The organism is Citrobacter portucalensis (assembly GCF_023374935.1).
GTDB lineage: Bacteria > Pseudomonadota > Gammaproteobacteria > Enterobacterales > Enterobacteriaceae > Citrobacter > Citrobacter portucalensis.
Genome location: NZ_CP092466.1, coordinates 4,138,117 through 4,195,787, shown reverse-complemented (window position 1 = coordinate 4,195,787; position 57,671 = coordinate 4,138,117). Strand labels below are relative to the sequence as shown.

The following is a 57,671-nucleotide window of genomic DNA, read 5'->3' as shown; positions in this document are numbered from 1 at the left end:
GATCAGCGGTTCTGACTTAGCGCCGAACCCGGTGACGCAGCAGTTGACGAATCTGGGCGCCACGATTTTCTTCAACCATCGCCCGGAAAACGTGCGTGATGCGAGCGTGGTGGTGGTATCCAGCGCCATTTCTGCGGATAACCCGGAAATTGTTGCGGCGCATGAAGCGCGCATTCCGGTGATCCGTCGTGCTGAAATGCTGGCGGAGTTAATGCGATTTCGTCACGGTATCGCCATTGCCGGGACGCACGGTAAAACCACGACCACAGCGATGGTCTCCAGTATCTACGCGGAAGCGGGGCTGGATCCGACGTTTGTCAACGGCGGTCTGGTGAAGGCCGCAGGCGTCCATGCGCGTCTGGGTCATAGCCGTTATTTAATTGCGGAGGCGGATGAGAGCGATGCGTCATTCCTGCATTTGCAGCCGATGGTGGCGATTGTTACCAATATCGAAGCCGATCATATGGATACCTACCATGGCGACTTCGAAAATTTGAAGCAGACGTTTATTAATTTCCTGCATAACTTGCCGTTTTATGGTCGTGCGGTGATGTGCGTTGACGATCCGGTGATCCGCGAACTGTTACCGCGAGTTGGTCGTCAAACCACAACCTATGGTTTCAGCGATGATGCTGATGTGCGCGTCGAAGATTACCAGCAGATTGGTCCACAAGGGCACTTCACGCTGCTGCGTCAGGGGATGGCCGATTTACGCGTGACGTTGAACGCACCGGGCCGTCACAATGCGCTGAACGCGGCGGCGGCGGTAGCAGTTGCAACAGAAGAAGGCATTGAAGACGACGCAATTCTGCGCGCGCTGGAAAGTTTCCAGGGCACCGGACGACGTTTTGACTTCCTTGGCGAATTCCCGCTTGAGCCGGTAAACGGTAAAGCCGGGACGGCGATGCTGGTGGATGATTATGGTCATCACCCTACGGAAGTGGATGCCACGATTAAAGCTGCACGCGCGGGCTGGCCGGACAAAAATTTGGTGATGCTGTTCCAGCCGCACCGCTTTACGCGTACTCGCGATCTGTATGACGACTTTGCCAACGTGCTGACTCAGGTCGATGCACTGTTGATGCTGGATGTGTACGCCGCGGGTGAAGCCGCGATTCCAGGAGCCGACAGCCGCTCGCTGTGCCGTACGATCCGTGGTCGCGGTAAGATCGACCCGATTCTGGTTTCCGATCCGGCTCAGGTGGCAGATATGCTGGCGCCGGTATTAACCGGCAACGATCTGATTTTGGTGCAGGGCGCTGGAAATATCGGCAAAATCGCGCGTTCCTTAGCTGAAATCAAACTGAAGCCGCAAAACCCGGAGGAAGAACAACATGGCTGATAAAATCGCGGTCCTGTTAGGGGGAACCTCCGCAGAGCGTGACGTTTCGCTGAATTCCGGCGCGGCCGTACTGGCAGGGTTACGCGAAGGTGGTGTGGATGCTCATCCAATTGACCCAAAAGAGGTTGATGTCACGCTTTTGAAATCGATGGGTTTTCAAAAGGTGTTTATTGCGCTGCACGGTCGTGGTGGTGAAGATGGCACGTTGCAGGGCATGCTGGAGCTGGTTGGTCTGCCGTACACCGGTAGTGGCGTCATGGCTTCTGCGATTTCGATGGACAAACTGCGCAGCAAACTGTTGTGGCAGGGGGCTGGTTTACCGGTCGCGCCTTGGGTCGCATTGACCCGCGCTGAGTTCGAAAAAGGTCTTAGCGATGAGGTGGTTACGGAGATTTCTGCGTTAGGTTTGCCGCTGATTGTGAAGCCAAGCCGTGAAGGCTCAAGCGTAGGGATGTCAAAAGTTGAAGAAGAAAATGCTTTGCATGGTGCATTAGCATTGGCTTTTCAGCATGATGAAGAAGTACTGATCGAAAAATGGCTCAGTGGCCCGGAATTTACAGTTGCGATACTTGGTGAAGAAATTTTACCGTCAATACGTATCCAACCCGCGGGAACCTTCTATGATTATGAGGCGAAGTATCTCTCTGATGAGACACAATATTTCTGCCCTGCCGGTCTGGAAGTCGAACAAGAGGCCCGTTTACAGGAATTAGTCCTGAAAGCGTGGACCACATTGGGCTGTAAAGGTTGGGGTCGCATTGACGTCATGCTGGACAGCGATGACCAGTTTTATCTGCTGGAAGCGAATACCTCTCCGGGTATGACCAGCCACAGTCTGGTGCCGATGGCGGCGCGTCAGGCGGGCCTGAGCTTCTCGCAGTTGGTGGTAAGAATTCTGGAGTTGGCGGACTGATATGTCGCAGGCTGCGCTGAACACGCGAAACGGTGATGAAGAAGAAGTAAACTCCTCACGCCGCAATAATGGAACGCGTCTTGCAGGAATATTGTTCCTGCTGACAGTGCTGTGCACCGTGTTTGTCAGCGGCTGGGTAGTGTTGGGATGGATGGAAGATGCGCAACGTTTGCCTTTATCGAAACTGGTGTTAACCGGCGAACGACATTACACGCGCAATGACGATATTCGTCAGTCCATTTTGGCGCTGGGCGCTCCGGGAACCTTTATGACTCAGGATGTGAACATCATTCAGAGTCAAATTGAACGCCTCCCCTGGATTAAACAGGCGAGCGTCAGAAAGCAATGGCCCGATGAATTGAAGATTCATCTGGTTGAATATGTGCCCATTGCGCGTTGGAATGACCAACATATGGTGGATGCTGAAGGAAATACGTTCAGTGTTCCAACCGGTCGGGCCAATAAGCAGGTATTACCCATGTTGTATGGGCCGGAAGGCAGCGCAAGTGAAGTGTTGCAAGGGTTCCGCGATATGGGGCAGGTGCTGGCTAAGGATAGATTCACCCTGAAGGAAGCGGCGATGACCGCTCGTCGTTCCTGGCAGTTGACGCTGAATAACGATATTAAGCTGAATCTGGGCAGGGGCGATACGATAAAACGTTTGGCTCGCTTTGTGGAACTCTACCCGGTTTTACAGCAGCAGGCGCAAACCGATGGCAAACGGATTAGCTACGTTGATTTGCGTTATGACTCAGGAGCGGCAGTAGGCTGGGTTCCCTTGCCTCCTGAGGAATCTAATCAGCAACAGAATCAGGCACAGGCAGAACAACAATGATCAAGGCGACGGACAGAAAACTGGTAGTTGGACTGGAGATTGGCACCGCGAAGGTAGCCGCTTTAGTAGGGGAAGTTCTGCCCGACGGTATGGTCAATATCATTGGCGTGGGCAGTTGCCCATCGCGAGGTATGGATAAAGGCGGGGTGAATGACCTTGAGTCAGTGGTGAAGTGCGTACAGCGCGCCATTGACCAGGCTGAACTGATGGCAGATTGCCAGATTTCCTCGGTGTATCTGGCACTTTCCGGTAAACATATTAGCTGTCAAAATGAAATTGGTATGGTGCCCATTTCCGAAGAGGAAGTGACGCAGGAAGATGTGGAAAACGTGGTACATACGGCAAAATCCGTACGCGTTCGCGATGAACATCGTGTTCTGCACGTTATTCCGCAGGAATACGCCATCGACTACCAGGAAGGCATTAAAAATCCGGTCGGTCTTTCCGGCGTGCGTATGCAGGCAAAAGTCCATCTTATTACCTGCCACAACGACATGGCAAAGAACATTGTCAAAGCCGTTGAACGTTGTGGTCTGAAAGTTGACCAACTGATTTTTGCCGGGTTGGCAGCCAGTTATTCCGTGTTGACGGAAGATGAACGTGAGCTGGGTGTCTGCGTGGTGGATATTGGTGGTGGTACAATGGACATCGCCGTTTATACTGGCGGGGCGTTGCGCCACACTAAAGTTATCCCTTATGCAGGGAATGTAGTGACCAGCGATATCGCGTATGCCTTTGGTACGCCGCCAAGCGATGCTGAAGCCATCAAAGTGCGCCATGGTTGCGCGCTGGGCTCCATCGTGGGTAAAGACGAAAGCGTTGAAGTGCCAAGCGTAGGTGGTCGTCCACCGCGTAGCCTGCAACGTCAGACCCTGGCAGAGGTCATTGAGCCGCGTTATACCGAGCTGCTCAACCTGGTCAACGAAGAAATTTTGCAATTACAAGAACAGCTTCGCCAGCAGGGGGTGAAACATCATCTGGCGGCGGGGATTGTGTTAACCGGTGGCGCTGCGCAAATTGAAGGTCTTGCGGCCTGCGCACAGCGCGTGTTCCATACGCAAGTACGTATTGGTGCACCGCTGAATATCACTGGTCTGACGGATTATGCCCAGGAGCCTTATTATTCAACGGCAGTGGGGCTGCTTCACTACGGGAAAGAATCCCATTTGAGTGGTGAGGCTGAAGTTGAAAAACGCGTTACGGCATCAGTTGGCTCGTGGATCAAACGACTCAATAGCTGGCTGCGAAAAGAGTTTTAATTTTTAAAGAGACCAACGCACATTAACGGTCTCAGGCGACAGGCACAACGGAGAGAGAAACTATGTTTGAACCTATGGAACTTACCAATGACGCGGTGATTAAAGTCATCGGCGTCGGCGGCGGCGGCGGTAATGCCGTTGAACACATGGTGCGCGAGCGCATCGAAGGTGTTGAATTCTTCGCGGTGAATACCGACGCTCAGGCGTTGCGTAAAACGGCGGTTGGACAGACCATTCAGATTGGTAGCGGCATCACCAAAGGTCTGGGCGCGGGTGCAAACCCGGAAGTAGGCCGTAATGCGGCAGACGAAGATCGTGAAGCTCTGCGTGCAGCGCTTGACGGCGCAGACATGGTGTTTATCGCAGCTGGCATGGGCGGCGGTACCGGTACCGGTGCAGCGCCAGTGGTTGCTGAAGTAGCAAAAGATTTAGGTATTCTGACCGTTGCTGTCGTGACTAAGCCTTTCAACTTTGAAGGTAAGAAGCGTATGGCATTCGCGGAACAGGGTATCACCGAGCTGTCCAAACATGTGGACTCTCTGATCACTATTCCGAATGACAAGCTGCTGAAAGTGCTGGGTCGCGGTATCTCCCTGCTGGATGCGTTTGGCGCCGCGAACGACGTGCTGAAAGGCGCAGTCCAGGGTATCGCTGAACTGATTACTCGTCCGGGCCTGATGAACGTCGACTTTGCAGACGTGCGCACCGTGATGTCCGAAATGGGCTATGCGATGATGGGTTCAGGCGTGGCAAGCGGTGAAGACCGTGCAGAAGAAGCGGCTGAAATGGCTATCTCTTCTCCGCTGCTGGAAGACATCGATTTGTCTGGTGCGCGCGGCGTGCTGGTCAACATTACTGCGGGCTTCGACCTGCGTCTGGATGAGTTCGAAACCGTCGGTAACACGATTCGTGCCTTTGCATCGGATAATGCGACCGTGGTTATCGGTACCTCTCTGGACCCGGATATGAACGACGAACTGCGCGTCACCGTTGTTGCAACTGGAATTGGTATGGACAAACGTCCTGAAATCACTCTGGTGACCAACAAGCAGGTACAGCAGCCGGTAATGGATCGTTACCAGCAGCACGGCATGGCGCCGTTGACGCAAGAGCAGAAACCGGTAGCGAAAGTGGTTAACGACAATACGCCGCAAACCACCAAAGAGCCGGATTATCTGGATATCCCAGCATTCCTGCGTAAGCAAGCTGATTAAGAATTAGCTGGAATTTGGGAATTGTGGCTCTTTGTGCTAAACTGGCCCACCGAATGTATAGTACACTTCGGTTGGATAGGTAATTTGGCGAGATTATACGATGATCAAACAAAGGACTCTTAAACGTATCGTTCAGGCGACTGGCGTCGGTTTGCATACCGGCAAAAAAGTCACCCTGACATTACGCCCTGCGCCGGCCAACACCGGGGTCATCTATCGTCGCACCGACTTGAATCCTCCGGTAGATTTCCCGGCCGATGCCAAATCTGTGCGTGATACCATGCTCTGTACGTGTCTGGTCAATGAGCATGATGTACGGATTTCAACCGTAGAGCACCTTAATGCGGCTCTGGCGGGTTTAGGTATCGATAACATCGTTATTGAAGTTAACGCACCGGAAATCCCGATCATGGATGGCAGTGCCGCTCCGTTCGTTTATCTGCTGCTTGATGCAGGTATTGAAGAACTGAGCAGCGCCAAAAAATTTGTTCGCATCAAAGAGACCGTTCGTGTCGAAGATGGCGATAAGTGGGCTGAGTTTAAGCCGTATAATGGTTTTACGTTGGATTTCACCATCGACTTTAACCATCCGGCGATCGACTCCAGCACGCAGCGCTACGCGATGAACTTCTCTGCGGATGCGTTCATGCGTCAGATCAGCCGTGCGCGTACTTTCGGCTTCATGCGTGATATCGAATATCTGCAGTCCCGCGGCCTGTGCCTGGGCGGCAGCTTCGATTGTGCCATCGTTGTTGACGATTATCGCGTATTGAACGAAGACGGCCTGCGTTTTGAAGATGAATTCGTTCGTCACAAAATGCTCGACGCGATCGGTGACTTGTTCATGTGTGGTCACAACATTATTGGTGCATTTACCGCGTATAAATCCGGTCATGCATTGAATAACAAACTGTTACAGGCGGTCCTGGCAAAACAGGAAGCCTGGGAATATGTGACCTTCCAGGACGATGCAGAACTGCCGTTGGCGTTCAAAGCACCATCGACCGTACTGGCATAACGACATACGCTGTCGCATAAATTCGACTGGTAAATCTGGCACTCTCTCCGGCCAGGTGAGCCAGTCGTTTTTTTATCTTCCGAGTGCAAACCACCTTATCTGAAGCGACTTTTTCCCCACAGGTAGATTAAAATACCGTTCGATCGCTGCTTTCTTAAGCATATTTACCCGCGACTTGCTGTCATTACTGCTGTGGTGCGAACGCATTAATGGTAAGATTTGTGCGCAAAAAATGGTTTTGCATTTGTAACCCCAAACGCAGGGTATATCAGGTGGCAATAACGTGAGTGGAATACTGACGCGCTGGCGACAGTTAGGCAGACGGTACTTCTGGCCGCATCTCCTGTTGGGGATGGTCGCGGCTAGTTTTGGCCTGCCCGCGCTCGGTAATGCTGCTGAACCTAATACCCCCGCGAAGGCGACCGCCAGCAATCACGATCAAGGCGCTAAAGTTAACTTTAGCCAGCTTGCTTTGCTGGAAGCGACTAATCGCCGCCCAAATTTTACCGTCGATTACTGGCATCAACATGCCATTCGTACGGTTATCCGCCATCTTTCTTTTGCCATGGCACCTCAGGCGTTGCCCGTTGCCGAAGAGCCATTGCCAATCCAGGCGCACCATCTTGCGTTACTGAATACGCTCAGCGCGATGCTGACGCAAGAAGGCACTCCGCCCGCGACAGTAAGTCGCGTGACATACGCACACTTTACCTCTCAGGCCGCGTTTAGCGTTCCGGTCTGGATCAGCCAGCTGCAGGGTATCCGCGCTGGTCCTCAACGCCTCAGCTAAAAAAGAACCTTCCAACTTATAATTTTTGACTCCGCACCGCGGGGCGTTTGAGATTTTATTATGCTAATCAAATTATTAACGAAAGTATTCGGTAGCCGTAACGAGCGTACGCTGCGTCGTATGCGTAAAGTGGTCAATGTCATCAACGCGATGGAACCGGAGATGGAAAAACTCTCCGATGATGAACTGAAAGCGAAGACCGCTGAATTCCGCGCCCGTCTGGAAAAAGGTGCCAGCGTTGAGAGCCTGATCCCGGAAGCGTTCGCAGTAGTGCGTGAAGCGAGTAAACGCGTGTTCGGTATGCGTCACTTCGACGTTCAGCTGCTGGGCGGTATGGTGCTTAACGATCGCTGCATCGCGGAAATGCGTACTGGTGAAGGTAAAACCCTTACCGCGACGCTGCCAGCCTACCTGAACGCATTAAGCGGGAAGGGCGTACACGTGGTTACCGTGAACGACTATCTGGCTCAGCGTGATGCCGAAAATAACCGCCCGCTGTTTGAATTCCTCGGCATGACCGTTGGTATCAACATGTCTGGCCTGCCTGCGCCAGCCAAGCGTGAAGCCTACAACGCCGATATTACTTACGGTACCAACAACGAATACGGCTTTGACTACCTGCGTGACAACATGGCGTTTAGTCCGGAAGAGCGTGTTCAACGTAAACTGCACTATGCGCTGGTCGATGAAGTCGACTCCATCCTGATCGATGAAGCGCGTACGCCGCTGATCATTTCCGGCCCGGCTGAAGACAGCTCGGAAATGTACAAAAAAGTTAATAAAATCATCCCGCACCTGATCCGTCAGGAGAAGGAAGATTCCGACACGTTCCAGGGCGAAGGCCACTTCTCAGTTGATGAGAAAGCGCGCCAGGTTAACCTGACCGAACGTGGTCTGGTACTGATTGAAGAGCTGCTGGTTAACGAAGGCATTATGGACGAGGGCGAGTCACTGTACTCTCCAGGCAACATTATGCTGATGCACCACGTGACTGCCGCACTGCGTGCGCACGTGCTGTTTACCCGCGACGTAGACTACATCGTGAAAGACGGCGAAGTTATCATCGTCGATGAACACACCGGTCGTACCATGCAGGGGCGTCGCTGGTCCGATGGTCTGCACCAGGCTGTTGAAGCTAAAGAAGGCGTAGAGATCCAGAACGAGAACCAGACGCTGGCATCTATTACCTTCCAGAACTACTTCCGTTTGTACGAAAAACTGGCCGGTATGACCGGTACAGCCGACACTGAAGCGTTTGAATTTAGCTCCATCTACAAACTGGATACCGTGGTTGTGCCGACCAACCGTCCGATGATCCGTAAGGATTTACCGGATCTGGTGTACATGACCGAAGCGGAAAAAATTCAGGCGATCATTGAAGATATTAAAGAACGTACTGCAAATGGCCAGCCGGTGCTGGTAGGTACTATCTCCATTGAAAAATCGGAAGTAGTGTCTAACGAGCTGAGCAAAGCGGGTATCAAACACAATGTTCTGAACGCCAAGTTCCACGCCAACGAAGCTGCAATCGTCGCCCAGGCGGGTTACCCGTCAGCCGTGACTATCGCGACGAACATGGCCGGTCGTGGTACCGATATCGTACTGGGCGGTAGCTGGCAGGCGGAAGTTGCCGAGCTGGAAAACCCAACTCCGGAACAAATCGCGCAGATTAAAGCCGAGTGGCAGGTTCGCCATGACGCGGTATTAGCTGCCGGTGGCTTGCATATTATCGGTACCGAGCGTCACGAATCTCGCCGTATCGATAACCAGCTGCGTGGTCGTTCGGGTCGTCAGGGTGATGCGGGCTCTTCCCGTTTCTATCTGTCGATGGAAGATGCGCTGATGCGTATTTTTGCCTCTGACCGCGTGTCAGGCATGATGCGTAAACTGGGTATGAAGCCTGGCGAAGCCATTGAACACCCATGGGTGACCAAAGCAATTGCTAACGCGCAGCGTAAAGTGGAAAGCCGCAACTTCGATATTCGTAAGCAGCTGCTGGAATATGATGACGTTGCCAACGATCAGCGTCGTGCTATCTACACCCAGCGTAACGAACTGCTGGACGTAACTGACGTTAGCGAAACCATCAACAGCATCCGTGAAGATGTCTTCAAAGCAACTATTGATGCCTATATTCCGCCGCAGTCTCTGGAAGAAATGTGGGATATCCCGGGTCTGCAGGAACGTCTGAAAAACGACTTCGATCTTGAGATGCCGATTTCAGAGTGGCTGGATAAAGAGCCTGAGCTGCACGAAGAAACGCTGCGTGAACGTATCCTGGCAAACGCCATCGAAGTTTATCAGCGTAAAGAAGAAGTAGTGGGCGCGGAGATGATGCGTCACTTCGAAAAAGGCGTGATGCTGCAAACTCTCGACTCCCTGTGGAAAGAGCACCTTGCTGCGATGGACTATCTGCGCCAGGGTATCCACCTGCGTGGATATGCGCAAAAAGATCCGAAGCAGGAATACAAGCGTGAATCCTTCTCTATGTTTGCGTCAATGCTGGAATCACTGAAATATGAAGTGATCAGCACCCTGAGCAAAGTTCAGGTGCGTATGCCTGAAGAAGTCGAAGCCATGGAGCTGCAGCGTCGTGAAGAAGCTGAGCGCTTAGCGCAGATGCAGCAGTTGAGTCATAAAGGCGACGATTCTGCCGCGGCAGAAGAGCTGGCAGCACAAACTGGCGATCGTAAAGTGGGTCGTAACGATCCGTGTCCTTGCGGCTCTGGCAAAAAATACAAACAGTGCCACGGACGTCTGAGCTAAGAAAATAACTTACTGAAAAGGCGCAGAATTCTGCGCCTTTTTTATGGACGATAAAGATGAAAATACTGCAAATCGCCGTCGGGATTATTCGTAATCAGCAACATGAAATTTTTATCACCCAGCGTGCGGCTGATGCCCACATGGCCAATAAGCTGGAGTTCCCCGGCGGGAAAATTGAAGCGGGCGAAACGCCGGAGCAGGCGCTGATTCGCGAGCTACAGGAAGAAGTGGGGATCACGCCGACTCAAAGCTCATTGTTCGAAAAGCTGGAGTATCAGTTTCCGGACAGGCATATCACTCTGTGGTTCTGGCTGGTTGAAAGCTGGGAAGGCGAGCCGTGGGGAAAAGAGGGGCAACCGGCGCAGTGGATTGCGCAAGATGCTCTGAATGCGCAGGATTTCCCGCCCGCGAATGCACCGGTCATTGAAAAGCTGATAGCTGGCTAATGGTGCTGTAGGCCGGATAAGGCAACGCCGCATCCGGCAAATTATGGCGGGGGCGCTACGCTTGCCCGCCCTACGTTTTAGTTCGTAGGCCTGATAAGCGCAGCGCCACCAGGCAAAACAACATAAAATGTCGGATGCGGCGTGCCTTATCCGACCCACCGTTTTAGCAGAATTACTTCTGCTCTTCACTCCAGTCGTCGCTTTCTGACAGATCACCAGAGCTTGGGATGCGTTTCTCTTCTGCGGCCCACTCTCCCAGATCGATTAACTGGCAGCGCTTGCTGCAGAATGGGCGAAACGGACTGACCTCAGCCCATACTACAGGCTTGCCGCAGGTTGGGCAGTTGACGATGGTTTGTTCAGACATGTTGACTCCTTAACAGCACGCCAGTTCAAAATCGAGGCGCTCAGGCACCTGACCATTCTCGCTATCCAGCGGCATAAAGCGGATGGCAAAACGGCTCTTATGACCAGAAATTTGCGGATAAAGCAGCGAATCAAGCGGCAGCTGTAAGCGCAGCAGATCTGCATCTTCGCCGTTGTCCTGATAAAAACCATTCAGGCTGGTTTGCTTACGAAACGGCGCTGAGTTGCGAATTAAATCCAGTACCAGCGACAGCGCCTGATTGAGCGGATTCAGGCTGGCAAGCCAGGTTTCAACCTGCGCGTCACGATGCGACTGTGCCAGGTGTAACCAGATATGCAGAGTCGGCAGATCGAAACTGCAGCACCCGCCAGGAATACTTAAACGCTGACGTACGAGACCAATCAGACGATCTTCGCGCAGCGTCTGTCCAATGCGCGGGGCAGAAATCAGAATGCTACCTGCACTTTTTAGCTGCTGACGCAAAGAGTCTATTCTGCTTTGATCGACGCCGGGAACTTCGACCCAGGCCTGGAGTTTACGCTGCTGTCGCTCCAGTTCTTTGAGGAGTTCGGTACGGACTTCGCCGCGTTCAAATACATCCAGTAAATCTCCGATATTGCGGAAAAAATGCAGAGCGCCGGCATGGTCAGCAATGGGCAAATTAACGGAGAGCTGTTGGATTAAAAACTCAATGCGCAGCCATGTACGCATCTTCTCATTGAGAGGGTGTTCAAAAAGGACCTGGGTGTGCATTACGGTTTTTCCTGTGAGACAAACTGCGACGCGCATTGCAAATAGAGCGCGTGCAGGCGGGCGACATCCGAGGCGATGGCTTCCGGTGCGCCATTATTATCAATAACATCGTCTGCCACGGCCAGCCGCGCTTCACGCGTTGCCTGGGCAGCAAGAATTTGTTCAACATGCTCACGCGTGACGTCATCACGCTGCATGGTGCGTCTGAGCTGGGTTTCGGGGGGGACATCCACCACGAGTACGCGGTCGGCTTTTTTATACAGCGAATTTTCCACCAGCAAAGGAACAACCCATATCAGATAAGGAGAGGTTGCTTGCTGAAACTGACGCTGGGTTTCCTGCTGAATAAGCGGATGAAGCAGAGCATTCAGCCAGCTTTTCTCCTCAGGATTGGAAAAAATGCGTTCGCGTAAAATGCGTCGCTGCAACGATCCGTCTGCGGCTATAACGTCGGAACCAAAATGTTCTTCGATCGCCTTAAGAGCAGGTGTGCCGGGTTCAACCACCTGGCGCGCAATAATATCTGCATCAATGACGTTTATTCCGAGGTCAGCGAACGCATTTGCAACGGTGCTTTTACCACTGCCAATGCCGCCGGTTAAGGCTACCGTATACCTCATAGATGCCGATCCTGGAGTTTAAGTTTGATTATCAAACAGTTAAAAGTTATGCGTGCGAAGGCGAGGCTGCTGCAGGATTAACCTACTATTCGCCAGGTAAATTTATGGGATTGTAGCGTAAAAAAAGAGAATTTCGCAGTCTTGCGCGGCATTGATTAGTGCGTATGATAGCGTCACTGGAGTTGTGAGTTTCGATTTTTCGCCATTAACCCCAGGAATCCGCACATGCGTATCGAAGAAGATCTGAAGTTAGGTTTCAAAGACGTTCTTATCCGCCCTAAGCGTTCTACTCTCAAAAGCCGTTCCGATGTTGAGCTGGAACGTCAATTTACCTTTAAGCATTCAGGTCAGACCTGGTCCGGCGTACCTATTATTGCCGCGAACATGGACACTGTCGGGACGTTTGCCATGGCAACGGCACTGGCATCCTTCGACATCCTGACCGCCGTGCACAAACACTATTCTGTTGAAGACTGGGCCGCCTTCATCGCAGAGAGCTCTGCCGATGTGCTTAAACACGTAATGGTTTCAACCGGTACGTCTGATGCAGATTTCGAAAAAACTAAACAGATTCTGGCGCTCAACCCCGCGTTGAACTTTATCTGCATTGATGTGGCCAATGGCTACTCAGAGCATTTTGTTCAGTTCGTGTCGAAAGCGCGTGAAGCATGGCCGACAAAAACGATCTGTGCGGGCAATGTGGTCACCGGTGAAATGTGCGAAGAGCTGGTGCTCTCCGGTGCTGATATTGTCAAAGTTGGCATTGGCCCAGGTTCTGTATGTACCACGCGTGTAAAAACTGGCGTTGGCTATCCACAGCTTTCTGCGGTTATTGAATGCGCCGATGCAGCCCACGGTCTGGGTGGCATGATTGTCAGCGACGGCGGCTGCACAATGCCGGGTGACGTGGCAAAAGCGTTCGGTGGCGGCGCAGACTTCGTGATGCTCGGCGGCATGCTGGCTGGTCATGAAGAAAGTGGCGGCAAAATTGTTGAAGAGAACGGTGAGAAATTCATGCTGTTCTACGGTATGAGCTCTGAATCTGCCATGACGCGTCACGTAGGTGGTGTTGCACAGTACCGCGCTGCAGAAGGTAAAACCGTCAAACTGCCACTGCGCGGCCCGGTTGATAATACCGCTCGCGATATCCTCGGCGGTTTGCGTTCTGCTTGTACCTATGTGGGCGCATCCCGTCTGAAAGAGCTGACCAAACGTACAACGTTTATTCGTGTACAGGAACAAGAAAACCGTGTTTTCAATAGCCTGTAAGAACAGCTAGTTCTGTGAAATGCCTGATGGCGTTACGCCGTCATCAGGCATTTGAATCTATCCCACCCCGCTCATCGCATCTCCCAGATGGAAAATCGGTAAATACATCGCGACGACCAGCGTACCGATGATAAGCCCCGTAATGACCAGCAACGCAGGCTCAAGTAATGCAGCCAAATTCTCAGCCTGAGCCAGGGTTTTCTCGCCATGGTGATGAGCAAGATTGCGCAGCATTGCATCCAGCGAGCCGGAAGCTTCACCAGTTCTGACCAGCTGTATACACAATGGGCTGAATTCACCACTATTTTTAAGCGCTAACCAGATCGGTTTTCCAGAGCTGATGTCCTGCTGAACCAGTGCTAAACGTTGAGACCAGAAAGGGTTAGCCAGCGTTTCGGTAACGCTCTCAAGCCCCTGCAAAAAGGGAATGCCTGCATTTTGCGTTAACGCCAGAACAGTGAAGATCTGCGTGAGTTTTTGCCCTCTCACCATCGGCCCTATGACCGGGAGGCTGAGCAGCAATTTCTGGCGCAGAATGAGCCAGTACGGTTTCTGCTTTATCAAATGATGTGTGGCAACTGCTACCAGGCCAAGCGCTACCGCCAGCCATCCCCATTGGCTGCTACAGTGTGCGATGGTAATAATCCACTGAGTGAGCGCCGGTAGCGGGGTGTTGAACGTCTGGTAGATAGCGGCAAACTCAGGGAGTACAAACTGCAGCATCGCAAATACGACCATCACCGCCATTGTTATGATGATGATCGGATAGCGCAGGGATTTTTTAACTTTATCAGCAAGTTGCTGTTGTTTCTTTTGCTGGTAGGCGAGTTCAAAACAGCAGTCGTCCAGCTTACCCGTAAGTTCTCCGGTACGGATCATTGCCTGGTAAAGGGGCGGAAAAACGTGTTGCCATTGTGATAACGAGGCGGAGAGGGTTATGCCCTGTTCCATATCGTAAGCCAGCGTACGCAGTAGCGCCTGCCATTGAGTGCTGGGATGCTGTTCAGCAAGCAGAGCTAGCCCTGTTGAGAGCGTTAACCCTGCCTTTAGCAATGTCGCCAACTGGTGTATGGTTTCGGCACTTCTTGTTCGGCTCCAGTGCGAGATTTTGACACGCATACGTTTAATGCGCAGCGGCGTAATCTGTTGTTCCTCAAGAGTCAGCATCAATGACGGTCGGGTATCGGCCCATAGCGTTCCTTCCAGCGATTTACCTTCGTTGTTAATGCCTTGCCAGCGCCAAAGCTGTTTAGCGGACATGGGGCATGCCCAGTACACGAATCAGCTCTTCAAATGTCGTTAACCCTTGCTCGACGGCCTGACAGCCATTCTCGAAAAGCGTTCTCATTCCTGATTGCTGAGCATCAGATTCCACTTCGTCTACGGATGTGCCACTGGCAATACTCTGACGTAATGCCGGAGTAACCGGGAGGACTTCAAACAATGCCGTACGGCCATAAAATCCGTGATAACAATGTTTGCAGCCAGGGGCCTGCCAATTCGGTAGTGGTGTAGGCCAGACAGATTTCGGGAGCGTGATAGGCGTACTCTGACGTTGTCGGCAATGGGGGCACAACTTTCTGACCAACCGCTGTGCAATAACGAGCGTCAGCGCGGAGGCGATCATCCAGCGTGCGACACCCATTTGTTGCAGGCGCACCAGCGTTTCACTGGTGGAATTGGTATGCAGCGTAGAAAGAACCAGATGGCCGGTTTGCGCTGCTTTAAGGGCTATTTCGGCCGTTTCGCCATCGCGGATTTCACCCACCATGATAATGTCGGGATCCTGGCGCAGCAGAGCACGTAAGACTCCCTGAAAAGTCAGGCCGGCGCGTGGGTGAATTTGCGTCTGGTTGAGACCTGCGATCGGGATCTCTACTGGATCTTCCACGCTACAAAGATTCACATCCGGGGTGTTTCGGGTTTGCAGCGCACTGTACAGCGTGACCGTTTTGCCGCTTCCGGTAGGCCCGGTAACCAGAATCAGCCCCTGAGGCTGCTGCAAGGCTTGCGAAAATGCGGCCAGCTGCGCGTCTTGCATTCCCAGCGCGGCGATCTCCAGTGACTGATCGACCTGATGAAGTAGCCGTAACACGACTTTTTCGCCGTAGCGACAGGGCAGGGTGGCGATGCGAAACGAGACCGGCTCTCCTGAAATCTCAACGGTAAATTGTCCGTCTTGTGGAAGCCGATGCTCGGCGATATCCAGGCTGCCTAATACTTTTAACCTTGCGGTGATGGCAATGCCCATCTCGGTCGTGACTTCTGGTAAAGCGTGAAGCACGCCATCTACGCGTAATCTGATTCGATAGTGATTTTCCTCGGGTTCAAAATGAATATCAGAAGCCCGTTGCGTCAGCGCGGAATGAAACGTCTGATTCAGCAAGTCTGCCGCGCTGGCGCTGCTTTTCGTGACTACTGCCGGGAGCATTTTCTGTGGTGTATGCGTGTGGCCTTCCATTTGCTGACATGTCCAGCAGACAATGTCGATGCGTCGGGTGGTGGCAAAATGCAGCGCATCCAGCAGTTCGTGTGATGGGGCGTCTACGACGGCGATATGCACCACTTCATTGTCTGCATCCAGTAATATTCCCTGATAACGTTGGCATAGTGCCGTAAGTTGGGTGGTATTCATCTCTGTTCCTTAGTGGGTATCAAAGCGGAAAACGTCTTCACAGGCCTGCTGCAATGCGCTGTCGTTCTGGATGACGCAGTTTCGGTTCCAGCCGGTAATGCCGTTGGCATTGTCCCAACCTGGCGTCATGGTGATGCTTAGCCCGTTCAGGCTTTCCTGCCCACTAAGGCTGACAACTCCCTTTTCAACGCTCATGGCTGATACGTAACGGGTAGTTGTTGGAGAGGGAATACCATTCGTTCCGGCATCGCAGGTATTTGTTCCGCCATGCTCCAGTGCACAGAGCTCAACCGCCGTGCGATAGGGGACAAAGGTTTGCAGCATGTCCGTCAGCGCGGCTTTGCGCAGATAGTTTTGATATGCCGGAATGCCGATGGCGCTAAGGATGGCAATAATGCCAATCACCACCATGAGTTCGATAAGCGTAAAGCCTCGTTGCTTGTTCATCGTTCGCTCCTTGAGTTTGCTGGCGCTACTTTGGCAAACCCACGGGAGGACGGCGAGGGACAAAAAACAAAACGGGAAAGTGGGTTCAGAGGATTTTTACGAAATTACAGAGTCAGACAATGTATTTGCGAAGAGACTCGAAGAAACTGCCGGGTGGTGGTGTAAATGCCGTATTCGGCTTACAGAATAAACCTGTGTAGTAGGCCCGATAAGCGAAGCGTCATCGGGCAATACAATTAGCAATTAGCGAAATCGCATGGAGAGATCGAGTGCGCGAACATGTTTGGTCAGCGCGCCAACGGAGATAAAGTCCACACCGGTTTCGGCAAATTCGCGCAGCGTTTCATGGGTGACGTTGCCCGACACTTCCAGACGCGCCTGGCCGTTGGTGCGTTTTACCGCTTCGCGCATTTGGTCAGTTTCGAAGTTATCGAGCATGATGATATCGGCCCCGGCTTTCAGCGCGTCGTCCAGTTCATCCAGGCTTTCTACTTCGACTTCAACCGGCACATCCGGGTGCAACCAGAAGGCTTTTTCGACGGCCTGACGTACCGAGCCGGAAGCAATAATGTGGTTTTCTTTAATCAGGAAGGCGTCGGACAGCCCCAAACGATGATTCGCGCCGCCGCCGCACAATACGGCGTATTTTAGCGCGGTACGCAGTCCCGGCAGGGTTTTACGCGTATCCAGCAGTTGGGTCTTGGTTCCCGCTAACAGGTCGACGTATTTACGCACTTCGCTCGCTACACCTGAAAGCGTCTGCACAAAATTCAGCGCAGTACGTTCACCGGTCAGTAAAACGCGGGAAGGGCCGTCCAGTTCAAACAGCGGCTGATTGGCCTTTATGCTGTCGCCATCTTCAACATGCCAGGTGATGTTGACATCATCGCCAGCCAGCTGAATAAAGACCTCTTCCACCCAACGTTTTCCACAAAAAACGCCATCTTCGCGGGTGATTACGGTGGCATGGGAGCGCATGTCTTCGGGTAAAAGCTGTGCGGTGATATCGTTATTGGCATCAACTTCTCCGCCTAAATCTTCACGCAGCGCCTGAGCTACAGCGGCAGGGATATCCAGATTTATGCGTTCCAACAGCGCGTCACGTCGGTAGTCAGGGTTATAGCGGCGAGGCGGCATGATAAAACTCCAAATTGCTAACGAATCATAAGGTGGAAACATGCTACCCTGAACCTGATATGAGCACCACCAATAAGGAGATTCTGCATGTTGTTAGACGAGGGCTGGCTGGCAGAGGCGCGACGCGTTTCCTCTCCGCATTACGATTGCCGCCCGGATGACGAAAACCCTTCTCTGCTGGTGGTGCATAATATCAGCCTGCCGCCCGGCGAGTTTGGCGGCCCGTGGATAGACGCGCTGTTTACGGGCACGATTGATCCCAACGCCCATCCTTATTTTGCCGGGAGCGCCCATCTGCGTGTTTCGGCCCATTGTTTGATTCGCCGTGACGGTGAAATCGTGCAATATGTGCCTTTTGATAAACGCGCCTGGCATGCGGGTGTGTCGAGCTATCAAGGGCGAGAACGCTGTAATGATTTTTCAATTGGTATTGAGTTGGAAGGGACGGATACGCTGGCCTATACCGATGCGCAGTATCAGCAACTGGCTGCCGTGACGAATACTCTGATTACGCGTTATCCGGCCATTGCTAACAACATGACAGGACATTGCAATATTGCGCCCGAGCGTAAGACCGATCCCGGGCCGTCCTTTGACTGGGCAAGGTTCCGCGCCCTGGTCACCCCCTCGTCGCACAAGGAGATGACATGACGCTGTTTACAACATTATTGGTGTTGATTGTTGAACGCCTGTTTAAGCTGGGTGAGCACTGGCAGCTTGATCACCGGATTGAAGCTTTTTTCCGTCGGATTAAGCATTTTTCGATGATGCGTACGGTAGGCATGACTCTGATTGCGATGGGAGTGACGTTTCTGCTACTGCGCGCACTTCATGGGCTGTTGTTTAACGTTCCGTTGCTGGTGGCGTGGATCTTAATTGGCTTGCTGTGCATCGGCGCAGGCAAGGCGCGCCTTCACTATCACGCTTACCTGAACGCGGCTGCTCGCGATGATGCTCACGCCCGTGATGCGATGGCCAGCGAGCTGACGCTTATCCATGGGGTTCCGCCGGACTGCGATGAGCGTGAATTCTTGCGCGAACTGCAGAACGCGTTGTTATGGAACAACTTCCGCTTTTATCTGGCGCCGTTATTTTGGCTGATTGTCGGTGGTCCATGGGGACCTGTGACGCTGGTTGGTTATGCTTTTTTACGTGCCTGGCAGTCCTGGCTGGCGCGCTATCAGACACCGCACCAGCGTCTGCAATCAGGTATTGATGCGATCCTGCATGTGCTGGATTGGATCCCGGTGCGTCTGGCGGGCGTGGTCTATGCGCTGTTGGGACATGGTGAGAAAGCGCTGCCGGCCTGGTTTGCCTCGCTTGCGGATCTGCACACGTCGCAATATCAGGTGCTTACGCGTCTGGCGCAGTTCTCGCTGGCGCGTGAACCGCACACCGATAAAGTCGAAACGCCAAAAGCCGCCGTTTCGCTGGCGAAGAAAACCTCGTTTGTGGTGGTGGTGGTTATTGCGGTGCTCACCATTTATGGGGCATTAGTATAGCGTTGTGCCGGATGGCGCTAATGCTTATCCGGCCTACAATGAAAAAACGTGTAGGCCCGGTAAGCGTTAGCGCCACCGGGCAGTGCAGCGGTTTAGTTCGTATCAGCAGGCGGGATGCCAAAATCTGGCATGCCGTTTTCGTCCCAACGCACGAGCTTCAGACGAGTGTGGCGGTTTGGGTCGTACAGCGGATCGCCCTCGATTTCGGTGTAGTTTCTCGCGTGATACACCAGCACATCTTCACCTTCCGGCGTTTGTGTAAAGCTGTTGTGTCCTGGCCCAAACTGGCGGTTTTCATAACTGGTAGTAAAGACCGGGCGCGGTGATTTGTGCCAGTTCTGCGGGTTGAGCGGATCGGCGTTGAGGTCAATCCACAATAATCCCATACAGTAGTTCTCATCGGTGGCGCTGGCGGAATAGCTGATAAACAGCTTATCGCCATGAACCATGACGGCAGGACCTTCATTGACCCAAAAACCCCGGCATTCCCAGTCATACTCAGGATGACTTAGCATGACCGGCTCGCCTTTAATCGTCCATGGATTTTCCAGCTCAGCGAGATAGATATTGGAGTTTCCGGCGATATCGGGCGACTTCTGCGCCCAGAGGTACCACTGTTTTCCCTGATGGTTAAAGGTGGTGGCATCAAGCGCAAAGGTATCAAACTGCGTTTTAATCTGACCTTTCTCCGTCCACTGTCCGGTCAGCGGATCGGCGTCGGCACATTCGAGCGCAAACATGCGATGCTGGAACATCCCCAGCTTGTCGAGCGACTGTGTGTGGGTGGCAGCAAAATAGATGTACCACTTGCCTGCCAGATGATGGATTTCGGGTGCCCAGATGAGTTGGCTCATGGGGCCGCTTTCTGGTTTGTGCCAGACGACAACCGGGGCGGCGGTGCGTAGCCCTTCCAGCGAGTCGGCCCGGCGTATCTCCAGTCGGTCATATTCGGGTACTGAAGCAATGAAATAATAGTGGCTACCGTCACGTAAGATAAACGGATCGGCACGCTGTTCAATAAAGGGATTTGGCCACTGATTCATTAGGCTTTCCTTACGGTTTCAGTCGTTTTTATATCGTGGTATTCATTCAGTTCACGGTAGTTGGCGCGGCGCTTTTCTAAATCTGTCTGGATTTGTTGCATAAACTCGCGGTCAACTTTCAGCAGACGAACCACGCCTGCGGTAATCAGGTAGCCTACGCCCGGTATGATGGTAAACAGCAGCATAATACCGTTAATGGCAGAGTCGCTTTGCGCTTTCGCCCCTGCGTCGTAGCCGTACCAGGATAGCAGGAAGCCGACCATCGCTCCGGCAATCGCCAGGCCCAGTTTCAGGAAGAACAGGTTACCGGAGAAGCTGATCCCGGTGATGCGTTTACCGGTTTTCCACTCGCCATAGTCATCGACATCCGCCATCAGCGACCAGTGCAGCGGAGAAGGAATTTGATGCAGGATGTTGAGCAGGAAGTAGAGCACCATAATCATCATGGTGGCTTTCGGATCGAAAAAGTAAAACGCGGCAGAGAAAATCGCCAGGATAATATTGGTCCAGAAGAAGACTTTAAGTTTGCACCAGCGATCGGTTAATACCTTCGCCAGCATACTGCCGATCATCATGCCGACCACACCAAGACTGATAAACAGCGTTGCGAACTGCGTGCTTTGCTGCATAACCCATGTCACGTAGTACATGGTGGCAGCCATGCGAATAAAGCCAGGACAGACGTTGCACAATGTTAACAGCAGAATTTTTACCCACTGATCGTTCTTCCACACGTCTTTCAGATCGGCTTTTAAATCGTCATTGGTCTGGACAGCAGGGCGTACGCGTTCACGGACCGTAGCGAAGCAAAACAGGAACATACACATGCCGATGAAAGCCAGAACCGCCATCGCCATCTGATACCCTTTGGCTTTGTCTTCCCCGCCGAACCAGTCGGCCATTGGCAGCAAGGTGAGGGACAGCAGCAGGGTTGCAATGCCTACCAACACAAAGCGATATGACTGGCAGGCGACGCGTTCCTTCGGATCGTTGGTGATGACGCTGCCGAGCGAGCAGTAGGGAATGTTGATCGCTGTATAAGTAATAGATAGCAGGAAGTAGGTAACGAACGCATAGATAACTTTGCTGTTATAGGTCCACTCAGGGGTGGTAAACATCAGTACGCTGAATAATGCGTACGGGAAAGCCATCCATAAAAGCCATGGACGAAATCGACCATATTTACTACGAGTGCGGTCGGCCATCGCGCCCATTATAGGGTCGGTAACGGCGTCGATAACGCGTACTGAGAGCAGTAATACGCCGACCAGTGCAGGTGCCAGACCAAAAATGTCTGTGTAAAAATAGTTAACAAACAACATGATGGCGCCAAAGATGATGTTGCATCCGGCGTCGCCCATTCCATAGCCGATCTTTTCTTTCACCGTGAGCTTACTGGTTTCCATCAACTGCACTCCATTAATGAGATATGGAGAGAATTATTGTCCGGCACCGGTGTTTTTGCGTTGCAGGATAACGCCGCTGATATGGACTAAACAGTCGTGAGTGGGAAAGTGTGAGACAGGTAACAACCCCCACCTGACGCAGGTGGGGGGAGGGGGGATTAATGCGCTTTAACCGCGCCGGCCGTTTTCTGTTTACACAGGTAGCCGATGCCAAGAATGGCAATCCATACAGGGATTAAGTACACCGAGATCGCCATACCCGGCGTCATCAGCATAATCACCAGTACTGCAGCCATGAAAATCAGGCACACCCAGTTACCCAGCGGATAGAGCAGCGCCGGGAAGCGGGTGGTAACACCCTGCTGCTGTTTGGCTTTGCGGAACTTCATGTGTGCCAGGCTAATCATTGCCCAGTTGATCACCAGTGCGGAAACCACCAGCGCCATCAGCAGGCCAAAGGCGGATTCCGGTGCCAGGTAGTTGATCAGCACACACAGAGCCGTCACCAGTGCGGAAACCAGAATGGTGTTCACCGGTACACCGCGTTTGTCGACGTTCATCAGCGCTTTCGGTGCATTGCCCTGCTGTGCCAGACCGAACAGCATACGGCTGTTGCAGTATACGCAGCTGTTATAAACAGAAAGGGCGGCAGTCAGCACTACGATGTTCAGGGCATTAGCAACAAAGGTGTCTCCCAGCTCGTGGAAAATAAGGACAAACGGGCTGGTATCGGCCGTGACACGCGTCCACGGCATCAGGGAAAGCAGAACCGCCAGCGAACCCACATAGAAAATCAGGATACGGTAGATAACCTGGTTGGTCGCTTTGGGAATGCTTTGCTCCGGGTTATCCGCTTCTGCTGCGGTGATCCCGACCAGCTCCAGCCCACCGAAAGAGAACATAATAATAGCCATCATCATCACCAGTCCGGTGAAGCCGTGCGGCAGGAAGCCACCCTGGCTCCACAGGTTGCTGACGCTGGCCTGCGGGCCGCCGTTACCGCTAAACAGTAACCAGCCGCCGAACAGGATCATCGCTACGACGGCAATGACTTTAATAATGGCGAACCAGAACTCCATCTCACCAAACACTTTCACGTTGGTCAGGTTGATGGCGTTGATCAGCACAAAGAAGGCAGCCGCAGACACCCATGTTGGGATCTCCGGGTACCAGAACTGGATGTATTTACCCACGGCAGTTAGCTCAGCCATGGCAACCAATACGTACAGCACCCAATAGTTCCAGCCGGAAGAGAACCCCGCGAAACCGCCCCAGTATTTATAAGCAAAGTGACTAAATGAGCCTGCAACGGGCTCTTCAACCACCATTTCACCTAACTGACGCATAATCAAAAAGGCGATAAAGCCGGCAATAGCGTAACCCAGAATAATACCCGGTCCTGCAGACTGGATAACGGATGCGCTACCGAGGAATAACCCGGTACCAATCGCGCCACCCAGCGCGATTAGCTGTATATGGCGGTTCTTAAGGCCGCGCTTGAGCTGATCGCCATGCTGTTGACTTTCCATCATGAAACCTCGTGTGTGGTTTTACTCTTCATATTTCGAGTGCTTATTTTTTGAACTACGCAGCAATGCGTGTGTAAGTTTGCAATTCCGTTTGTTGTATTAATTTGTTTACAGATGCTTTTGATAAAATGTTGCCTTAATACTTTTGTCTTGATCAGAATAATGATATGCGAGCGCGAATGCACCTGCTTTATGCGGGGAAGATGACGACTTGAATAAAAAGAAACCATTTGTAAATTCGAGTTTATCTACCACAAAATTTCCATTTTGAATTTCTATTCATTAATAGTGGTTGATATATCGATAAATAAGCAGGTGAATCGGTTCAGATGAGATAATTTTTCGTTTCAATTCCGTTAAAACTACCACGAGGTGGGTAAATTTAACATTTGTGCATAGTTACATGTTTGAAACGTTATTTCTGTAATGTTGTTAAAATATGCCTCCTTTACTGATTTCAATCAAAACCTGTATGGACAGAAGGTGAATACTTTGTTACTTTAGCGTCAAGAACATGAAATTGGTAAGACCAATTGACTCCGGGCAAATGGCTTAAGACAGGAAATCATGGCCTACAGCAAAATCCGCCAACCAAAACTCTCCGATGTGATTGAGCAGCAGCTGGAGTTTTTAATTCTTGAGGGGACACTTCGCCCCGGAGAAAAACTCCCACCGGAACGCGAGCTGGCAAAACAGTTCGACGTCTCCCGCCCCTCCTTACGCGAGGCGATCCAACGCCTTGAAGCGAAGGGCTTACTGCTTCGTCGTCAGGGCGGTGGCACTTTTGTTCAGAGCAGCCTGTGGCAGAGCTTTAGCGACCCACTGGTAGAGCTGCTCTCCGACCATCCTGAATCCCAGTTTGACCTGCTTGAGACGCGCCATGCGCTGGAAGGTATTGCGGCTTATTACGCTGCACTGCGCAGCACGGATGAAGACAAAACGCGTATCCGTGAACTCCACCATGCGATCGAGCTTGCTCAACAGTCCGGCGATCTTGACGGCGAATCTGATGCGGTACTCCAGTATCAAATTGCTGTCACCGAAGCGGCACACAATGTGGTGCTGCTCCATTTGCTAAGGTGTATGGAGCCGATGCTGGCCCAGAACGTTCGGCAAAACTTCGAATTGCTGTATGCGCGTCGTGAAATGCTGCCACTGGTTAGCAGTCACCGTACCCGTATTTTTGAAGCAATTATTGCCGGGAAGCCGGAAGAGGCGCGTGAAGCGTCCCACCGTCACCTGGCGTTTATCGAAGAGATCCTGCTGGACAGAAGCCGTGAGGAAAGCCGTCGTGAACGCGCCTTACGCCGTCTGGAGCAACGAAAGAATTAGTGATTTTTCTGGTAGAACGTTAACCAGAAGATGTTGTAAATCAAGCGCCATATAAAGTGCGCGGCAACTAAACGCAGAACCTGTCTTATTACGCTCTCTGGCGAGAACGTAATGGGACAGGTTCCAGATAACTCAACGTATTAGATAGATAAGGAATACCCCCATGTCAGAACGTTTCCCAAATGACGTGGATCCGATCGAAACTCGCGACTGGCTACAGGCGATCGAATCGGTCATCCGTGAAGAAGGTGTTGAGCGTGCTCAGTATCTGATCGACCAACTGCTTTCAGAAGCCCGCAAAGGCGGCGTGAAAGTAGCGGCAGGTGCAGGGGCCAGCAATTATGTAAACACTATTGCCGTTGAAGATGAACCGGAATACCCGGGCAATCTGGAGCTGGAACGTCGTATTCGTTCTGCTATCCGCTGGAACGCCATCATGACCGTACTGCGCGCGTCTAAAAAGGACCTCGAGCTGGGTGGCCACATGGCATCCTTCCAGTCCTCCGCAACGGTATATGATGTTTGCTTCAACCACTTCTTCCGCGCACGCAACGAGCAAGATGGCGGCGATCTGGTGTACTTCCAGGGTCACATCTCTCCGGGCATCTACGCACGCGCATTCCTGGAAGGTCGTCTGACTGAAGAGCAGATGAACAACTTCCGTCAGGAAGTACATGGCAAAGGCCTGTCTTCCTACCCGCACCCGAAACTGATGCCAGAATTCTGGCAGTTCCCGACCGTATCTATGGGTCTGGGCCCAATCGGTGCTATCTACCAGGCTAAATTCCTGAAATATCTGGAACACCGTGGCCTGAAAGATACCTCTAAACAGACCGTTTACGCCTTCCTGGGCGACGGCGAGATGGATGAGCCAGAATCTAAAGGTGCGATCACCATCGCGACCCGTGAAAAACTGGACAACCTGGTCTTTGTTATCAACTGTAACCTGCAGCGTCTTGACGGCCCGGTAACCGGTAACGGCAAGATTGTTAACGAACTGGAAGGCATCTTCGCGGGCGCTGGCTGGAACGTTATCAAAGTCATGTGGGGCGGTCGTTGGGATGAGCTGCTGCGTAAAGACACCAGCGGTAAACTGATCCAGCTGATGAACGAAACCGTTGACGGCGACTACCAGACCTTCAAATCCAAAGATGGCGCATACGTACGTGAGCACTTCTTCGGTAAATACCCGGAAACCGCAGCCCTGGTTGCTGACTGGACTGACGAGCAGATTTGGGCTCTGAACCGTGGTGGTCACGATCCGAAGAAAGTCTACGCTGCACTGAAAAAAGCGCAGGAAACCAAAGGCAGAGCAACTGTAATCCTGGCCCATACCATCAAAGGTTACGGCATGGGTGACACTGCTGAAGGTAAAAACATCGCTCACCAGGTTAAGAAAATGAACATGGACGGCGTGCGTTATATCCGCGACCGTTTCAACGTTCCTGTGACCGATGAGCAGGTTGAAAACCTGTCTTACATCACCTTCCCGGAAGGTTCTGAAGAGCACACTTATCTGCACGCTCAGCGTCAGAAACTGCATGGCTACCTGCCAGCTCGTCAGCCGAACTTCACCGAGAAGCTGGAATTGCCTGCTCTGGAAGACTTCGGTGCGCTGCTGGAAGAGCAGAACAAAGAAATCTCCACCACTATCGCTTTCGTTCGTGCCCTGAACGTGATGCTGAAGAACAAGTCGATCAAAGATCGTCTGGTGCCGATCATCGCTGACGAAGCGCGTACTTTCGGTATGGAAGGTCTGTTCCGTCAGATCGGTATCTACAGCCCGAACGGTCAGCAGTACACCCCGCAGGACCGTGAGCAGGTTGCTTACTATAAAGAAGACGAGAAAGGTCAGATCCTGCAGGAAGGTATCAACGAACTGGGTGCAGGCGCATCCTGGCTGGCTGCTGCGACTTCTTACAGCACCAACGATCTGCCGATGATCCCGTTCTACATCTACTACTCCATGTTCGGGTTCCAGCGTATCGGTGACCTGTGCTGGCAGGCAGGCGACCAACAGGCTCGTGGCTTCCTGATTGGTGGTACTTCCGGTCGTACGACGCTGAACGGTGAAGGTCTGCAGCACGAAGATGGTCACAGCCATATTCAGTCTCTGACTATCCCGAACTGTATCTCTTACGATCCGTCTTACGCGTACGAAGTTGCGGTCATCATGCACGATGGTCTGGAGCGTATGTACGGTGAGAAACAAGAGAACGTTTACTACTACATCACCACGCTGAACGAAAACTACCACATGCCGGCAATGCCAGCAGGTGCCGAGGAAGGTATCCGTAAAGGTATCTACAAACTCGAAACCCTCGAAGGTAAGAAAGGTAAAGTTCAGCTACTGGGCTCCGGTTCTATCCTGCGTCACGTGCGTGAAGCAGCACAGATCCTGGCGAACGACTACGGTGTAGGTTCTGACGTTTACAGCGTAACCTCCTTCACTGAACTGGCGCGTGATGGCCAGGATTGTGAGCGCTGGAACATGCTGCACCCGATGGAAACTCCGCGCGTTCCGTACATCGCTCAGGTGATGAACGACGCTCCGGCAGTAGCATCTACTGACTATATGAAACTGTTTGCCGAACAGGTTCGTACTTATGTACCGGCTGATGATTATCGCGTACTGGGTACTGACGGTTTCGGTCGCTCTGACAGCCGTGAAAACCTGCGTCACCACTTCGAAGTTGATGCTTCCTACGTGGTTGTAGCGGCCCTGGGCGAACTGGCTAAACGTGGCGAAATCGATAAGAAAGTGGTTGCAGATGCAATCATCAAATTCAACATCGATGCAGATAAAGTTAACCCGCGTCTGGCGTAAGAGGTAAAAGAATAATGGCTATCGAAATCAATGTACCGGACATCGGGGCTGATGAAGTTGAAATCACCGAGATCCTGGTCAAAGTAGGCGACAAAGTTGAAGCTGAACAGTCGCTGATCACCGTAGAAGGCGACAAAGCCTCTATGGAAGTTCCGTCCCCTCAGGCGGGTATCGTTAAAGAGATCAAAGTCTCTGTTGGCGACAAAACTGAGACCGGCAAACTGATCATGATTTTCGATTCCGCCGACGGTGCAGCAGCTGCTGCACCTGCTCAGGCAGAAGAGAAGAAAGAAGCAGCTCCGGCAGCAGCACCTGCTGCCTCTGCGGCGAAAGACGTACACGTACCTGACATCGGCGGCGACGAAGTAGAAGTTACCGAGATCATGGTTAAAGTGGGCGACACCGTTGCGGCTGAACAGTCTCTGATCACCGTTGAAGGTGACAAAGCCTCTATGGAAGTTCCGGCGCCGTTCGCCGGTACCGTTAAAGAGATCAAAATCAACACGGGTGACAAAGTGTCTACCGGTTCCCTGATTATGGTCTTCGAAGTGGCGGGCGCAGCGCCTGCTGCTGCACCGGCTCAGGCTGCTGCTCCAGCAGCAGCGGCGGCTCCGGCAGCTTCTGGCTCGAAAGAAGTTAACGTACCGGATATCGGTGGTGACGAAGTTGAAGTCACTGAAGTGATGGTTAAAGTGGGCGATAAAATTGCCGCTGAACAGTCACTGATCACCGTTGAAGGCGATAAAGCGTCGATGGAAGTTCCGGCACCGTTCGCGGGTACCGTGAAAGAAATCAAAATCAGCACTGGCGACAAAGTTAAAACCGGTTCTCTGATTATGGTCTTCGAAGTCGAAGGCGCAGCACCTGCAGCCGCTCCTGCGCAAGCAGCTGCTCCGGCTCCGGCCGCTGCACCAGCACCTGCGCAAGCCGCAGCTCCGGCAGCGAAAGTGGAAGGCAAATCTGAGTTTGCTGAGAACGACGCTTACGTTCATGCAACGCCGCTGATTCGTCGCCTGGCGCGCGAATTCGGTGTGAACCTGGCGAAAGTGAAAGGTTCTGGCCGTAAAGGTCGTATCCTGCGTGAAGACGTTCAGGCTTACGTGAAAGACGCTATCAAGCGTGCTGAAGCGGCTCCGACTGCAGCAGCAGGTGGCGGTATCCCGGGCATGCTGCCTTGGCCGAAAGTGGACTTCAGCAAGTTTGGTGAAATCGAAGAAGTGGAACTGGGCCGTATCCAGAAAATCTCTGGTGCTAACCTGAGCCGTAACTGGGTGATGATCCCGCACGTTACTCACTTCGATAAGACCGATATCACCGATCTGGAAGCGTTCCGTAAGCAGCAGAACGCCGAAGCTGAAAAACGTAAACTGGACGTGAAATTCACCCCAGTAGTCTTCATCATGAAAGCCGTTGCCGCAGCTCTGGAACAGATGCCGCGCTTCAACAGCTCCCTGTCTGAAGACGGTCAGCGCCTGACCCTGAAGAAATACATCAACATCGGTGTAGCGGTTGATACTCCGAATGGTCTGGTTGTTCCGGTCTTCAAAGACGTGAACAAGAAGAGCATTACCGAGCTGTCTCGTGAACTGACCGTGATCTCCAAGAAAGCGCGTGATGGCAAGCTGACCGCTGGCGAAATGCAGGGCGGTTGCTTCACCATCTCCAGCATCGGTGGCTTGGGTACTACCCACTTCGCGCCGATTGTGAACGCGCCGGAAGTGGCTATCCTCGGTGTCTCCAAGTCCTCTATGGAGCCAGTGTGGAACGGTAAAGAGTTTATGCCGCGTCTGATGATGCCGATTTCGCTCTCCTTCGACCACCGTGTAATTGACGGTGCGGATGGTGCGCGCTTTATCACCATCATCAACAACATGCTGTCTGACATTCGCCGCCTGGTGATGTAAGCGAAAAAGCCGGCCCGACGGCCGGCTTTTTTCTGGTAATCTCATGAAGTCAGTGAGGTTATTGTGCGAAAGACAAATCGGTTGCCGTTTGTTGTTTCAAAATTGTTAACAATTTTGTAAAATACGGGCGGATAGAACGACCCGCTGGACGACGGGTATAAATTAAGAGGTCATGATGAGCACTGAAATCAAAACTCAGGTCGTGGTACTTGGGGCAGGCCCTGCAGGTTACTCTGCTGCCTTCCGTTGCGCAGATTTAGGTCTGGAGACCGTCATCGTAGAACGTTACAGCACCCTTGGCGGTGTTTGTCTGAACGTCGGCTGTATCCCTTCTAAAGCGCTGCTGCACGTAGCAAAAGTTATCGAAGAAGCCAAAGCGCTGGCTGAACACGGTATCGTTTTTGGCGAGCCGAAAACCGATATCGACAAGATTCGTACCTGGAAAGAAAAAGTTATCACTCAGCTGACCGGCGGTCTGGCGGGTATGGCCAAAGGCCGTAAAGTGAAAGTGGTTAACGGTCTGGGTAAATTTACCGGGGCAAACACCCTGGAAGTTGAAGGCGAAAACGGCAAAACCGTGATCAACTTCGACAACGCAATCATCGCGGCGGGTTCCCGTCCGATCGAACTGCCGTTTATTCCGCATGAAGATCCGCGCGTGTGGGATTCCACCGATGCACTGGAACTGAAAACTGTTCCTAAGCGCCTGCTGGTAATGGGCGGCGGTATCATCGGTCTGGAAATGGGTACCGTGTACCATGCGCTGGGTTCAGAGATCGACGTGGTTGAAATGTTCGACCAGGTTATCCCGGCTGCCGACAAAGACGTGGTTAAAGTCTTCACCAAGCGTATCAGCAAGAAATTCAACCTGATGCTGGAAACCAAAGTGACCGCCGTTGAAGCGAAAGAAGACGGTATCTACGTTTCCATGGAAGGCAAAAAAGCCCCTGCCGAAGCTCAGCGTTACGATGCTGTGCTGGTAGCTATCGGTCGTGTACCGAACGGTAAAAACCTCGACGCGGGCAAAGCTGGCGTGGAAGTTGACGACCGTGGCTTCATCCGCGTTGACAAACAGCTGCGCACCAACGTGCCGCACATCTTTGCTATCGGCGATATCGTCGGTCAGCCGATGCTGGCACACAAAGGTGTTCATGAAGGTCACGTTGCCGCTGAAGTTATCGCCGGTAAGAAACACTACTTCGATCCGAAAGTTATCCCATCCATTGCATACACTGAACCAGAAGTTGCATGGGTTGGTCTGACCGAGAAAGAAGCGAAAGAAAAAGGCATTAGCTACGAAACCGCCACCTTCCCGTGGGCTGCTTCTGGCCGTGCTATCGCTTCCGATTGCGCAGACGGTATGACCAAACTGATTTTTGACAAAGAATCTCACCGTGTTATCGGTGGTGCGATTGTCGGTACCAACGGCGGCGAGCTGCTGGGCGAAATCGGTCTGGCGATCGAAATGGGTTGTGACGCAGAAGATATCGCGCTGACCATCCACGCGCACCCGACTCTGCACGAGTCCGTGGGCCTGGCGGCAGAAATCTTTGAAGGTAGCATTACCGACCTGCCAAACCCGAAAGCGAAGAAAAAGTAATTTTTACGCTTTTGTGAAAACGCCTCTTCGGAGGCGTTTTTTTTGTCTGAAGCTACCCGTTATTTCGGGCAACATGCCGGGTGGCGCTAGTGCTAACCCGGCCTACGGCTTAACCTCGCTTTACGGTGCTACAGGTTGCCAGTTTTTATCCGGATGGAATGTGGTTAACGCTTGCGCTTTCTGCTGTGATTCAACACCGAGATCGGCCTGGTAGACTTTGTCTTCACCGTTAATGATAAAACTCATCACGCCGGTGTGATCGTAGCTAACGGGCCAGGCTACCATGGCAAAACCGCTGGTTTTATCGGGAAGGATCCGGAAGCGATAGCCGTGATAGCCCATGCCCGGCTCCTGTGGACTGAAGGCTGGGCCAAGCGGGCTTGGCGCTTCGCCCGGCGAAACAGGCCAGTACAGACCATCCTTTTTCCCTTCAGAACTGACAATTTTTTGCGCGTATTTCTGGTTCATCGCAAAATAGCTCTGCTGAGCATCCACATAGGCGTGCAACGCCTCGATGGCAGCAAGTTCGTTGCGTCCAATCTCACGGGTCAGGATCTCTTCGGCCGCTTCCTTGATATCAAATTGCCAGCCTGAAGCGTTTTTGACGACCGGGATTGGCAGTTGCCAGTCGCTGTCCCCAACCACAAGATGCGCCGTATTGCCGTCGATGACAGTGCTATGGCGTACCTTCCAGTCACGCAGGAAGCGATCAACCGCATCAGGATCGACGCCTTCTGGCGGCAGAAAATCACGCCAGTTTTCCCCGAGCAGGTTGCTCATTGCACTTTCATTTTGCTCACTGATAGCGTTTGCCAGCGCATCTGTTGCCTGGTCTGGTGTGCTGAAGGATTGTTGTGCCATCGCGGTGGCCGAAACCATGAACAACACCATTCCACTGAGTAGTTTATTTTTCATGTCGGCTCCCTTAACGATGACGGAATTCACGGTGTTCAGCACGCCCGCCAGAAGGCTGGCGCGATGGCTGATTACGGGCGACCTGCCGGCTCTGGGCACCTCGCTGTTGCTGTGCCTGCCAGTTGGCGGAGCGACTGTCGTTACCGCTCAGCGCATTGGCGCGTGGCTGGCTGGTTCGCTGTTGAAGATTGCGCTGTTGTACATTGCGTTGCTGCGCCGGTTGCGTGACCCGTTTCTCCTGTCGCTGGGCGACTGCCTGGCGATTCTCCCGCTGCTGAGTGCTCGTCCGCTTCGCGGTTTGCGGTTTGGTATCGTAACCGCGGTAGTTATTACGTTGGGAAATTTGCTTCAGTTGTTGATTCGATGCCTGACGCTGGGCGTCTCTCGTGCCCGTACGCGCCGTTTGCGGGAATGTTTTCCCCGTCGATTTCTCCATCTGGCTCAGGGCTGCCTGACGCTGGCTATCACGGTTGACCGGTCTTTGCTGGGTCGAACTTAACCCGGTTGCCGTGTTAGTGGAGTGGAAGCGGTTATTGAGCTGGCTATTTGGGTAAGGCACACCCTCACGGTAGGCCGGGTTATGCTGCCAGGTACGGTTGGCATCTGTCAGGCGCTGACCACTGATTTTATTGAAGTTATCAACGTTAATGTTGATGTTGTTATCACCGTTGCGGTTATAGCCGCCATGGTTATCCCAGTCATCATTATGATGGTGGTCGTCGTCGTCATCCCAGTCGATGTTGCTGAAGATGGCATAGGTTGTGGCGACACCAAGGCTGAAGCCTAAACCATTGACGAAGCTGTTACCAAATTGCTCACCGGGCGTTGGTGGTAGATAGGTTGGCGGATAGGCGGTATTCGGCCAGGTACCGTAAACCGTGTTCGGGTTATAGGTTGGAACGTACACCACCTGCGGATCGGCGGATTCAATCTTGATGACAGTAGGGCTTGTCGTGGTGGTAGTGCTGGTTGTTGACGTGCTGGTGGCGGTTTTCGCTGGTGCCGCTTTGGTCACGGTGGTGACGGTCTGTTGCGGTGTTGATTGCAGCGCGCCGGTTTGTTGCGCCAGTACACGCAGACGTTGAACGGAATCCATGACGTCCTTCGGCTGTGCGAGGAAAGCATCGCCCAGGCTTTGTACCCACGGCGGATTTTCACCCATCAGTGACATCAACTGAGGAAAAGCGACCAGCGATTTCACGCTGGGATCCCAGGGCTGGCTGGCAACGGCCTGAATGGCGGCATCGCCCTGCATTTTGGGATTGTCTTTTGACCACTGTGCGGCCTGGATGACGTTAGCCGGATAGGTTGAGGCCATCAAAATTTGCGACAGCAGCGAGTCTGGATAGAGCGCGATAGGTGCAACCCACTGATCGATTTGTGCTGCTGAGTAGGTTGGTGCCACGGCGGGTGCAGTTTGCTCTACCGGGGCGGGGGCCGCTACGGGAGCTGGGGCCGGTGTTGACGGTTGCTGCGCAACGGGGGCCGGAGCAGCAGGCTCCGTTGTGCGACTTTTAACAAACATCACGCCAGAGGCGGCAAACAGCCCGGCACTGCACAAAAGGACAAGCAGATGTGGCTTAAGGGGCAACTTCATAAAATGACTCCAACGAGACGAGCGCTGTGCCGTGAGGCGTTCCTGTTGCCGCGAGTATTATTCACCCGTGTTAGACAGTTTTGACTTTTATGGTTGATTCACCAGATACGTCCGGAAAAAGAGTGTGAGTATTTATTACACAATTATATGTGATGGCGGAAAAAACGCTGGAATATTCAGCCGAACGCGCTTGAAAATTAACCGTTTATGGGCGGTTTTAAGCTGACTTAATTTCGCCTCACCTTGTCGCTATACCATTCTTAACGATTCAGCCAATTTTTTATGTTGCTTTTTTGTAAACGGATTAACACTTAATGAAAATCCTGTTATTGTGCCTTATGCGGTACCGGGCATTTACCCTACTAACTACTGTCTCACAGGAGCGTGAAGAGAATCGCCCATCTACAAAAGCGCCGCATTATGACAATGAGAGCGAGGAGATATCGTCGTGCTAGAAGAATACCGTAAGCACGTAGCTGAGCGTGCTGCCCAGGGGATTGTGCCAAAACCTTTAGACGCAACCCAAATGGCTGCACTTGTCGAGCTGCTGAAGACCCCGCCTGTGGGCGAAGAAGAATTCCTGTTAGACCTGTTGATCAACCGTGTTCCTCCTGGCGTAGATGAAGCCGCTTATGTTAAAGCTGGTTTTCTCGCCGCTGTCGCAAAAGGCGACACCACCTCCCCGCTGGTTACCCCAGAAAAAGCCATTGAACTGCTGGGCACCATGCAGGGTGGCTACAACATTCATCCGCTGATCGACGCGCTGGACGATGCAAAACTGGCGCCGATTGCCGCCAAAGCGCTCTCTTCAACGCTGCTGATGTTCGATAACTTCTACGATGTAGAAGAAAAAGCCAAAGCGGGCAACGAATATGCGAAGCAGGTAATGCAATCCTGGGCTGATGCCGAATGGTTCCTGAACCGTCCAGCTCTGGCTGAAAAAATCACCGTTACCGTCTTTAAAGTGACGGGTGAAACCAACACCGATGACCTTTCTCCGGCACCGGATGCATGGTCTCGCCCGGATATCCCTCTGCACGCTCTGGCGATGCTGAAAAACGCCCGTGAAGGTATCGAACCGGATCAGCCTGGCGTGGTTGGCCCGATCAAACAGATCGAAGAATTGCAGAAAAAAGGTTACCCGCTGGCTTATGTGGGTGATGTTGTCGGTACCGGTTCTTCGCGTAAATCCGCAACCAACTCCGTGCTGTGGTTCATGGGTGACGACATTCCTCATGTGCCGAACAAGCGCGGCGGCGGCCTGTGCCTCGGTGGCAAAATTGCACCTATCTTCTTCAACACCATGGAAGATGCGGGCGCACTGCCGATTGAAGTGGACGTGTCGAACATGAACATGGGCGACGTGATTGACGTTTACCCGTTCAAAGGCGAAGTACGCAACCACGTAACCGGCGAACTGCTGGCAAGCTTTGAGCTGAAAACCGAAGTCCTGATCGACGAAGTACGCGCCGGTGGCCGTATCCCGCTGATCATCGGTCGTGGCCTGACTACCAAGGCGCGCGAAGCGCTGGGTCTGCCGCACAGTGATGTATTCCGTCAGGCGAAAGACGTGGCGGAAAGCAGCCGTGGCTTCTCTCTGGCACAAAAAATGGTTGGCCGTGCCTGCGGCGTAAAAGGTATCCGTCCGGGCGCGTACTGCGAACCGAAGATGACCTCCGTCGGTTCTCAGGATACTACTGGCCCTATGACCCGTGACGAACTGAAAGACCTGGCGTGCCTGGGCTTCTCGTCTGACCTGGTGATGCAGTCCTTCTGCCACACTGCGGCGTATCCGAAGCCGGTTGACGTGAACACGCATCACACGCTGCCAGACTTCATCATGAACCGCGGCGGTGTGTCGCTGCGTCCGGGCGACGGCGTTATTCACTCCTGGCTGAACCGCATGCTGCTGCCGGATACCGTAGGTACCGGTGGTGACTCCCATACCCGTTTCCCTATCGGGATTTCCTTCCCGGCAGGTTCTGGTCTGGTGGCGTTTGCTGCTGCGACCGGCGTGATGCCGCTGGATATGCCGGAATCCGTTCTGGTGCGTTTCAAAGGCAAAATGCAGCCGGGTATCACCCTGCGCGATCTGGTACACGCCATCCCGCTGTACGCGATCAAACAGGGTCTGCTGACCGTTGAGAAGAAAGGTAAGAAGAACATCTTCTCTGGTCGCATTCTTGAAATCGAAGGTCTGCCGGATCTCAAAGTGGAGCAGGCGTTCGAATTAACCGACGCCTCCGCTGAACGTTCTGCTGCCGGTTGTACCATTAAGCTGAACAAAGAGCCGATCGTTGAGTATCTGAGCTCTAACATCGTTCTGCTGAAGTGGATGATCGCAGAAGGTTACGGCGATCGCCGTACGCTGGAACGTCGTGTGCAGGGCATGGAAAAATGGCTGGCGGATCCGCAGTTGCTGGAAGCCGACGCTGACGCAGAATACGCGGCAGTGATCGACATCGATCTGGCGGATATCAAAGAGCCAATCCTGTGTGCACCGAACGATCCGGACGATGCGCGTCTGCTGTCTGACGTACAGGGCGAGAAGATCGACGAAGTGTTCATCGGCTCCTGCATGACTAATATCGGCCACTTCCGTGCCGCTGGTAAGCTGCTGGATGCGCACAAAGGCCAACTGCCAACGCGTCTGTGGGTGGCTCCGCCAACCCGTATGGATGCGGCACAGCTGACCGAAGAAGGTTATTACAGCGTGTTCGGTAAGAGCGGTGCGCGTATCGAAATTCCAGGCTGCTCTCTGTGCATGGGTAACCAGGCGCGTGTAGCCGACGGCGCAACGGTGGTGTCGACCTCTACCCGTAACTTCCCGAACCGTTTAGGTACCGGGGCGAACGTCTACCTGGCTTCTGCGGAGCTGGCGGCGGTTGCGGCGCTGATTGGTAAACTGCCGACGGCGGAAGAGTACCAGACCTATGTGGCGCAGGTAGATAAAACGGCCGTAGATACTTACCGTTATCTGAACTTCGACCAGCTGTCTCAGTATACCGAGAAAGCCGATGGTGTGATTTTCCAGACCGCGGTGTAATGCCCTAAAGCATTTTGTGTAAAAACGCATCAATGCCCGGAGAAGTCTGCTTCTCCGGGCATTTTTATTTCTATTCCTTATACCCACTACGCTTTTTTTCTGCCGCGCTGCTGCGATAATTACAGCAAGGCGCAATGCGGTATTGGCGCATTGCCGGGAGTAGAGGAAGACATTATGGATTACGAATTTCTGCGCGATATTACCGGGGTGGTAAAAGTGCGTATGTCCATGGGCCACGAGGTGGTGGGGCACTGGTTTAATGAGGAAGTGAAAGAAAACCTGGCCTTACTTGATGAAGTGGAACAGGCAGCGCGTGCGGTTAAGGGCAGTGAGCGCTCCTGGCAGCGAGCAGGGCATGAATACACGCTCTGGCTGGATGGCGAAGAAGTGATGGTTCGCGCTAATCAGCTGGAGTTCTCTGGCGATGAGATGGAAGAGGGGATGAGCTACTACGACGAAGAAAGTTTTTCGCTCTGTGGTGTAGAGGACTTTCTTCAGGTTGTGGCGGCATACCGCGAATTTGTGCATCAATCCTGAGATATTTCAGATATCAATGAAGCCGGGTGAGACAAACCCGGCTTTTTTTTCATCCGAATGATTATTTGATTTTTATTAATCATTCAAAAACTGTGATCTGCCGCGTTTGTGATCTGATTTTGATTGAATATAATCGTTGTGATTTTATTTAATCACAATATAACAACAGGCGGGAAGACCATGAACATCAAGAAGGCAATAGAACGCGTACCCGGCGGCATGATGGTTGTGCCGTTGGTTATCGGTGCCATTATCAACACTTTTGCCCCGCAGGCGTTGCAGATCGGTGGATTCACCACTGCTTTATTTAAAAATGGCGCGGCTCCCTTGATTGGCGCGTTCCTGCTCTGTATGGGCGCGGGAATTAGCGTAAAGGCGGCGCCGCAAGCTTTGCTACAAGGCGGCACGATTACGCTGACCAAGTTATTGGTCGCGATTGCAATTGGTCTCGGGGTTGAACACCTGTTTGGCGCGGAAGGCATCTTTGGCTTAAGCGGTGTTGCCATTATTGCGGCAATGAGTAACTCCAATGGCGGGCTTTACGCGGCGCTGGTTGGCGAGTTTGGCAATGAACGCGATGTTGGCGCGATCTCCATTTTGTCTCTGAATGACGGACCTTTCTTTACCATGATCGCGCTGGGCGCGGCGGGTATGGCAAATATTCCTATCATGGCGCTGGTGGCGGTTCTTGTTCCGCTGGTGGTTGGCATGATCCTCGGTAACCTCGACGCTAATATGCGTGACTTCCTGACGAAAGGCGGTCCACTGCTCATTCCTTTCTTTGCGTTTGCACTTGGAGCCGGTATTAACCTGGAAATGCTGCTGCAAGGTGGTCTGGCGGGCATTCTGCTGGGTGTGCTGACTACCTTTGTGGGCGGCTTCTTTAACATTCGTGCCGATCGTCTGGTAGGCGGGAGTGGTATTGCTGGTGCTGCGGCATCCAGTACGGCGGGGAACGCCGTCGCGACGCCACTGGCCATAGCACAGGCCGATCCCTCGCTGGCAGAGGTTGCCGCTGCGGCAGCGCCGCTGATTGCTGCGTCGGTCATTACAACCGCCATTCTGACGCCAATTCTTACGTCGTGGGTCGCGAAAAGGCAGTCTCGTCAGACCGTGCAGGAGAAGAAAGCATGAAAATGATCGTTATCGCCGATGACTTTACGGGCTCTAACGATACCGGCGTACAGTTGGCGAAAAAAGGGGCGCGTACCGAAGTAATGCTGACCCCAGCGCAGAAACCGTCGCGCCGCGCCGATGTTCTGGTCATCAATACGGAAAGCCGGGCGATGCCGGCAACGCAGGCCGCCGCGGCTGTACAACAAGCGTTAGCGCCATGGTGTGAGGGCGAAGCAACACCGCTGGTATACAAAAAAATAGACTCAACATTTCGTGGCAATGTGGGGGCTGAAGTCACTGCAGCCATGCGTACAGCCGGTCAGACGCTGGCCGTGATTGCGGCGGCAATTCCTGCTGCCGGGCGCACCACGCAGGATGGCTTGTGCCTGGTCCATGGTGTGCCGCTGCTGGAAACGGAATTCGCCAGCGATCCAAAAACGCCCATTCACTCTTCGCGTATTGCTGAACTGGTCGCACTGCAAAGTGATGTCCCTGTACATGAGGTGTCGCTGGTGGATGTGCGTCGGGGAAGCTTGAGTGCGCTGCTGAGCGCTTTTGCAAAAGCCGGCGAATGTATGGTGGTGGTGGATGCCGTGGAAGAGCGAGATCTCGCGCTCATTGCACAGGCGGTTTGTGAGCAAAAACAGATGCCGCTGCTCGTAGGGGCGGCAGGGCTGGCCAATGCGCTACCGGCCGCAACGTTTATGCAAGAGAAGCAGGAATTACCGGTGTTGGTTGTGGCTGGCTCAATGAGTGAGGCAACGCGACGTCAGGTGGAAAAAGCAGTATGTCAGGGCCGGGCAAAAGTCGTTGATATCGATGCCGCGCGGTTGGTTGCACCGTCATTTGCACAGGAAATGGACTCTGTTATTGAACAGGCTTGCGCTCAACTGAGCCAGCAGCAGCACACGATCTTACGCACCAGTCGATGTGCAGAAGACCGGGACATGATCGACACGCTGTGTTTCAACGTGGGGATGAGCCGCCAGCAGTTGGGAGAACTGCTGAGCCAGCGTCTAGGGGAGATAACGCTGCGCATTATTGAACAAGCACGTATCGGCGGTTTGTTCCTGACCGGAGGCGATATTGCCACGGCGGTCGCCAGTGCGTTGGGTGCTGAAGGGTATCGCATCCACAGTGAGGTCGCCCCCTGTATTCCGTGCGGAACGTTTGTGAATAGCGAGATTGACGACTTGCCGGTTATTACCAAAGCGGGTGGATTCGGTTCTGATACGACCCTTTGCGATGCGCTGTATTTTATTGAGGAGATGTACCGTGGTAACTAAAACAATTGCGATTACGATGGGAGATCCGGCGGGGATTGGTCCGGAAATTATTGTTAAAGCGCTACGCGAAGATGAACTTAATGGTGCACCGCTGGTGGTGGTCGGGTGCCTAAAAACGCTGCAGCGGTTACAGGCTCAGGGGCTGGCTGACGGAGTAACATTTCGCGCTATTGAACAGGTCGCCGATGCCAGATTCACGCCAGATACGATTCATGTGATTGATGAACCGCTGGCGCAGCCTGACGAACTGGTCCCTGGTACAGTGCAGGCACAGGCGGGCGATCTGGCCTATCGCTGTGTGAAGCGGGCGACTGAACTGGCGATGAAGGGGGATGTACATGCCATCGCGACCGCGCCGTTGAACAAAGAAGCGCTGCATCTCGGCGGACACAATTATCCTGGACATACCGAACTGCTGGCAACGCTGACCGAAAGCCGTGACTATGCGATGGTGCTGTACACCGATAAGCTGAAAGTTATCCATGTTTCGACGCATATCGCACTGCGCAAATTCCTTGATACGCTCAATGGGCAACGTGTCGAAACGGTGATTAGTATCGCGGATACCTTCCTGAAGCGCGTAGGCTTTGCGCACCCGCGTATTGCCGTTGCGGGGGTGAATCCTCATGCCGGAGAGAATGGCCTGTTTGGTGATGAGGAAATTCGTATTGTCGGACCCGCGATTGAGAATATGAAAGCGAAGGGGATGGATGTTTACGGTCCGTGCCCGCCGGATACCGTGTTTTTACAGGCTTATGAAGGTCAGTATGACATGGTGGTGGCGATGTACCACGATCAGGGGCATATCCCGCTGAAATTGCTGGGTTTCTATGATGGTGTAAATATCACAGCAGGTTTACCGTTTATTCGTACCTCTGCCGATCACGGTACGGCATTTGATATCGCCTGGACGGGAAAAGCAAAATCTGAGAGCATGGCCGTATCGATCAAACTGGCAATGCAACTGGCGTAATTTACTGTTATGAAAGGGCAACACCGTCTGGATAAGATTGTGGCGTATTTGAAAAATCATACGCTGGTTACCGTGGAACAGTTGGTTGACGCGGTTGACGCCTCTCCAGCAACGATCAGGCGCGATCTCATCAAGCTGGATGAACAGGGTGTGATCAGCCGCAGCCACGGCGGTGTTGCGTTACGACGCTTTGAAGCGGCGCAGCCAACCACAAACGAAAAGCAACTGCGATCGCCTGCTGAGAAACGGGCGATTGCGCGTTTTGCCGCCTCAATGGTGCGTGCGGGCGATGCCGTGGTGCTTGATGCCGGTACCACAATGCTGGAGCTGGCAAAATGTCTGACGCATTTGCCGCTGCGAGTGATTACCGTTGATCTGCACATTGCCCTGTTTTTGTCAGAATTCCGTCAGATAGAGGTGACGATCGTCGGTGGACGCATCGATGACAGCAGCCAGTCCTGTATTGGTGAGTTTGGCCGGAAAATGTTGCGCAGCGTCTATCCTGATATTGCTTTTATGAGCTGTAACACCTGGAGTATGGAAAAGGGTGTAACCACGCCAACGGAAGACAAAGCGGGATTAAAGCAGGAGATTATTGCTAATGCTCAACGGAAGGTATTGCTGGCGGATAGCAGTAAGTACGGTGCACATTCATTGTTTAATGTCGCGCCGCTCAGTCGCTTTACCGATGTTGTTACCGATGTGAATCTACCGCCAAACGCGCAGACTGAATTAAAAGCGCAATCCGTTGCCCTGACGCTGGTACAGCCAGAGTAACGGAAATATCAACCGTGGTTGTGCCGGAGATTATTTAACGTAGGCCAACAGGCTCAGGGAGTCACGCGCCAGCGCTTTGCATTTCTTTGCTGTTGGGATGCCGATACCGCTGAGATCGCGGTAGCTGTCTTCACCCAGCGCTTTCATATTGAAGGTGTCGTAATTACTCAGGTCCCACTGGTTTTGCTGGGCAAAAAAGACCAGTGCGCGACGAATCTGCCCATTAGGCAAATTCTGGTATCCACAGTCATTTTTCAGAAAAACAAAAACTGCCGTTAAATCGGCCATATCTTCGGCTTCGGACTCGCTGAGCGCGTAGCTATTTGCGCATACGGCCATCAGGGTGCCGAACAAAACTGTTCTGAAAAACGTCTTCATTGCTTCTACCACTGCATCACGGAATTTAAACGTTAGCATACTGCGAGCGAAGCGACGACCTTTATTATTAGCCGTTCACTTGACCTTCCCGTAAGGGGAAGGCTTATGCTTAAAAGATAGCCTGCTTAAGCTGCTGAATATAAGGAAGTGATTATGCAACGTCGTGACTTTTTAAAGTACTCCGTGGCGCTGGGCGTCGCGTCAGCGTTACCTCTGTGGAGCCGGAGCGTATTTGCCGCAGACCGCCCTGCATTGCCCATTCCTGATCTGCTAACCGCGGATGCCTCAAACCGTATGCAATTGGTGGTGCAAACCGGAAAATCGAGCTTTGCTGGTAAAACTGCGACGACATGGGGATATAACGGCAATTTACTCGGACCTGCGGTCAAGCTGAACAAAGGGCAGTCGGTGACCGTGGATATCCATAACCAGCTTGCCGAAGAGACGACGTTGCACTGGCACGGTCTGGAAATCCCCGGTGAAGTCGACGGTGGGCCGCAAGGCATTATCCTGGCGGGCGGGAAACGTTCCGTGACCTTCACGCCGGATCAGCGCGCGGCAACCTGCTGGTTCCACCCGCATCAGCATGGAAAGACCGGCCGTCAGGTAGCGATGGGACTGGCCGGACTGGTGCTGATTGAAGATGAAGAGATTCGCAAGCTGATGCTGCCTAAGCAGTGGGGCATTGATGATGTGCCGGTGATTATTCAGGACAAACAGTTCTCTGCTGATGGGCAGGTTGATTATCAACTGGACATCATGACCGCCGCAGTCGGCTGGTTTGGCGATACGCTGCTGACCAACGGGGCGATTTATCCTCAGCATGCCGCACCGCGTGGCTGGTTGCGTCTACGCCTGTTGAATGGTTGTAACGCACGCTCACTGAACATTGCGGCCAGCGACAATCGTCCTTTGTATGTCATTGCCAGCGACGGCGGACTGTTGGCGGAACCGGTAAAAGTGACCGAGCTTCCTATGCTGATGGGCGAGCGCTTTGAAGTGCTGGTGGATGTCAGTGACGGCAAAGCTTTTGAGCTGGTCACTCTACCAGTCAGCCAGATGGGGATGGCGATTGCGCCATTCGATAAACCGCACCCGGTGATGCGCGTTCAACCGTTGCTGATTACCGCTTCCGGCACGCTGCCAGATTCGCTGACATCCATGCCATCGCTGCCATCACTGGAAGGTCTGACGGTGCGCAAGCTGCAGCTGTCGATGGATCCGATGCTCGATATGATGGGCATGCAAATGCTGATGAAGAAATACGGCGGTCAGGCCATGGCGGGTATGGATCATGGGAAGATGATGGGCCATATGAATAATGACAATATGGGCCACGGCAATATGAATCATGGCAATATGAACCACGGTGAGATGGGGAATATGCAGCATGTCGACATGGGCAACATGAAGCATGGATCATTCGACTTCCATAATGCCAACCGGATTAATGGTCAGGCATTTGATATGAATAAACCGATGTTTGCCGCGGCGAAAGGTCAGCACGAACGCTGGGTGATTTCCGGTCAGGGCGACATGATGCTGCACCCGTTCCACATTCACGGCACACAGTTCCGCATTCTGTCTGAGAATGGCAAAGCGCCTGCCGCACACCGCGCGGGATGGAAGGACACGGTGCGGGTAGAAGGTGGTGTGAGCGAGGTGTTAGTGAAGTTTGACCACGACGCGCCAAAAGAGCATGCCTATATGGCGCACTGTCATCTGTTAGAGCATGAAGATACCGGGATGATGCTCGGCTTCACCGTCTAAAAAGTTACGCTGTGCTTATCCGGCCTGCAGAAATCTCTCGTAGGCCGGATAAGACACAGTCTCTTTACAGCGTTTCACCGCACGACTCCCTCCTCCTGCAAATTCTTCTATTGCACATAAAGTAATCGCCTTTGAAGCCGATAATCATTGGGTACCCAATGTGAGTTCAATGGATGAAATACTATGATTAAAAATGTGCGTGTTATTACCGGCATTCTTCTGGTTCTCGCCATTTTCTGTTTGCTACAGGTCGTGACAGGAAGCTTTTTTTATTCTGCGGTAAACAATGATCGCCATAATTTCCAGAACTCAGGCACCCTGAATGCCCAACAGGAAAATCTGAGTGACAGCGTCAATACGCTGATTAAAACCCGAGTAACGGTAACCCGCGTAGCAATTCGTTTCTTAAAGAATCAACGCGATCCGGCCTCACTGGCGGCCATTGATACTTTGCTAAAAACGGCGAGTGAGTCGATGAAGAAGGCTGAGGGATACTTCGCGCATTATCAGTCATTGCCGCAGGTGTCGGGGCAGAATCCGCAAATTGCATCTGAAATGGAAAAACAGTATCGGCAGATGCACGACGTGATGGCGTTATCGATAGAGTATCTGCGCGCGAATAACTATCAGGCCTATGGTGATCTTGATGCTCAGAAGGCTCAGGATGAAATGGAAGCCAGCTATGACCAGTGGCGTAACGAAAACAACGCGTTGCTCCAGCACGCGGCGGCGGAAAATCAGCACAGCTTTACCCGCATGCAATGGACGTTAGGGGCAATTGTCATCGCTGTGCTCATCGTTCTGGGCATGATCTGGAGTGGGTTGCAGCATATGCTGCTAAAACCCCTGGCGCAGATCATGGAGCATATCCGTATTATCACCCGTGGTGATCTGACCCATCAACTCGACGTCCAGGGACGTAATGAAATGGGACGTTTGGCGACGGGCTTAGATGAAATGCGACAGTCGCTGATTTCGACAGTCACGTCGGTGCGTAACAGCTCAGAAACGATTCATAGCGGCGCAACGGAAATCTCATCAGGTAACAACGATCTTTCTTCGCGTACTGAGCAGCAGGCTGCTTCACTTGAAGAGACAGCCGCCAGCATGGAACAGCTTACCGCGACCGTGAAGCAAAATACGGACAATGCGAAACAGGCGACTCAACTGGCTAAGAATGCGTCTGATACTGCCGCACGTGGTGGACGGGTTGTTGATACTGTCGTGCACACGATGAGTGAAATTGCCGGTAGTTCACAGCAAATTGCGCAGATCACCAGCGTCATCGACAGTATTGCTTTCCAGACCAATATCCTGGCGCTCAACGCGGCGGTCGAGGCTGCCAGAGCAGGAGAGCAGGGACGCGGATTTGCTGTTGTGGCGGGTGAAGTCCGTACCCTGGCAAGCCGTAGCGCTCAGGCAGCCAAAGAGATCAAAGCGTTGATTGATAACTCAACCCACAGCGTGGGGATGGGATCTCAGCAGGTGTCGGACGCGGGTAAAACGATGAAAGAGATTGTCGCAGCGGTCACCCGCGTGACGGACATCATGGGGGAAATCGCCTCAGCCTCGGAGGAACAGAGTCGGGGGATTGAGCAGGTGAGTCTCGCGGTCTCGCAGATGGACAGTGTCACACAACAAAACGCCGCGCTGGTAGAGGAGTCTGCCGCTGCAGCCGCTTCGTTGGAACAACAAGCTGAACAGTTACGCCTGGCCGTGGCGGCATTTCGCATCACTCGCGATGCCTCCAACGGTGAGCATCGAAAACCACCTAAGGATACTCCACGAGCGACCTCTGCGGGGAGTTCGCCACAAGATCCGCACTGGGAAACGTTTTAGCCACAGGCTGCCGTGCGCTCCTGGTTTTGATTAATAAGCGTACAAAAAACGACGCAAACGGGTTCTCCTGTGAACTATCAGAGGAACCCGCTCTCTTTACTGGTATACTTCATCAACTGAATTGTTTGTATGCTGTCGCAAGTTTTGTGGTTAGAGCGGATCGCCGTCTGTCAGTCGGTGTATCAACGTAAGCGCTTTCTTTCGATCTGCATGATGTGTCAACTGATAAAAATCAGTGAGTTATAGGGTTTATGAAACATACTGTTGAAGTGATGATCCCGGAAGCGGAGATCAAAGCGCGTATTGCTGAACTGGGGCGCCAGATTAACGAACGTTACAAGGACAGCGGCAGCGATATGGTGCTGGTTGGTCTGTTACGTGGCTCATTTATGTTTATGGCGGATCTGTGCCGTGAAGTGCATGTCTCTCACGAAGTCGATTTCATGACGGCATCCAGCTACGGTAGCGGAATGTCTACCACGCGTGATGTTAAAATCCTGAAAGACCTGGATGAAGACATTCGTGGCAAGGACGTGCTGATTGTCGAAGACATCATCGACTCCGGCAATACGCTGTCCAAAGTGCGTGAAATTCTGAGCCTGCGCGAGCCGAAATCCCTGGCTATTTGTACGCTGCTGGACAAACCTTCTCGTCGTGAAGTGAATGTTCCGGTCGAGTTTATCGGCTTCTCAATTCCTGATGAGTTTGTGGTCGGTTACGGCATTGACTATGCCCAGCGTTATCGCCATCTGCCGTATGTTGGCAAAGTAGTGCTGCTGGACGAGTAATTGGCTGGAGCGCCTGATGGCGCGGGTTTGTAGGCCGGGTAAGGCGTCGCCGCCTCCCGGCAATGTCACATTATTTATGGTTGCTGTGTTTCTGACTCAGGTTAGACAACCCCTGGCGATAGCGCTGTTCCAGCGTTTCGCGGCTGGTGGCGGTGACGTCGAGATCGCGCAGCAGGCCATCATGAATACCGTAAGCCCAGCCGTGAATGGTCACTTTCTGACCGCGCTTCCAGGCTGAACGCATAATGGTTGAGTGGCCCAGGTTATAGACCTGTTCCATGACATTCAGTTCGCACAGGGTGTCCATACGACGTTCCTGCGGCATTTCGCCCAACAGTGAGCTGTGTTTGAACCAGATATCGCGGATGTGCAGTAACCAGTTATCAATCAGCCCCTGTTCTTTATTTTCAATCGCCGCCTGGACGCCGCCGCATCCATAGTGGCCGCATATAATAATATGTTCCACTTCCAGCACATCCACCGCATACTGAACCACTGAGAGACAGTTCAGGTCGGTGTGAATAACCAGATTGGCAACATTGCGGTGAACAAATAATTCGCCCGGTTCAAGACCGGTTAATCGTTCAGCGGGAACGCGGCTATCGGAACATCCAATCCATAGAAAACGCGGATTCTGGGCATGCGTCAGCGTTTCAAAAAATCCGGGATCTTCTTCTACCAGCATCTTTGACCATAGTGCATTGTTGCTGATGAGTGTATCTATGTCTTTCATGGAGTAGCACGACCCGAAGCCAGATAAATTCGATGGGCTAATATAGGGTAACTCCATCATTATTTAAACTATATATAAAATGTCAGAACGTAAGGTAAGTATAAAAACATGACCATTGCTCTGGAACTTCAACAACTTAAAAAAACTTACCCCGGTGGCGTTCAGGCGTTACGCGGGATAGATTTGCAAGTCGAAGCGGGTGATTTTTATGCGCTTTTGGGACCGAATGGCGCAGGAAAATCCACCACCATTGGAATAATCAGCTCGCTGGTGAATAAAACCTCCGGGCGGGTGAGTGTCTTCGGATACGATCTTGAAAAAGATACGGTTAACGCGAAACGCCAGCTTGGCCTGGTACCGCAGGAGTTTAACTTTAACCCGTTTGAAACCGTGCAGCAGATCGTGGTCAACCAGGCGGGTTACTACGGTGTTGAGCATAAAGAAGCGGTCAAACGCAGCGAACTATATTTAAAGCAGCTCGATTTATGGGAAAAACGTAACGAGCGCGCGCGCATGCTGTCTGGTGGGATGAAACGTCGTCTGATGATTGCCCGTGCGCTGATGCACGAGCCGAAATTACTCATTCTGGATGAACCAACGGCGGGCGTCGACATTGAGCTGCGTCGTTCAATGTGGGGCTTTTTAAAGGATTTAAACGACAAAGGCACCACCATTATTCTGACCACTCACTATCTCGAAGAGGCGGAAATGCTGTGTCGTAATATCGGCATTATTCAGCACGGCGAGCTGGTGGAAAACACCTCGATGAAGAGTCTGCTCTCCAAGCTGAAATCTGAGACCTTTATCCTCGATCTGGCACCAAAAAGTCCGCTGCCGAAACTGGAAGGTTATCAGTACCGACTGGTCGACACTTCCACGCTGGAAGTGGAGGTTCTGCGTGAACAAGGGGTCAACAGCGTCTTCTCTCAGCTGAGCGCGCAGGGCATTCAGGTATTGAGTATGCGTAACAAAGCCAACCGACTGGAAGAACTGTTTGTTTCTCTGGTGCATGAAAAACAAGGAGATCGCGCATGATGCAGCTTTACTGGGTTGCGCTGAAAAGCATCTGGGCGAAAGAGATCCACCGCTTTATGCGTATCTGGGTCCAGACTTTGGTGCCTCCCGTCATCACCATGACGCTCTATTTTATTATCTTTGGTAACCTGATCGGCTCGCGTATCGGCGAAATGCATGGCTTTAGCTACATGCAGTTTATTGTGCCGGGGCTGATTATGATGGCAGTGATCACCAACTCGTACGCCAACGTGGCCTCGTCGTTCTTTAGCGCCAAGTTTCAGCGCAATATTGAAGAGCTGCTGGTCGCCCCGGTGCCGACGCACGTGATTATTGCCGGTTTCGTCGGCGGCGGCGTGGCGCGTGGCCTGTGCGTAGGCATTCTGGTCACGGCTATTTCACTGTTCTTCGTGCCGTTCCAGGTGCATTCCTGGGTCTTTGTGGCGCTCACGCTGGTGTTAACGGCGGTACTGTTCTCGCTGGCCGGTTTGCTGAACGCAGTCTTTGCTAAAACCTTTGACGATATCAGCCTGATCCCAACTTTCGTGCTGACGCCGCTGACCTATCTGGGTGGCGTGTTCTATTCGTTAACGCTGCTGCCGCCGTTCTGGCAGGGACTTTCGCATCTGAACCCAATTGTCTACATGATTAGCGGCTTCCGCTACGGCTTCCTGGGTATTCATGATGTTCCGCTGGTCACCACGTTTGGCGTGCTGGTGGTGTTCATTGCGGCGTTTTACTTGCTGTGCTGGTACCTGATTCAGCGCGGACGCGGCCTACGTAGCTAATTCTTTCTTCCTCTCCTGACTCGGGAGAGGAAGACTTTTGATGCTTATCACCATTACCGATTTATCACCCTGATAAACTACTTGCCTGCTAAGGAGGTAGGCAATGTTAGGTTGGGTAATTACCTGTCATGACGATAAGGCACAGGATATGCTGCATCGTCTGGAGAAAAAGTACGGTCCGTTGGAGCAATGTCAGGCGGTAAGTTTCTGGCGTGGGCTCAGCTCGAATATGTTAAGCCGCATGATGTGCCATGCCCTGCATGCCACAGACTCTGGTGAAGGGGTAGTATTTCTGACGGATATGGCCGGGGCTGCGCCATACCGTGTAGCCTCGTTAATGAGTCATAAACATCCCCAGTGTGAAGTGATTTCAGGTATCAGCTATCCATTGCTTGAACGAATGCTTTCGTCGCGGGAATTACTGAGCAGTTCTGCGTTTCGCGATTGCATCGTCGCGCTTGGCGGCCCCGAAGTCTCCAGCCTCTGGCATCAACAACAAAAAAATCCCCCCTTCGTGTTGAAGCATGATTTGTATGAGTATTAATCATTGGTATTGATGATGCTTTTGCTACAATAGCCGAGGTTTCTCGCCTCGGTTATCTCATATGGTTATGCGCGTTCTGTTTGTTCTGTTGCTCCTTTTCTCTGGTGGCGTAGGTGCGGCCTTGCCCGCTCGCTATATGCAAACCACGGAGGATGCGGTGATCTGGGCGCATATTGGCAATAAGACGGAGACTGTCGGTAATTTACGCGCCGGACAGATTATTGCCGTTGAACCGGATGCAAAGGATTACTACACCTTCAACTTCGGTTTTGGCAAAGGCTACATCGACAAAGGGCACCTGGAACCTGTGCAGGGGCGTCAGCGTGTGGAAGACGGCCTGGGTGACTTAAATAAACCGTTAAGCAATCAGAACCTGGTCACCTGGAAAGATACCCCGGTCTATAACGCACCGGACGTTGGCAGCGCACCGTTTGGTACGCTGGCAGAGAATCTACGTTATCCGGTGCTCAGTCGGTTGAAAGACAGACTGAATCAGACCTGGTATCAGATTCGCATCGGCGAGCGGCTGGCCTATATCAGCGCACTGGATGCCCAGCAGGATAACGGTATCCCGATTCTGACTTACCATCATATTCTGCGCGATGAAGAGAACACGCGTTTTCGTCATACCTCAACCACCACCTCAGTGCGCGCGTTCAGTAACCAGATGACCTGGCTGCGCGATATGGGCTATACCACGCTGACGATGTATCAGTTGGAAGACTACCTCAATAATCGCGCGAACCTTCCGGCGCGTTCGGTCGTTATTACGTTTGATGATGGTCTGAAGTCCGTTAGCCGCTATGCGCATCCCGTCCTCAAGCAATATGGCTTTAAGGCGACGGCGTTTATCATTAGCTCACGTATCAAGCGTCACCCGCAAAAGTGGGATCCGAAATCGCTGCAGTTTATGAGTATTTCCGAGCTGGAAGGGATTAAAGATGTATTCGATTTCCAGTCGCACACCCATTTCTTGCATCGGGTGGATGGCCAGCGACGACCTATTTTACTCAGCCGTAACTATCACAATATTCTGTTTGATTTTGAACACTCCCGTCGGGCGCTCGGGCAGTTTAATCCGCATGTGCTCTATCTTTCCTATCCGTTTGGCGGCTATAACGCGACGGCGGTGAAAGCGGCGCATGACGCTGGTTTTCATTTGGCGGTAACGACGGCGAAAGGGAAGGTAAAGCCTGGCGATAACCCGATGTTGCTAAAGCGGCTGTATATCCTGCGGACGGATTCGCTGGAAACAATGTCGCGGCTGATAGTCAATCAGCCGCAGGGGTAAGGGCTGTCAGGCGACCTGTACCGGAATGGCTTTTGCAGTGCGTTTCATTTCGTTGTCGCCTTCGAAATAGGCTACTTTCGGACGCCATGTACGGGCTTCTTCGTCAGACATGGTGACGAAGCTGGCGATAATTACAATATCGCCAACATCAGCGCAATGCGCCGCTGCACCGTTCACCGAGATGATTCTGGAGCCGCGTTCAGCCGCAATGGCATAGGTTGAGAAACGTTTACCATTGGTCACGTTCCAGATATCAATAGCTTCGTTTTCCAGAATACCTGAGGCATCAAGGAAATCCTGGTCGATGGCGCAGGAGCCTTCGTAGTGCAGGTCCGCCTGCGTGACTTTTACGCGGTGGAGCTTGCCTTGCAGCATGGTGCGAATCATAACGTCTATACCCTGTCGTTTACCTTGGCTAAGCAGGCGTGACTGGCCTGCTTTGAGAAATCTTCAGGCAGTATTGCCCGATTTTTAACCCCTGTCTACTGGGCTAATGTAACGCTTTGATTATCGATCAGACGCGCCTGACCCAGCCAGGCGGCAGCAAGAATTACGGCGCGTTTACTGGTTTCAGTCAACTCCAGCAGCGTGTCGGCATCGCGGATCTGAATATCGTCGGCGCGAAAGCCTTTTTCATTCAGCTCTTGTTCCGCAATGGCAATAATTTCTTGCAGCTCACGATTACCCGCAATCAGCTTTTCAGCGATACCGTTCATCACGTTGTGCAGGCCCGGCGCGATTTTACGCTGTTCTGCCGTCAGATAACCGTTACGTGAGCTGAGGGCCAGACCGTCTTTGGCACGAATAATCGGTACGCCAACGATTTCAATGTCATAACCCATGTCCGCTACCATTTTGCGGATCAGCGCCAGTTGCTGGAAATCTTTTTCACCAAAGCAGGCGATATCGGGTTGGATCAGGTTAAACAACTTGCTGACGATGGTGGCAACGCCACGGAAGTGACCTGGACGACTGGCACCTTCCAGCATGGTAGAGAGGCCGGGAACATCAACGAAAGTCTGACCTTCCAGACCCTGCGGGTAGATTTCCTCAACGGCTGGTGCAAAGACATAATCAACTTTGCGTTTGTTCAGCTTTTCGCAATCTTCCTGCAGCGTACGCGGATAACGCACCAGATCGTCGGGGCGGTCGAACTGCATCGGGTTAACGAAAATGCTCACTACCACCACATCAGCCCGGGCTTTTGCTTCATCGACCAGTTTCATATGGCCGTCGTGCAGGTTGCCCATGGTGGGAACCAGTGCTACGCGTTTGCCTTCCTGACGCAGACGACGAATATGCTGGCGCAGCAGCGGCAGGGTTTCAATGATTAACACGACAAGACTCCTTGAGTTGCCTGAGGTACCGTAGGCCGGATAAGACGCGTAGCGTCGTCATCCGGCACGGTCAGAAAATTAGTGGAAGCTGTGCTCTTCACCCGGATAAACGCCGGACTCCACTTCAGCCATATACTGCCGCACTGCGGCGCGCATGTCGCCTGCTTCATTGAGGAAATTCTTCGCAAATTTCGGGATATGGCCGCCGGTAATGCCAAAGGCATCATGCATGACGAGGATTTGTCCGTCGGTGACGTTACCCGCGCCAATGCCGATTACCGGAATCGACAGCGCTTCAGTGACGCGCTTCGCCAGCTCAACCGGTACGCACTCCAGCACCAGCAGTTGAGCGCCCGCTGCTTCTAAGGCCAGCGCGTCGTCCAGCAGTACCTGTCCGGCATCGCCGCGGCCCTGAATCTTATAGCCGCCGAAGATGTTCACCGACTGGGGCGTTAATCCCAGATGACCGCAAACCGGCACCGCGCGTTCGGTGAGCATTTTCACCGTATCCGTAAGCCATGCGCCGCCTTCGATTTTGACCATATTAGCGCCCGCGCGCATGACCACCGCAGCGTTTTCAAACGCCTGCTCTGGAGTGGCATAAGCCATAAACGGTAGGTCGGAGAGCAACAGGCAGTTCGGCGCGCCGCGGCGTACCGCGCGGGTGTGGTAGGCAATGTCTTCCACGGTGACCGGCAGGGTGGAGTCGTGCCCCTGTACCGTCATGCCCAGCGAATCGCCGACCAGCATCACGTTGATGCCCTCATCGGCGAACAGTTTGGCGAAGCTGTAATCGTACGCGGTAATGGTGGCGAAGCGCTTTTTCTCTTGTTTGCATTTCTGCAGCACAGCGATAGTAGTGGGTTTGCTCATAACCTCTCCGGCCATAATATTGATGAATAGAATGGCCGCATTGTAGGGGAATGAAGCGGAAAAGCGTTAGCCCTTTGTGGGAATTCCCGACGGTGTCCCGCCGGGAGAGGAGGGGGCGATTTTAGGGGTATGTGATCGAAAAGATACCCGTGGCGTAGAATTTACCGGAAAGGATCTTCTGGTTGCTGTCGCGCTTCATAGTGGCCTGAAACTTCAGGCTCTGGTTGGTGGTAACAATGTTACCACCGTTTCCGCTAACCCCGCCTGTTGATGTATCCGTTTCGCTCTCGTAATCCTGATACACAGAGGTATCATCGTTAGGGATCAGGATCATGTCGTTACCCACATCGTTGGCCAGCCCTTTGATTTGCAGGCCCACACCTTCGGCTTTATTTGTCACTAGCGTGTTACCCAATAATGATGTATCGGTGCCCGTGACCGAACTAATCAGCTTTACCGCGATATTTCGTACACGCGCGCAGCCCGACAGTTCAATATTGAATGGTACGGGATTGGCGCCGTTGATAATGCTGTTTGGGCTATAGGAACCCATCGAAACCGTTGAGCCATTGACGCTGTTTCCGCTCAATACGGCGGCTGAGCAGGTAGGCAGCGAAATTTTAAAGTTGTTGGTCGAAATAGTATAGGTAACATGATAAGAAATAATGCCCGCCCCCGGATTCGGGTTGTAGATGCGGTATGAATACCCACCGTTGTTTAACAGCGAAATCGTTTCTGTGCCTTTAGGGTCAAATGTGCCGTCGTTATAAAAGGTGATTGTTGCCCCGCCGGTAAAACCGCCAATGGGCTTATACCCCATCCCGGTTGTCTCGGTTGCGCAGCCGCTACCTCCCGATTTATCATATTTTATGAGTGATACGGGGGTTGAATAATCCCCAACCCATAGTGGGTTTGGGGTAAAGCCTATATTCCAGGAACCTATATTGGCAATACTGTAGGTGAAATAGAGTCCCTGAATATTTGTTTTCAGTAATTTATGCCCGCCATAGGTTAAACCTGAATCCTGAAAATTATTTTCTAGCACAAGTGCTTCACCCGTCGCACCATCCTCAGTGGTACAAAAAACCGTACCGTTGTTTGAGCCATCGTTGGATGAGTTGGTTACCCATGTGGATACGTTGCTCGGCTGCAACGTGCTGGATTTGTAGAAAACAAACGTTTGGTTTCCGGTGAGGGATACCGTGGTGTTTGTAATGCCCTCTCCGGTTGGACCCAGGCGATCATTCGGTCCTGTGTGGGCATCGTTTCCGACAATATAGGTGTCAGGGCCATGGGCCAGAGCCTGTGGTATAAGACCCACCATTGAGGACAGTGCCAGAATACATACACCATTAATCCATTTTTTTGACGCACTGGAGAAAATATTCATCTGCTATCTCTTATTATTCATAATAGACGGAAACCAGTACGCTAGCCTTCACCGCGCCCCCGGTAACGGAACGAGAAGCTACCACCTTCTGCATACGGGCATAAAACGTATAGTTGGCATTGGTATAATCCGCCGGCGTAACGTTATAAATACTGCGCGGTGTACCATCGGTATTCAGTACGTTAAAGATGTTTTGTGGATCGTGAGTAGAAAAAATAACCACGCCGACGTTATCTGGCCCAGTGATATCTTCATTGGCAAATATTTGCCCGGAGTAGGGGGAAAAGCTTCCTGATAGCGGGGCAAACTGGAAGGTAATTTGCGTCGGCGTTTTACCTCCAACGGACGCACAGTCATTCACCTGAATATAGAAACTCTTACCCCCGGCCAGATAATCCTCCGGCGTTTCGTTATTGGCAAAATACTCCTGACTCACCGTACCCAGGTCGACCGCGCCATTATTATCGAGGCTGATCTGGCAGCTTGGGTTAATAATATTGGCCTTTATTTCCATGTTAGTATCGGCAGCACTGAGCAACGGTACAGTCAGCAACACGGGCGCAATGAAGGCGAATAAACGCTTGATGATCATGTTATTGATACTCCACCGTGAAAACGGTTTGGGTTGAAAACGCGCCAGGCTGGAGGTCGACAATGCTTTTCCCTGTTTCGAAGACGATACGCGTACTGAGCGGCCAGGAAACGGTTTGCTTATTGGTCGCTCCGCTGACATCTACGCTTGACGTTGGTTTGGTGTTGCAGTTGAGCTGGGTGCTGCCAGCGCCCGCTGGCGTGGTCGTGGTCCAGACTTCAGCCGCTACGCCGCTGGCGGCATCGGTGCCGCTGAGGCTGTTTTTAAAGCCCGCGCCGTTGCCAGCCGCGCCACCGCAGCCAGTTTGCCCGCTGAGTGTGACCAGCGCCTGCGATTTTATTAACCCTTCACAGTCACTGAACACCAGCGAAAAGTGTTGTACGTTGGTTTTTTTGACTATTTCAGGTACGTAGACGTCACCAATATCAATGACCGAGGCCTGATGGCTGTTGTTATCGTACAGCTTCATGGTGCAGGTACTGGGGGTGATCGTGGTTTTTACGGTCAGTTCCATTGTGCCTGCGACAAGGCGTCCACTCAGCGTGAGCAGCAGCGCCAGGCACAGGGAAAAAATACGCGGCATTGTGAACGTCCTTTTTATTTGTAGGTAAAGGAGAAGGTGGCATTAGCCTGAAAAGTCCCGGCGACGGGAGTGGTGCTTGTCAGGCGACGAAATTGCACCGAGAGGTCCATGCCATTCGTTATCTGGTTGCTACTCCAGGTGACGTTCTGGGTGCCGTCAAGCTTAATGCGCTGCCCATCTGTGCCGCCTTTGGGTATAAAAGCCATAGAGACGTTTTCGGCGTAGCCGCTGATGCTGCTGTCATTATCAATAAAATAACTGTTGCCTGCGTTGGTATTGCCGCTGATGCTCATGATGATGCTAGTGATTTCGTTATTACACTCTGTGGGCAACAACGTGAAGCTTCCTTCTGCTTTTGATGTCTGGTTGACGATATCAAGGACCGTCATCTCAGGAACGGTAAGAATATAGCCATCATTAGAAGTGCCGCTTGCCGCTGCGCTTCCCAGCGATCTCACTGTCATGGCACAGGTCGTTTCTTCCACGGTGGCATCAAAATTGACTGTCAGATCTTGCGCGTAGCTCGCTGTCCCATAAAGGGCCAGGGCAGTGACGAAAATTAGGTTATATAATGGCGCTTTCATCATCTCTCCCCGGGATTATTCCATTTTGCAAACCGCAGCATTCACGATCTGCGGCTGTCCTTTATCCGCAGGAGTTTGCGGAAGTTGATAATGCGCGCGACAGCTTTGCGGCTGATTTTTCACCGCCCAGCGGACAATAATGTCACCCTCATCCTCCACGCCGCGAACAAACGCCTGCCCACCCTGACCAATTGCGCCAAGGGATATCCCTTTGGTGTCAAATACGCTGGCAGCGAAAGGTAGCGGCTGTCCGTCGCTGCGGGTAAGATTGAAGACGGCAGAGCGTCGCTGGTCGGTCTCAAAGGTACTGAAGATCACCGCTCCCTGACGTGGAACGACGGTGGTACTGGTGCTCTTCATCTCGATGTCGTTGTCCAGATCGCTGATATCCAGTGCGACTGTGTTTTCCCGGTAGGGCGTCAGCGAACTGAAGACACCGTAACCAAAACGGTCGACGGTACTGCTACCGTAACCGATGCGCGCGCCTTCTGCGCCAGGCGCATTCACCACCAGTAACGTATCGTTTTCACTGAAGCTGTCGCTGGAGAACGTTACGCCACCGCGATGTAAGACGAAACCGCCGTCGGTACTCAGAGAGTACTGGCGTGATTGGTCGTTGCTGGCGGAAGCCGAACCGGAATAGGTTCCCCATGGCGAGTCATAAGAAGCGTATGTGCCAATGGTGGAAAGATTTTGATCGCCGTTCACCCGGTTGTAGCTGCTGTTTACGCTGTAGTTCCAGCGATTATCTTTGCTATTCCCGTTAACGTTCATGCTGTACTGATCGTTGCCTTTCAGATCGCTGTTGACCGAACTGCTCAGAGAATTGAAGCCGCCGCTGCCCGATTCGCGACCAAAGAGTCGATCGAGAGGAACGTTTAGCGTCAGATAGATGGCGTCATCCTGTTCTCCATCATCATTGTAGGTGCGCTGTACGCCGATGCTGTAGCTTGCCCAACTGAAGTTGCTGCTGTAACCAAATGAAAAACTGCTCTGGCTGTTATTGGTGACCCAGTAGCGGCTCCAGGTCCCGGTGAGGTAGAAGGAACCATAGTCTTTTTTACCATCGCGTAAAGACTGGTTCATACTCAAATTCACCTGATCTTTCAGGCGGCTATAGCTATTTATATTCTCATATTCATTGTGGCTGACGTGTTTTGCGCTATCGATAAGTTCCATCGCGTCAGTCAGGCTGAGGTAGTTTTCTGTGGTGTAGCGATAGGCCGCAATATTCAACGACGTATTGGTTGGCGCGAAGAATTTATTCCACGAGATGCGGTAACTCTGACCGGTATAGGTCTTTGAGTTAGGGATCTTGGTTTGTGAATGGGTGATATCAAATGAAAATGCCCCAAGCACGGTATTCATACCCAGACCCAACAAGCCGGCATAGTAATTGTTGTCGGTAATCTGGAAACCGGTATATCCGGTAAAGGTGTTGTTGAGGCCGTAGTAAAACGTCCCCTGGGCCAGGTTAGGCGCTTCTGCCAGTTCGTCTTGCTGAATTTCGCCCACGCTGAAATCCCAACTGCCTACCCCTGGGTGCATCATCTGAACCAATGAGGAATAGGGCTGGGTAAAGGTATGTTTAGAGCCATCGGCCTCTTCAATGGTGACAATGAGATCTGCGCCATAGCCACCGGGAGTGAAGTCAGTCAGCTCAAACGGGCCGGGCGGTACGGTTGTTTCGTAAACCTTATACCCGTTTTGCGTGATGGTTACTTTGGCGTTGCTTTTGGCGATACCACGCACGCTGGGGGAATATGATGCTAAGACCGGCGGCAGCATTAAGGTTTCGCTATATAAGCGAATGCCGCGCAGGCTGACAGAGTCAAACGTATTTCCAGATGTTCCCTGTTCGCCCACAGCAAACTGCGAACGCAGCGCCGGAATATCATGCTGGATATAGCTGTGTTGCAGATCGAATGAGCCGCCTTCATCGCGACGCCAGGAGTAGTTTCCTTGG

The 57,671-nt window shown here is 52.5% G+C and carries 51 protein-coding genes (2 of these 51 only partly in view); 29 read left to right on the top strand and 22 right to left on the bottom strand.

Annotated features, from left to right (window positions below; all coding sequences use genetic code 11):
- The 9 genes from murC to mutT form a co-directional block, all read left to right on the top strand.
- Positions 1-1,342, top strand: partial view of a UDP-N-acetylmuramate--L-alanine ligase gene (murC, locus tag LY264_RS20390; RefSeq protein WP_003018763.1) — the 3' portion only. It extends 134 nt beyond the left edge of the window; 1,342 of the gene's 1,476 nt are visible here — the last part of the coding sequence; its start codon lies off the left edge, out of view; the stop codon is at positions 1,340-1,342.
- On the top strand, positions 1,335-2,255 hold the full coding sequence (locus tag LY264_RS20385; protein WP_048227095.1) for a D-alanine--D-alanine ligase: 921 nt from the start codon (positions 1,335-1,337) through the stop codon (positions 2,253-2,255). Before murC ends, LY264_RS20385 begins: the two co-directional genes overlap by 8 nt.
- 1 nt (position 2,256) lies before the next feature.
- Positions 2,257-3,090 (top strand): cell division protein FtsQ, encoded by an 834-nt coding sequence (ftsQ, locus tag LY264_RS20380; protein WP_003018758.1) that lies wholly within the window; start codon positions 2,257-2,259, stop codon positions 3,088-3,090.
- Positions 3,087-4,349, top strand: coding sequence for a cell division protein FtsA (gene ftsA, locus LY264_RS20375; protein ID WP_003018755.1), 1,263 nt, complete (start codon positions 3,087-3,089; stop codon positions 4,347-4,349). Before ftsQ ends, ftsA begins: the two co-directional genes overlap by 4 nt.
- Positions 4,350-4,411: 62 nt before the next feature.
- A complete protein-coding gene (ftsZ, locus tag LY264_RS20370) occupies positions 4,412-5,563 on the top strand; it encodes a cell division protein FtsZ (RefSeq protein WP_003018753.1) in 1,152 nt (383 codons plus the stop codon).
- Between the two features lie 100 nt (positions 5,564-5,663).
- A complete protein-coding gene (gene lpxC / locus LY264_RS20365) occupies positions 5,664-6,581 on the top strand; it encodes a UDP-3-O-acyl-N-acetylglucosamine deacetylase (RefSeq protein WP_006686706.1) in 918 nt (305 codons plus the stop codon).
- 283 nt (positions 6,582-6,864) lie between these two features.
- Complete coding sequence (gene secM / locus LY264_RS20360; RefSeq protein WP_003829520.1) at positions 6,865-7,371, top strand: secA translation cis-regulator SecM; 507 nt, start codon at positions 6,865-6,867, stop codon at positions 7,369-7,371.
- 60 nt (positions 7,372-7,431) lie between these two features.
- Positions 7,432-10,137, top strand: a complete 2,706-nt coding sequence (gene secA, locus LY264_RS20355) for a preprotein translocase subunit SecA (RefSeq protein WP_048227094.1) — start codon at positions 7,432-7,434, stop codon at positions 10,135-10,137.
- A gap of 56 nt (positions 10,138-10,193) precedes the next feature.
- Positions 10,194-10,583, top strand: coding sequence for an 8-oxo-dGTP diphosphatase MutT (gene mutT / locus LY264_RS20350; protein ID WP_008786200.1), 390 nt, complete (start codon positions 10,194-10,196; stop codon positions 10,581-10,583).
- 172 nt (positions 10,584-10,755) lie between these two features.
- On the opposite strand, the gene yacG is transcribed toward mutT, so the two are convergent.
- The 3 genes from yacG to coaE are packed head-to-tail and all read right to left on the bottom strand — an operon-like array spanning position 10,756 to position 12,323.
- Positions 10,756-10,950 (bottom strand): DNA gyrase inhibitor YacG, encoded by a 195-nt coding sequence (yacG, locus tag LY264_RS20345; RefSeq protein ID WP_003018740.1) that lies wholly within the window; start codon positions 10,948-10,950, stop codon positions 10,756-10,758.
- A 9-nt stretch (positions 10,951-10,959) separates the two neighbouring features.
- Positions 10,960-11,703 (bottom strand): cell division protein ZapD, encoded by a 744-nt coding sequence (gene zapD, locus LY264_RS20340; RefSeq protein WP_003829513.1) that lies wholly within the window; start codon positions 11,701-11,703, stop codon positions 10,960-10,962.
- The gene (coaE, locus tag LY264_RS20335; protein WP_048227093.1) at positions 11,703-12,323 is read right to left on the bottom strand and encodes a dephospho-CoA kinase; all 621 of its coding nucleotides are present in this window, start codon (positions 12,321-12,323) and stop codon (positions 11,703-11,705) included. The genes zapD and coaE overlap by 1 nt, the downstream gene beginning before the upstream one ends.
- 225 nt (positions 12,324-12,548) lie before the next feature.
- Between coaE and LY264_RS20330 the strand changes: the two genes are divergently transcribed.
- Positions 12,549-13,592, top strand: coding sequence for a GMP reductase (locus tag LY264_RS20330; RefSeq protein WP_003829510.1), 1,044 nt, complete (start codon positions 12,549-12,551; stop codon positions 13,590-13,592).
- A 57-nt stretch (positions 13,593-13,649) separates the two neighbouring features.
- Here LY264_RS20330 and hofC read toward each other — a convergent pair whose 3' ends face one another.
- The 4 genes from hofC to nadC form a co-directional block, all read right to left on the bottom strand.
- Positions 13,650-14,852, bottom strand: coding sequence for a protein transport protein HofC (hofC, locus tag LY264_RS20325; RefSeq protein WP_048227092.1), 1,203 nt, complete (start codon positions 14,850-14,852; stop codon positions 13,650-13,652).
- On the bottom strand, positions 14,842-16,227 hold the full coding sequence (gene gspE / locus LY264_RS20320) for a type II secretion system protein GspE (protein ID WP_048227091.1): 1,386 nt from the start codon (positions 16,225-16,227) through the stop codon (positions 14,842-14,844). The genes hofC and gspE overlap by 11 nt, the downstream gene beginning before the upstream one ends.
- A gap of 9 nt (positions 16,228-16,236) precedes the next feature.
- Positions 16,237-16,674 carry a prepilin peptidase-dependent pilin gene (gene ppdD / locus LY264_RS20315; protein ID WP_032942370.1) on the bottom strand — a complete coding sequence of 146 codons (438 nt, stop codon included), beginning with the start codon at positions 16,672-16,674 and terminating at the stop codon, positions 16,237-16,239.
- Positions 16,675-16,917: 243 nt separating this feature from the next.
- Complete coding sequence (gene nadC / locus LY264_RS20310; protein ID WP_003837454.1) at positions 16,918-17,811, bottom strand: carboxylating nicotinate-nucleotide diphosphorylase; 894 nt, start codon at positions 17,809-17,811, stop codon at positions 16,918-16,920.
- A gap of 87 nt (positions 17,812-17,898) precedes the next feature.
- Between nadC and ampD the strand changes: the two genes are divergently transcribed.
- Positions 17,899-18,462 (top strand): 1,6-anhydro-N-acetylmuramyl-L-alanine amidase AmpD, encoded by a 564-nt coding sequence (ampD, locus tag LY264_RS20305; RefSeq protein ID WP_171845976.1) that lies wholly within the window; start codon positions 17,899-17,901, stop codon positions 18,460-18,462.
- Positions 18,459-19,313: a beta-lactamase regulator AmpE gene (ampE, locus tag LY264_RS20300; RefSeq protein ID WP_003829498.1), complete on the top strand. Its 855-nt coding sequence runs from the start codon at positions 18,459-18,461 to the stop codon at positions 19,311-19,313. The genes ampD and ampE overlap by 4 nt, the downstream gene beginning before the upstream one ends.
- A gap of 92 nt (positions 19,314-19,405) precedes the next feature.
- On the opposite strand, the gene LY264_RS20295 is transcribed toward ampE, so the two are convergent.
- The 3 genes from LY264_RS20295 to aroP all read right to left on the bottom strand — a co-directional run bounded on the left by LY264_RS20295 (position 19,406) and on the right by aroP (position 23,294).
- The gene (locus LY264_RS20295) at positions 19,406-20,356 is read right to left on the bottom strand and encodes a glycoside hydrolase family 43 protein (protein ID WP_048227084.1); all 951 of its coding nucleotides are present in this window, start codon (positions 20,354-20,356) and stop codon (positions 19,406-19,408) included.
- Complete coding sequence (locus LY264_RS20290; RefSeq protein ID WP_003829494.1) at positions 20,356-21,762, bottom strand: glycoside-pentoside-hexuronide (GPH):cation symporter; 1,407 nt, start codon at positions 21,760-21,762, stop codon at positions 20,356-20,358. Before LY264_RS20290 ends, LY264_RS20295 begins: the two co-directional genes overlap by 1 nt.
- 158 nt (positions 21,763-21,920) lie before the next feature.
- A complete protein-coding gene (gene aroP / locus LY264_RS20285; protein ID WP_103014383.1) occupies positions 21,921-23,294 on the bottom strand; it encodes an aromatic amino acid transporter AroP in 1,374 nt (457 codons plus the stop codon).
- Positions 23,295-23,858: 564 nt separating this feature from the next.
- On the opposite strand from aroP, the gene pdhR reads away from it, so the two are divergent.
- From pdhR to lpdA, 4 genes are all read left to right on the top strand, one after another.
- Positions 23,859-24,623, top strand: a complete 765-nt coding sequence (gene pdhR, locus LY264_RS20280) for a pyruvate dehydrogenase complex transcriptional repressor PdhR (protein WP_003018699.1) — start codon at positions 23,859-23,861, stop codon at positions 24,621-24,623.
- Positions 24,624-24,786: 163 nt separating this feature from the next.
- Positions 24,787-27,450 (top strand): pyruvate dehydrogenase (acetyl-transferring), homodimeric type, encoded by a 2,664-nt coding sequence (gene aceE, locus LY264_RS20275; protein WP_048214932.1) that lies wholly within the window; start codon positions 24,787-24,789, stop codon positions 27,448-27,450.
- A 14-nt stretch (positions 27,451-27,464) separates the two neighbouring features.
- Positions 27,465-29,354 carry a pyruvate dehydrogenase complex dihydrolipoyllysine-residue acetyltransferase gene (gene aceF / locus LY264_RS20270; RefSeq protein ID WP_071692316.1) on the top strand — a complete coding sequence of 630 codons (1,890 nt, stop codon included), beginning with the start codon at positions 27,465-27,467 and terminating at the stop codon, positions 29,352-29,354.
- 175 nt (positions 29,355-29,529) lie between these two features.
- Positions 29,530-30,954: a dihydrolipoyl dehydrogenase gene (gene lpdA, locus LY264_RS20265; protein WP_003829486.1), complete on the top strand. Its 1,425-nt coding sequence runs from the start codon at positions 29,530-29,532 to the stop codon at positions 30,952-30,954.
- Between the two features lie 120 nt (positions 30,955-31,074).
- On the opposite strand, the gene LY264_RS20260 is transcribed toward lpdA, so the two are convergent.
- Together LY264_RS20260 and LY264_RS20255 are read right to left on the bottom strand one after the other, a co-directional pair.
- Positions 31,075-31,869 (bottom strand): DUF2950 family protein, encoded by a 795-nt coding sequence (locus tag LY264_RS20260; protein ID WP_032942377.1) that lies wholly within the window; start codon positions 31,867-31,869, stop codon positions 31,075-31,077.
- Between the two features lie 10 nt (positions 31,870-31,879).
- The gene (locus LY264_RS20255; protein WP_048214931.1) at positions 31,880-33,466 is read right to left on the bottom strand and encodes a DUF3300 domain-containing protein; all 1,587 of its coding nucleotides are present in this window, start codon (positions 33,464-33,466) and stop codon (positions 31,880-31,882) included.
- 448 nt (positions 33,467-33,914) lie between these two features.
- On the opposite strand from LY264_RS20255, the gene acnB reads away from it, so the two are divergent.
- The 6 genes from acnB to LY264_RS20225 all read left to right on the top strand — a co-directional run bounded on the left by acnB (position 33,915) and on the right by LY264_RS20225 (position 41,201).
- Positions 33,915-36,512 carry a bifunctional aconitate hydratase 2/2-methylisocitrate dehydratase gene (gene acnB / locus LY264_RS20250; protein ID WP_048214930.1) on the top strand — a complete coding sequence of 866 codons (2,598 nt, stop codon included), beginning with the start codon at positions 33,915-33,917 and terminating at the stop codon, positions 36,510-36,512.
- Positions 36,513-36,686: 174 nt separating this feature from the next.
- Positions 36,687-37,049, top strand: coding sequence for a protein YacL (yacL, locus tag LY264_RS20245; RefSeq protein WP_020996227.1), 363 nt, complete (start codon positions 36,687-36,689; stop codon positions 37,047-37,049).
- A 180-nt stretch (positions 37,050-37,229) separates the two neighbouring features.
- Positions 37,230-38,183 carry a 2-keto-3-deoxygluconate permease 1 gene (locus LY264_RS20240; RefSeq protein WP_048214928.1) on the top strand — a complete coding sequence of 318 codons (954 nt, stop codon included), beginning with the start codon at positions 37,230-37,232 and terminating at the stop codon, positions 38,181-38,183.
- Complete coding sequence (gene dtnK, locus LY264_RS20235; RefSeq protein WP_048227082.1) at positions 38,180-39,451, top strand: D-threonate kinase; 1,272 nt, start codon at positions 38,180-38,182, stop codon at positions 39,449-39,451. Before LY264_RS20240 ends, dtnK begins: the two co-directional genes overlap by 4 nt.
- Entirely contained in the window at positions 39,441-40,424 is a 984-nt protein-coding gene (locus LY264_RS20230; protein ID WP_081365281.1) for a D-threonate 4-phosphate dehydrogenase, read from the top strand. Before dtnK ends, LY264_RS20230 begins: the two co-directional genes overlap by 11 nt.
- 9 nt (positions 40,425-40,433) lie before the next feature.
- Positions 40,434-41,201: a DeoR/GlpR family DNA-binding transcription regulator gene (locus tag LY264_RS20225; RefSeq protein WP_048227081.1), complete on the top strand. Its 768-nt coding sequence runs from the start codon at positions 40,434-40,436 to the stop codon at positions 41,199-41,201.
- 30 nt (positions 41,202-41,231) lie between these two features.
- On the opposite strand, the gene LY264_RS20220 is transcribed toward LY264_RS20225, so the two are convergent.
- Positions 41,232-41,579, bottom strand: a complete 348-nt coding sequence (locus LY264_RS20220; RefSeq protein ID WP_032941691.1) for a YacC family pilotin-like protein — start codon at positions 41,577-41,579, stop codon at positions 41,232-41,234.
- Between the two features lie 153 nt (positions 41,580-41,732).
- Here LY264_RS20220 and cueO point away from each other — a divergent pair, with 153 nt between their 5' ends.
- From cueO to hpt, 3 genes are all read left to right on the top strand, one after another.
- Positions 41,733-43,349: a multicopper oxidase CueO gene (cueO, locus tag LY264_RS20215; RefSeq protein WP_071692317.1), complete on the top strand. Its 1,617-nt coding sequence runs from the start codon at positions 41,733-41,735 to the stop codon at positions 43,347-43,349.
- Positions 43,350-43,532: 183 nt separating this feature from the next.
- The gene (gene tcp / locus LY264_RS20210) at positions 43,533-45,188 is read left to right on the top strand and encodes a methyl-accepting chemotaxis citrate transducer (protein ID WP_071692318.1); all 1,656 of its coding nucleotides are present in this window, start codon (positions 43,533-43,535) and stop codon (positions 45,186-45,188) included.
- Between the two features lie 251 nt (positions 45,189-45,439).
- Entirely contained in the window at positions 45,440-45,976 is a 537-nt protein-coding gene (gene hpt / locus LY264_RS20205) for a hypoxanthine phosphoribosyltransferase (protein WP_003018658.1), read from the top strand.
- Positions 45,977-46,046: 70 nt separating this feature from the next.
- Here the strand turns inward: hpt and can are convergent, their stop codons facing one another.
- Complete coding sequence (gene can / locus LY264_RS20200; RefSeq protein ID WP_003018654.1) at positions 46,047-46,709, bottom strand: carbonate dehydratase; 663 nt, start codon at positions 46,707-46,709, stop codon at positions 46,047-46,049.
- A 108-nt stretch (positions 46,710-46,817) separates the two neighbouring features.
- On the opposite strand from can, the gene LY264_RS20195 reads away from it, so the two are divergent.
- The 4 genes from LY264_RS20195 to LY264_RS20180 all read left to right on the top strand — a co-directional run bounded on the left by LY264_RS20195 (position 46,818) and on the right by LY264_RS20180 (position 50,346).
- Complete coding sequence (locus tag LY264_RS20195) at positions 46,818-47,744, top strand: ABC transporter ATP-binding protein (protein WP_003829469.1); 927 nt, start codon at positions 46,818-46,820, stop codon at positions 47,742-47,744.
- Positions 47,741-48,511, top strand: coding sequence for an ABC transporter permease (locus tag LY264_RS20190; RefSeq protein ID WP_003829467.1), 771 nt, complete (start codon positions 47,741-47,743; stop codon positions 48,509-48,511). The genes LY264_RS20195 and LY264_RS20190 overlap by 4 nt, the downstream gene beginning before the upstream one ends.
- 103 nt (positions 48,512-48,614) lie before the next feature.
- Positions 48,615-49,055 (top strand): PTS sugar transporter subunit IIA, encoded by a 441-nt coding sequence (locus tag LY264_RS20185; RefSeq protein WP_048214923.1) that lies wholly within the window; start codon positions 48,615-48,617, stop codon positions 49,053-49,055.
- Positions 49,056-49,116: 61 nt separating this feature from the next.
- Entirely contained in the window at positions 49,117-50,346 is a 1,230-nt protein-coding gene (locus LY264_RS20180; RefSeq protein WP_048227078.1) for a polysaccharide deacetylase family protein, read from the top strand.
- A gap of 6 nt (positions 50,347-50,352) precedes the next feature.
- Here LY264_RS20180 and panD read toward each other — a convergent pair whose 3' ends face one another.
- The 8 genes from panD to LY264_RS20140 all read right to left on the bottom strand — a co-directional run.
- Positions 50,353-50,733 carry an aspartate 1-decarboxylase gene (panD, locus tag LY264_RS20175; RefSeq protein ID WP_003018640.1) on the bottom strand — a complete coding sequence of 127 codons (381 nt, stop codon included), beginning with the start codon at positions 50,731-50,733 and terminating at the stop codon, positions 50,353-50,355.
- Positions 50,734-50,828: 95 nt separating this feature from the next.
- The gene (gene panC, locus LY264_RS20170; RefSeq protein ID WP_048214914.1) at positions 50,829-51,683 is read right to left on the bottom strand and encodes a pantoate--beta-alanine ligase; all 855 of its coding nucleotides are present in this window, start codon (positions 51,681-51,683) and stop codon (positions 50,829-50,831) included.
- A gap of 78 nt (positions 51,684-51,761) precedes the next feature.
- Positions 51,762-52,556 carry a 3-methyl-2-oxobutanoate hydroxymethyltransferase gene (gene panB, locus LY264_RS20165; protein ID WP_008786234.1) on the bottom strand — a complete coding sequence of 265 codons (795 nt, stop codon included), beginning with the start codon at positions 52,554-52,556 and terminating at the stop codon, positions 51,762-51,764.
- A gap of 121 nt (positions 52,557-52,677) precedes the next feature.
- Positions 52,678-53,946 (bottom strand): fimbrial protein, encoded by a 1,269-nt coding sequence (locus LY264_RS20160; protein ID WP_053069294.1) that lies wholly within the window; start codon positions 53,944-53,946, stop codon positions 52,678-52,680.
- Positions 53,947-53,959: 13 nt separating this feature from the next.
- Positions 53,960-54,538 carry a fimbrial-like protein gene (locus LY264_RS20155; protein ID WP_048227077.1) on the bottom strand — a complete coding sequence of 193 codons (579 nt, stop codon included), beginning with the start codon at positions 54,536-54,538 and terminating at the stop codon, positions 53,960-53,962.
- A 1-nt stretch (position 54,539) separates the two neighbouring features.
- A complete protein-coding gene (locus tag LY264_RS20150) occupies positions 54,540-55,121 on the bottom strand; it encodes a fimbrial protein (RefSeq protein ID WP_053069293.1) in 582 nt (193 codons plus the stop codon).
- A gap of 14 nt (positions 55,122-55,135) precedes the next feature.
- Positions 55,136-55,708 carry a fimbrial protein gene (locus LY264_RS20145; RefSeq protein ID WP_048227076.1) on the bottom strand — a complete coding sequence of 191 codons (573 nt, stop codon included), beginning with the start codon at positions 55,706-55,708 and terminating at the stop codon, positions 55,136-55,138.
- A gap of 12 nt (positions 55,709-55,720) precedes the next feature.
- Positions 55,721-57,671 carry the 3' portion of an outer membrane usher protein gene (locus LY264_RS20140; protein ID WP_071692319.1) on the bottom strand. Its footprint extends 647 nt past the window's final position, so the window shows 1,951 of its 2,598 coding nt (coding positions 648-2,598); its start codon lies off the right edge, out of view; the stop codon is at positions 55,721-55,723.

What these genes read in the sequence shown, in the direction of transcription:
- LY264_RS20255 (WP_048214931.1), bottom strand. Translation starts at nt 33,466, where the DNA reads ATGAAGTTGCCCCTTAAGCCACATCTGCTTGTCCTTTTGTGCAGTGCC.
- LY264_RS20240 (WP_048214928.1), top strand. Translation starts at nt 37,230, where the DNA reads ATGAACATCAAGAAGGCAATAGAACGCGTACCCGGCGGCATGATGGTT.
- lpxC (WP_006686706.1), top strand. Translation starts at nt 5,664, where the DNA reads ATGATCAAACAAAGGACTCTTAAACGTATCGTTCAGGCGACTGGCGTC.
- ftsA (WP_003018755.1), top strand. Translation starts at nt 3,087, where the DNA reads ATGATCAAGGCGACGGACAGAAAACTGGTAGTTGGACTGGAGATTGGC.
- LY264_RS20385 (WP_048227095.1), top strand. Translation starts at nt 1,335, where the DNA reads ATGGCTGATAAAATCGCGGTCCTGTTAGGGGGAACCTCCGCAGAGCGT.
- LY264_RS20295 (WP_048227084.1), bottom strand. Translation starts at nt 20,356, where the DNA reads ATGAATCAGTGGCCAAATCCCTTTATTGAACAGCGTGCCGATCCGTTT.
- LY264_RS20330 (WP_003829510.1), top strand. Translation starts at nt 12,549, where the DNA reads ATGCGTATCGAAGAAGATCTGAAGTTAGGTTTCAAAGACGTTCTTATC.
- aceE (WP_048214932.1), top strand. Translation starts at nt 24,787, where the DNA reads ATGTCAGAACGTTTCCCAAATGACGTGGATCCGATCGAAACTCGCGAC.
- LY264_RS20195 (WP_003829469.1), top strand. Translation starts at nt 46,818, where the DNA reads ATGACCATTGCTCTGGAACTTCAACAACTTAAAAAAACTTACCCCGGT.
- ppdD (WP_032942370.1), bottom strand. Translation starts at nt 16,674, where the DNA reads ATGAACAAGCAACGAGGCTTTACGCTTATCGAACTCATGGTGGTGATT.
- pdhR (WP_003018699.1), top strand. Translation starts at nt 23,859, where the DNA reads ATGGCCTACAGCAAAATCCGCCAACCAAAACTCTCCGATGTGATTGAG.
- lpdA (WP_003829486.1), top strand. Translation starts at nt 29,530, where the DNA reads ATGAGCACTGAAATCAAAACTCAGGTCGTGGTACTTGGGGCAGGCCCT.
- LY264_RS20225 (WP_048227081.1), top strand. Translation starts at nt 40,434, where the DNA reads ATGAAAGGGCAACACCGTCTGGATAAGATTGTGGCGTATTTGAAAAAT.
- gspE (WP_048227091.1), bottom strand. Translation starts at nt 16,227, where the DNA reads ATGAATACCACCCAACTTACGGCACTATGCCAACGTTATCAGGGAATA.
- ampD (WP_171845976.1), top strand. Translation starts at nt 17,899, where the DNA reads ATGTTGTTAGACGAGGGCTGGCTGGCAGAGGCGCGACGCGTTTCCTCT.
- mutT (WP_008786200.1), top strand. Translation starts at nt 10,194, where the DNA reads ATGAAAATACTGCAAATCGCCGTCGGGATTATTCGTAATCAGCAACAT.
- LY264_RS20180 (WP_048227078.1), top strand. Translation starts at nt 49,117, where the DNA reads ATGGTTATGCGCGTTCTGTTTGTTCTGTTGCTCCTTTTCTCTGGTGGC.
- secA (WP_048227094.1), top strand. Translation starts at nt 7,432, where the DNA reads ATGCTAATCAAATTATTAACGAAAGTATTCGGTAGCCGTAACGAGCGT.
- LY264_RS20155 (WP_048227077.1), bottom strand. Translation starts at nt 54,538, where the DNA reads ATGATCATCAAGCGTTTATTCGCCTTCATTGCGCCCGTGTTGCTGACT.
- ftsZ (WP_003018753.1), top strand. Translation starts at nt 4,412, where the DNA reads ATGTTTGAACCTATGGAACTTACCAATGACGCGGTGATTAAAGTCATC.
- LY264_RS20185 (WP_048214923.1), top strand. Translation starts at nt 48,615, where the DNA reads ATGTTAGGTTGGGTAATTACCTGTCATGACGATAAGGCACAGGATATG.
- LY264_RS20160 (WP_053069294.1), bottom strand. Translation starts at nt 53,946, where the DNA reads ATGAATATTTTCTCCAGTGCGTCAAAAAAATGGATTAATGGTGTATGT.
- aceF (WP_071692316.1), top strand. Translation starts at nt 27,465, where the DNA reads ATGGCTATCGAAATCAATGTACCGGACATCGGGGCTGATGAAGTTGAA.
- yacG (WP_003018740.1), bottom strand. Translation starts at nt 10,950, where the DNA reads ATGTCTGAACAAACCATCGTCAACTGCCCAACCTGCGGCAAGCCTGTA.
- panD (WP_003018640.1), bottom strand. Translation starts at nt 50,733, where the DNA reads ATGATTCGCACCATGCTGCAAGGCAAGCTCCACCGCGTAAAAGTCACG.
- aroP (WP_103014383.1), bottom strand. Translation starts at nt 23,294, where the DNA reads ATGATGGAAAGTCAACAGCATGGCGATCAGCTCAAGCGCGGCCTTAAG.
- LY264_RS20220 (WP_032941691.1), bottom strand. Translation starts at nt 41,579, where the DNA reads ATGAAGACGTTTTTCAGAACAGTTTTGTTCGGCACCCTGATGGCCGTA.
- LY264_RS20145 (WP_048227076.1), bottom strand. Translation starts at nt 55,708, where the DNA reads ATGATGAAAGCGCCATTATATAACCTAATTTTCGTCACTGCCCTGGCC.
- ftsQ (WP_003018758.1), top strand. Translation starts at nt 2,257, where the DNA reads ATGTCGCAGGCTGCGCTGAACACGCGAAACGGTGATGAAGAAGAAGTA.
- nadC (WP_003837454.1), bottom strand. Translation starts at nt 17,811, where the DNA reads ATGCCGCCTCGCCGCTATAACCCTGACTACCGACGTGACGCGCTGTTG.
- dtnK (WP_048227082.1), top strand. Translation starts at nt 38,180, where the DNA reads ATGAAAATGATCGTTATCGCCGATGACTTTACGGGCTCTAACGATACC.
- hofC (WP_048227092.1), bottom strand. Translation starts at nt 14,852, where the DNA reads ATGTCCGCTAAACAGCTTTGGCGCTGGCAAGGCATTAACAACGAAGGT.
- ampE (WP_003829498.1), top strand. Translation starts at nt 18,459, where the DNA reads ATGACGCTGTTTACAACATTATTGGTGTTGATTGTTGAACGCCTGTTT.
- coaE (WP_048227093.1), bottom strand. Translation starts at nt 12,323, where the DNA reads ATGAGGTATACGGTAGCCTTAACCGGCGGCATTGGCAGTGGTAAAAGC.
- hpt (WP_003018658.1), top strand. Translation starts at nt 45,440, where the DNA reads ATGAAACATACTGTTGAAGTGATGATCCCGGAAGCGGAGATCAAAGCG.
- yacL (WP_020996227.1), top strand. Translation starts at nt 36,687, where the DNA reads ATGGATTACGAATTTCTGCGCGATATTACCGGGGTGGTAAAAGTGCGT.
- tcp (WP_071692318.1), top strand. Translation starts at nt 43,533, where the DNA reads ATGATTAAAAATGTGCGTGTTATTACCGGCATTCTTCTGGTTCTCGCC.
- panB (WP_008786234.1), bottom strand. Translation starts at nt 52,556, where the DNA reads ATGAGCAAACCCACTACTATCGCTGTGCTGCAGAAATGCAAACAAGAG.
- zapD (WP_003829513.1), bottom strand. Translation starts at nt 11,703, where the DNA reads ATGCACACCCAGGTCCTTTTTGAACACCCTCTCAATGAGAAGATGCGT.
- LY264_RS20290 (WP_003829494.1), bottom strand. Translation starts at nt 21,762, where the DNA reads ATGGAAACCAGTAAGCTCACGGTGAAAGAAAAGATCGGCTATGGAATG.
- LY264_RS20150 (WP_053069293.1), bottom strand. Translation starts at nt 55,121, where the DNA reads ATGCCGCGTATTTTTTCCCTGTGCCTGGCGCTGCTGCTCACGCTGAGT.
- LY264_RS20260 (WP_032942377.1), bottom strand. Translation starts at nt 31,869, where the DNA reads ATGAAAAATAAACTACTCAGTGGAATGGTGTTGTTCATGGTTTCGGCC.
- cueO (WP_071692317.1), top strand. Translation starts at nt 41,733, where the DNA reads ATGCAACGTCGTGACTTTTTAAAGTACTCCGTGGCGCTGGGCGTCGCG.
- LY264_RS20190 (WP_003829467.1), top strand. Translation starts at nt 47,741, where the DNA reads ATGATGCAGCTTTACTGGGTTGCGCTGAAAAGCATCTGGGCGAAAGAG.
- can (WP_003018654.1), bottom strand. Translation starts at nt 46,709, where the DNA reads ATGAAAGACATAGATACACTCATCAGCAACAATGCACTATGGTCAAAG.